Here is a 57,671-nt window from a genome sequence, read left to right as displayed (position 1 = left end):
GCCTCCGGTGGCGTCGAAGAACCCACCTACCGAAGTCAGGCCGCCATTCGATGTGTTCACCATGTACAGCCCGCCTTGGTTGTAAGTCGTGGCGAAGAGTGTGGAGTTCACCATTCCCAGGCCGGCGAGTGTCTCACCGGAGATGCCAAGCTGAGTGAACGCGCCGGTGTCGAGATTCACGGAGGAGAGTCCGCCGCCCTCGAACGTCACGTATGCGTAATTGTCTGCGCGAGCGATGGAGCAGACGCTCATGACGCACAACGCGATAATGAAGGCCAGCACCGCAATTCCGATATCCTTGCTTTTTGAGGGGGTAGTGAGCATTTTGGCCTCCTTAGAGATATATTGAAAAATATCAGGCTCCCGGAGTTTCAAACATCCTGAAGAGCAAAAGTTCTTACACCCTTATCTGGCGGCTTTCCTATCTACCGGAGGGCGTTCGAAGACAAACGATTTAGAGATCCATCCGCTTTCTGTCCCATGGTCACCCATGGTCAAACTTTTTCGGATTACATGTATGTTATACTCAGCATAACAACATGTCAAGAAAAAAAACCAGGAGAGGACAAGGAAAAACTACTGGGCGGTATCTTTATTGCGTTGGCATTCCTCGTACGGCTCTTAATTCGGAAGGTGCGAATTGTAGGTGGAGTTTATATCTGGCTTGTTCCCGAAGAGCGTTGCGCACAAATGCTACTATTTGACGACGGAATTGGAATGGTAATGTGAGGTCTGGGGTCAGGAAAAGACAGGCTATTTCTCGCCCGTCTATGCCTGATCCGTTCTTATTTTCTGAATCGTCTCCTGACCGCGGCCAGGCTTGCAAGCCCAGGGGCAAACAAGAGAAGTGGGGCGGGCACTGGGACGGCGGAGGCAGTAAGCGAACCCCCGGAGGCGATACCAACGTTACGTTCACCGCCGCCAAAGAACGCGCCATCCACGTAGAAGTCGTTAGCATGATAATCCTCGTACGCCGTAGTCCAATAGATACCGGAGGTCCAGGAAGTAGGGTCGGAAGATGAAGGGGCCGTCCAGTTATTAGGTACCCCGGTGTAGAAGGACACTCGGTCTGGATTTGTCGCTGCAACAACAGGGAATGAGACCGTGCAAAAATGGAACATATCTTCGGGATCTTGGTACGAATTCGAAGGCGTGAAATGAGTGATAGGATAGTATATGGTCACCGTATAGCCGAGGCCTGCCCCGCTCCCATCCGCTCTGTCGCTCGTCCCTTCCACGCCGCCGCCTGCGGTTATGTCCCAGTTCACCACCCTCGTCCCGCCGGTGTAGTCCATATCGAAAAAGCCCGTTATGCTTCCACCGTTGGTAAGATATGCGTTGACAAAAGTCCAGCGCACGATATTGTCGGCTCTCGCCAAAGCCGACTCTCCGAATACGACGAGAAATGAGAGGAAACATACCAGCACAAATGTCCGTCTGCTCACGGGAGAACCTCCTTTTGTTGATCGGTAACGACTGGCCGCCCGGCCGTCTTGCCGCTGAAAGTCGAGGGATTGCGTTACGTCAGAGACCCGCTGGTGTTCCGTTTGGCCCTCGCGGATCGTCTGGCTTTATCAGATTGACTGCAATGTATCATCATGCATAACAACTGTCAAGTTAATTTCCCGCAAAAGCCTTTTGCTTGTCTTTTTGTCACTAATTTGTGCTCTCCGTTTCTTTGTTTTGCGACGGCATTCTTCACATGACGGTCGGATCAGCGCGCGAGGAGCGGTACGTGGCGTTGATACCCAGCTTCTTCCTGCAAGCAGTCCGTCGTTCTTGTTAGATATAGAACACCGCTTGAAAATGCTTAAGGCTCAAATGCGTGTATGGTGTATGTTTGGAGACAGGCTTGTTCGGAAAACTCCATCTGCAACGCTTTGCCGGACTCTGCGCTGTTCCATATACGCACGCTTGCGCCCAATATCTTGGAACAAAATCACTGCCCGTATAGAGCGCCCCTGCATCGCTGGAGTGAAACTGCTTAGGGCCCAAAGGCGTGTATGTTTGTGCCTGGAGACAGGCTTGTTCGGAAAACTCCATCTGCAACGCTCTGCCGGACTCTGCGCTGCTCCATGTATGCATATACACGTCCGCGCCAGCAGAGCCCGGCATATCGTCACATCTGAAGCTTCCACTCCAAGCCTGTCTCCGTAACCAATCTGTTGGGGCAAGAAGTTGCGACTGTCAAGGCTGAAGCTATCGCTCCAAAAGAATCGAAGGGGACACCAGGCGAAATTCGGCGGCTTCAGGTATCGTTAAAAGACATCGATTCGCGACTCGGAAAACTTGAGGCGGCAATACTAAGTACACCATCGAAGGCATTGGAGATCCCGCTTTTGCAGCGAGACATCGAGAATATCAAGGTTGCTCAGCAATCCGGTGTCGCGTCGCTCAGGGACAGCGTCGACCGGGTGTACGACCTGAACAAATGGTTGCTAGGTGCAATGGCCGTAAGCATCATCTCGCTTGCTCTTGCAACTTTCTTGAAGGGAAAGAATGTTGGTCAATGATCAAGAGATTTTCGTGAAACAAACACTAACCTGGCGTGGGCTGAACACGGAAAAGACTCAAATCCTTATTCTAACGAAAGGGACATGAAAAATGGCTTCGATACTTATTTTGTCGGAAACCTTGGAGCGGGCTGGAAAAGCGATTGTTTTTCTGAATGAGATGGTGTTTGCAATTGGGGAAAAATACCTTGATCCACAACCCGAAGAATAGACGGTACCAGAGCCTCCGAGCTTCGTTGAAGTTCACGTACCTTTCTTTATTAAACATCCTTGAGCGGAATCAATGAATTCAATAGATGATCTCATTGCGTCTTTCTTTAAAGACCCCAATAAAAATCTAGGGGTTACGGGTCAATTTAGCGTCCTTTACCTTTTAAGAAGGGATATCTTAACTTGTTTTGGGATGAACCCAGATAATAATGAACCGATTGGATTTAGAGCACTTTGGCCTGGTACAATGGGTGTATTAGCTGGTATTGATTTGCTTGGCAAATTTTTTTCCGGTGAAGATTCAATTGGAAACGTGCGAAATAGATTCTGTGAATTTATAAAACAAAACTTCGATTCCGTGTCTCCACCGGACGAAAAAATAATTTATCAACTTCGAAACTCCATGCTTCACTCATTTGGCTTATATTCAAGGGGGAGGAAATGCGAATTTCGATTCTCACTGACACATGCAGGGAGGAATCCTTTGGTAACAAGGATAGGCGGGGACAATTACCATATTGATACTCTTACCCTTTATATGGATTTTGAAAAGGGCGTGCATAACTATAAAAATCACCTAATGACCCGGACCGATTTGCAGTCCAAATTCCGAAGTATGATCGATAATTATGGATTTGTACAAATGCAATAATAAGCGTTGCATAACGAGCATATCAAATGTGTCGAATTATCGCTTCCAATTGTAAATCCCGATCTTTACTCGACAACCAGATTCACCGCTTTGGTGGAAGCGACCACGATATATGCGTGTAAAAGAAGCTCAAAACAACCCTTCCTGCCTTTCGTACAATGTTCGCTCCCGCCTGAGTATGTCGCACACAAATCTCTCCGAGTGCCCAGCAACATATTCCGCCGCTCCAGTCTGTGACCAGCGATGTTCAGGCGGTTTAAGCTGATCTGTCTTTTGCCGATAAGAGTATATAAGGGAGAAGCTATGTCCACGATTTCAGTCAGCGTCCTTGTGATTCTTGCAGCCGTTCTGGTGACCATTTTTACGGGAAGAATATGTGAATACCTGCTTAAGAAAATCCGTAACCGAACAGGCAGCGCTGCAAACTGGAATTGAGAAGCTTTAGCGTCCTCATCAAACCTTCCTTGAAACCTCGTTTTTTCATTAGTCTTGAATAGTTATCCGCTTTATGCTAATTTTATGAATAATATTCAACGTTCAGCTTTCCGCCTTCAAGCGCGAAAGATGTTGGGCAATGCTGATCGTAAGGCATATTTTACTGATACATAAAGGACCGATAGAACATGGACTACAAAGACACCCTGAATCTTCCCAAGACACCCTTTCCCATGAAGGGGAATCTGCCTGTCAAAGAAAAGGAGATACTCAAGTACTGGGATGACATAAAGCTCTATGAGAAGCTCACGGAAGCAAAAAAGGCGAGCCCTACGTTCATCCTTCATGACGGACCGCCTTACGCCAACGGCAACATCCATCTCGGGACCGCGCTCAACAAAATACTGAAAGACATCATCGTTAAATCGCAATTCATGTCGGGTCGCCGCGCCGATTATGTCCCGGGTTGGGATTGTCACGGACTACCCATCGAACATCAGATCGAGAAAGAAACCAAACAGAAAAAGATCGTCTTAAGCAAAGTTGAGACCCGTCACCGCTGTCGCGAATACGCGGCGCATTACATCGACGTTCAGCGCTCGGAGTTCAAAAGACTCGGCGTGATCGGAGACTGGGGCCATCCCTATATCACGATGGACTACGACTATCAGGCCACGATCATCGGAGAGATCGAGAAGTTCTTCGAGAGAGACGAGGTATACCGGAAAAAGAAACCCGTGTACTGGTGCGTCAACTGTATGACGGCACTTGCCGAAGCCGAGATCGAGTATGATACAAAGAAATCGAACTCGATCTATGTGAAATTCCCCTACACAGGCGAAAAGAAGGGGCCGTTCACGGGCTATCCCGATAAGCCTCTGTATATGCTCATCTGGACCACGACCCCCTGGACCCTGCCGGCGAACCTTGCCATAGCGATCAATCCAGACTTTGCTTACGTCGCAATTGAGACGGACACAGAGGTCTTTATCGCCCTCAAAGACCTGGTGGAGGACATCACGAAGCGGGCCGGGATCAAGAATTACCGTGTCCTGGGGGATGTGCCCACCGATTTTCTCAGGACACTCACCTTCAGACACCCCTTTATCGACAGGCAGTCCGTTGTTGTTTACGCCGACTACGTGGCCGCTGACACGGGCACGGGCGCTGTGCATATCGCCCCGGGTCACGGAGAAGAAGACTACGAAACAGGATTGGAATACGGGCTCGACGTCTATTCTCCGGTCGACGAAAAGGGTCAGTTCATAGAGAGTGTCGAGTTTTTCAAGGGTATGAACGTCTTCGACGCCAACGTCCATGTGATCAAAAAGCTCTCCGAGCTCGGCCATTTGCTGCATACGGAAGAAATCGAACACTCCTATCCTCACTGCTGGCGCTGCAAAAAACCGGTCATTTTCAGGGCCACGGAACAATGGTTCATCTCGCTCGATGCCAAGGGATTGCGCCAGAGGGCCCTTGATGAAATCGACAGGGTCAAATGGATCCCCACATGGGGAAGAGACAGGATCTACAACATGCTGCAGGTTCGCCCGGACTGGTGCATATCGAGACAGCGCACCTGGGGCATACCGATTACGGTTTTCTACTGTGAAAAGTGCAGGGAGGTCTACTGGAGCAGGGAGTCATTTGCAAAAGTGATCGATGCGGTAAGGGAACACGGCGCAGATATCTGGTTTGAGAAAGAGGCCTCGTTCTTTGTCCCGCCGGGCGCAACATGCGGACACTGCGGCGGCGACAGGTTCGTGAAGGAGGAAGATATCCTCGACGTCTGGTTCGATTCAGGCGTGAGCTGGGCTGCGGTCTGTAAGAAAAGAGGGGAACTCAAATACCCGGCGGATCTCTATCTGGAAGGAAGCGATCAGCACCGGGGATGGTTCCACAGCTCACTTCTCACCTCCGTGGGCAACGAGGGCAAGGCGCCCTATTATGCGGTGCTCACGCATGGGTTCGTGGTTGACGGTTCCGGCAGGAAGATGTCCAAGTCGCTCGGTAACGTGATCGCCCCCGAGGAGATCATCGAGAAGCTTGGCGCCGAGATACTGCGGCTCTGGACCACCTATGAGGACTATCGTGACGACATTAAGATATCCAAAGATATCATCAATAGACTCGTCGAAACCTACAGGAGAATCAGAAACACCCTGCGTTTTCTCCATGCAAACATCAACGGCGATTTTGATCCTACGCGGGACTCGGTTTCTTTTGACAGGCTCTCGTCGCTTGATAAATGGCTCCTGTCAAGGCTTCAGAGGCTTATCGAACGGGTAACCGAAGGCTACAGGAACTATACGTTCCACCTCATCTATCACAGTATCCAGAACTTCTGTACCGTGGATTTGAGCGCCCTCTACTTGGACATCGTGAAAGACAGGATCTATGTAGAAAAGAAGGATTCCCTGAAACGAAGGGCGTCTCAGACCGTAATCCACGAGACCCTGATTACCCTTCTAAAACTCATCGCGCCCATACTATCGGCAACCGCCGAAGAGATGTGGTCGCATCTTAAGGGCCAGGTCGAAGAAGAGAGCGTGCTGCTTGCCTCGTTCCCAGCGGCAAAAAAAGAACAGATTGATGCCCGACTGGAAGAGTACTGGGATGCAATTTGGGCCATCCGGGAATTTGCCAACAAAAAGATCGAGGAACAAAGGGCGGCTAAAACCATCGGCCACTCACTCGACACGAAGATTACTATCGAAGCCCCTGAAAAAGAATACAGTCTCCTCGAACAGTTGGGAGAGGACTTAAAAGACGTCTTTATCGTATCCCAGATCGCCATTGCCAGAGGCGGTGAACTGAACGTTGTCGTGGAAAAGGCGCAGGGCGAGAAGTGTGAACGCTGCTGGCAGTACGCGACGGACGTAAGCAAGGAGGGCACGTTCCCGAACGTGTGCAGGCGATGCGCAAATACGCTCTCTTCGCTCTCGTAGCCTCAATCTTTTCCCTCGATAGACTCACCAAAGCGCTCGTCGTTAAGAACCTCGCGGTGTTCGACAGCGTGCGCGTTACATCCTTCTTGTCCATTGTCCATTCGAGAAACTTAGGAGGGGTATTTGGATTTCTCAATCAGCACCAATATGCCAAGTACATCTTTACCTTTCTCCCGCTCGCCATCGTTGCGATCATCATCTATTTCATCGTGACTTCCCCGGTTTTTGTGAGAGCGTTTTCCCTCGCGCTTATCCTCGCCGGGGCTTTAGGGAACATCTATGACAGGATTGTCTTCGGCAACGTGATCGATTTTCTCGATTTCTACTACGGGACGTACCACTGGTATGCTTTTAATGTTGCCGATGTCTCCATCTGTTGCGGCATCGGTCTATGGCTCTATGTGGAACTCTTCGGCTCAAAGCGAGAGACGGATTCTTGAACAAAGCCGCTTTTCGGCCGTGTGAGGCATAAGGTTTCACCATGACAGACGAACTCCATGAAGAAGAAAAGAAGCTGAGAAGACTCCGGTTCATCGTGGATTTTGCCCTGGATTTCATCAGGACGCAGGAACTCACCCACGATCACGCGATCGCAGTCGTCGAAGGCGTCAAAAAACAGGCGCTGAAATTATTTCCGGGAAAAGAAGAAACGTTTGATATGATCTACGCGCCGCGGTTTAAAAGGGTGCTCAACGAGAAGTTCAAACGGTCATGAATTCCCGATTAACAGGACTTGAAGCGCGTGCTCTCAGCCGTGCTCAGCTCGGGCCGGACGATCCGTTTCCGCAAAAACGGGCGTGCTTCAGGCTTCGAGGATACGTCGTCCTCTTATAATATCCGCGCCACGTCGCTGATATTGAGTTCGAGCATCTTGACGCTCGCCAATATCCTGACCAGGTTTCGTTTCACTGCCTCAATGTCTCCCCCGATCTCCATGAGCTCCTCGGCGGTTTTTTTGAGCTTCTGCACCTTATTGTCGATCTGTTTCAGATTGTATTCGTTTTTCACGCCTTGGCCTCCTTCTTCCTCAGGTCTTTGAATCGACGTGCCTTCACCTCATATCGCGGAAGGCTTCCGTACGGGTGGGTCTCGATGCGGTATCCGAGATTCGTCTTCACCCGCAACTGGTCCTTCAGACGCGCAAGGATGTCCTCCCGTTTTTTCTCGTACTTAGGCACAAGTTCTATTTCAAGGAGGATGTCGTCTATGTCGCCCCTCTTGCTCACCGTCACCTGATAGTCGTTGGCGAGTTCCGGGATACTCCTCACCACTTCTTCGATCGCCGTGGGCGCGAGCAACACCCCCTTTACCTTGGTTATGTCATCCGACCTGCCGACCACGCCGCCCTCGATTATCCTGAACGTTCGTCCGCAACTACATGCGTAATCCGCCCATTTGATCACGTCCTTGGAGTCAAAACGTATGCATGGTTTGGCTTTTCTGTCGAGCGCCGTAATCACCATCTTACCGCTTACGCCCGGTTCAGTAATGATCCGGCCCGTTTCGATATCCTCAATCTCCACGATGAAGAGCCCCTCGTTCACATGGAGGCCTTGCGGCTGATGCGCGCATTCATAGCTCCAGGCGCCGATCTCGGTGGCCCCTATGTGGTCGTACACCTTGGCCCCCCACGCTTCCTGCATGCGTTTCTTGGTCGTGGGGATACTCGCGCCCGGTTCGCCTGCGCAGGTAATCTTCTTGATAAAGAGGTCGGAGGCCGGATTGATCCCCATCTTTCTCGCTGTATCGGCCATGCCGAGCACGTACGTCGGTGTAGCCATGAAGGCATTGCACTTCAATTCTTGCATCTTAAGAATGCGCGCCTCCGTGTCGAGCACCCCGCCGGGGACCACTTCGCAGCCAACTTTTTCCAACCCATAATGGCCGGCCCAGAAGGCCACAAAGATATTGTATCCGAAGGGAAGAAATACCCTGTCCGTATCCCTGTATCCCTGCGCGTAGAGTATATATGCCCAGGATTCCGCCCACCATTCCCAATCCTGCCAGGTGTCTGCCTGGTAGACGGGGGTACCGGTGGTACCGCTTGTCTGACGGAATTCGGTGACCTCCGAGAGGGGCACGGCCAGCATATCCCCGTATGGGAACGGCTTTCTTTTCTGAACGTCTCTTAACATGCCCTTATCGGTTTTGGGAATGCGCGTGATGTCTTCATATCGCTTGATATCGCCGGGCTCCATACCGGCGCTTTTGTAAAGCTTTCGGTAAAAAGGTGAGTTGTTATAAGCCCATTCAACGATTCGTTTGAACTTTTTGAGCTGCAGCGCCTTAAGTTTTTCCTGGGGGAGTGTTTCTAAGATGGGGTTCCAGTAAGGATTCTTCTTCATGCGGAATGCCTCCTTATGATCTTTGCGCGTTCTTACCATGCCCCTTTTATCTGCCCGGTTTAAGTTCAACTATTTGAGCGTATTCATTATATGGGGCCAAGCCTACATGTCGTCTTACTAAGGTGTCCATACAGTGAAATAGATAGTCACTGAATGATATTATCACTTCCAGAGCTTTTGTCAAGAAAAAACGCACCAGGACAAACTCCTGAAATTGAGGCAGGTGGGAGAGTCGCGCGGGCTTGAAAAGAGTGGTCCGGGCTTATAAGGTAATCTCAAGAAAAGAATCGACGGACCGTTACGAGAGGACCCGTGCAATATGGATCGCTCATACTTGATCACTTGCCGAACAGTTTTTTGAGGCCTTCCCCCACGCTTTTCGCGCCAGAGCCGAGCTTTTCGGCACCTTTGGCCCCGAGCCCGAGCACTGACTCGGGTATTTCCTTGATGGACAGGCCGAGTTTTTCCGCCATGGCCAGAGATAATTTTTGGACAAAATGGTCCGCAAGATTGAACTTAGGGTTGTTGAGGTCGCCTTCCACCACGAACTCAATCGGGATTTCGTTATTACTCTTCTTGAGGAATGCAACGACGAGGGAGAGGGGCACGCCCATGAATTTGTCACTCTTCCCCGAGCCACTCGCGAAATCGAGGTCCTTTAGAACTGCGGTGCCAGGGGCGTGTATCTTTTCCGATGCAACCTTCACGTTGATGTCGAGATCGAGTAACCCTTTGGTCACATTAACCGGGCTCTGCTTCTGGTAGTATGGTTTGAAGTTCGTTATATCAAGTTTTTTCACGTCGGCCTTGAGGTCCATATCCTTGTTCTTCAATCTTATCCTGCCACTGCTTTTGATCGCACCCGTGCTCAGGTTTCCCGGCACGGCGGCGCTCAAGGAATAGGTGGAAAAGGTGTCTGCAAAAGGCATGGAGATATCTTTTATCACAAAGTCTATATTGCGCAATTTCGTAAGGACCGGCGTAACCGGCGTCTTCCTGTCAAGATAATCGACCGACCCATTCACAATCTCAACCTTCTTCACTGTAACAGGCGGCATGGGCTGTTCCGTCTTTTTTCCCTGTTCAGGCTTCTCTTTGGGCTGGACGGGTAAAACGGGACTCACAATATTGCCTTTATTGTCGATCTCCACGAACACATAGGGGTCTTTCACGGTAATATCCGAAATGATATACTGTTTTTTTAATAATCCCATAAAATCGGCGCTCACGGACAGGCTGCCGACCTTCACAACTTCTTTGCCGGCTGCGTTCTTAAGCTTGATGCCGACCGCCTCTACATGACCCCATGCGAGGTCGATCCGTTCTATGGAAAAGGTCTTCCCCAGAGTCGCCTCGAGTTCGGCTTTGACGATCTTGTTGGCGTATTTGACGAGTAACGCCAGGGAGCATCCAAGAACCACAACAACGGCGATGGCCACGATAAGAAGAATCTTGAGTTTTTTCTTTGCTGTAGTCGTCATGCTCCCTCCTCACACCGTATCGTTGTATTATAGTATAATGATGCGGCACAGGAAATAAAAGAGTCAAATCTCAAAAAGCTCGGGAGGGAGAAGCCATGTCAGTTATATTCGAATTTGCCATGTTTCCGACAGACAAAGAAGAAAGCGTAAGCCCGTATGTGGCGAGGATCCTCGAGGCTATCGACGAGCGTGGGGTGACCTACCAGCTCACCCCCATGGGGACGATTGTGGAGACAGAGACCTTCGAAGAAGCCCTCTCGATCATAGACCTGGCATACCGACAACTGGAGGGCGATTGCAGAAGAATCTATTCCACACTCAAATTCGATATCCGTAAAGGGGAAGTTGGCAGACTTAAACAGAAGGTCGATTCCGTTGAAAAGAAGGTGGGGAAGAAACTGCGCACGTAAAGAAATCACATCTGTCAACGTGGATCTCTCCCTTATGTGCTTGATACGCCCGCTGCGGCGTTTCGGTCTTTATAGGCTTGAGCAGGCTATACATGCAATCAGTGTATAATAAGAATGCCGGTGCCATTGTGAGCTACGAGCTCGGTACAGGACGAAAAGCCTGTTTGACGTGTTACTCGAGCCTCAAGCACACGGATTAAGGCCGTGGATCTGACATTCTGTGCCGGTTTATTCTTGACATTACCGCAAAAATGATCGAAACTCTCATAGAGGACATGATGAACTATTTCTCCACAAAATCATTTTTCTTTTTTAGCTTTAGGAGGGTTCACCCATGCCTCTGAGCGTCGCGCTATAGAGTCAAAGCCATGGGTGAGCCGATAAGCCCCATGGCTTTTTTATTTCTATGACAAGGCCATGGAAAATATCCATGGCCTTTTTCATTGCATGCACTCGTGAGAGATAGGAACTAGGAACCGCAACCCAAAGGGGGAAGGCGGAATAATGCATAAGGAGACGGAATAAAATGAATCTGAAAAAACATGAACCGATGAGAATAACACCCCATTTCTTTCAGCTGGGCACGCCCGATTTTCCCGCCTATTTATCCCTGGGCACGAAAGGATTGCTCATCGAAGGCGGCACCGGCGCAACATTCTCCATCATGGTTGACCAGATAAAGACCCTGGGTGTGGACCCGGAAAAGATAGAGTACATCGTGCTCACGCATACACATCCGGACCACATCGGCGCTGTGCCTCATTTTCAAATCCACTGGCCCCACATAAAACTCTTGGCGAGCGCTATAGGCGCGAAGACGCTCAAAAGGACGGAACTCTTCAGAGAGTTTCAATTGGTCGATCTCGGTATAGCGCAGCTCATGAAGGCAAAGTCCGAGATTGAATCGCTGCCCGACCCCGTTGAAGATTATGCGTTCAACGTGGACTCGATCATTAAAGAGGGGGATCGAATTGATCTGGGAGAAGGGATTTCGTGGACGGTGTTCGAGACGCCAGGCCATTCCCCCTGCCACGTCTCGTTACTCGAAGAAAAAGAAGGGATACTCGCGCTTGGCGACAGTACGGGATTTTGCGTGCCTGAAAAAGGATCAATATGGCCGAACTATTTCGATTCTCTTGAAAGATACTGCGACAGTATAAGAAAGCTTTCCACCCTTATGGCCAGAAAGGGGGCCTTGAGCCACAACGGCATGATCAACGAAGATGTGCACACCCATCTTGTAAGGGCTATGAAGGCAACCGAGCTCTACCATAATGCCATTAAGGAGAGGCTGAACAAAGGGGAACATGCCGAAGAGATCGCTATGGACGGGGCCCGGTTCGTTGATAGTCTCACAGACATCCAGCCCTTTAAGATCATGTATGATCTCTGCAAAGTCCTGATCAGGAATTCTTTGCAAAACGGGAAGCCGGACCATTTTGTCATATAGATTTGACGGGTCGCCGGAACATGATGAATGTGCGCGGAGAAGGTTGAGATGCAAGAGTTCGTGATCCGTTACGAGAGGCTACACGGATAGCACGAGGACAAGGATTTCGCCAAGAAGAGCGTTCTTTTTATTATAGAGTTTTTCGATACCCTTGGCGAGGATATAGAGCTTTTTCCACTCTTTCTTAGCCGATACGTACGGGTCTCCAAAAGACGTGATTGATACAACCTTCATCCCGTGTTCTGAGATAATCTTGTAGAGTTGCCATTGCGTGATGGGAGTGATATGGCCATCCGTCTCATAATTGTAATCATTAAACCACATGAACGACCCTTGTCGCACGAAAAGCGCCTTTGACACCGGATTATCAACATTCGGCGTTGTCATCAAGAGCCTTCCTCCCGGACTTAAAAGATTTCGACATTCCCTCAGGAAGTTCCACGGATTTTCTAAGTGTTCCACAATTTCAACTGCAACTATCCCATCGAAATGAGCGGTGAACTCCTGCGAAAAAGATCCATTCAGGTCTATCGCTTTGAAGGGGATCGTCCCGTGCCGGTCAAAACTCTCTGCCAGTATGTCTACTGCAGTGACCTGAAATCCGAGCTCGATCAGTCGTAAGCTCATGGCCCCGCTGCCTGCGCCAAGTTCAAGTATGGAATCGCCGGGTTGGAAATAGAGGAGGATTTGCTCGGTTACATGTTCGTGTAATCCGGTGAGGGCGTATATTGCGAGACCTTTGTAATGATAATCCGGATCTGTCTTGCCGTGAACGGCCCGGTATTTGTCGAGCCGTCGGGCGCTTTTGTCCACGCTATGACCTGTCCCGCCATCTTTCATTTTATCACCTCGATTCTCGTCGGGCTATGGAGCTTGTCCGATCACGAGTTTTTAGGCGCAAACAGCTATGGCTGTCTATCGTGCATATTATCGAGCTGGCGAATCCGATATTCCCCCTTTTATATGGATACAATTGAACCTCTACAGGCCATCTCAGCCTTCAAGACCCTTCCTACATTATAGCATCGCTGTGGCGCATCCGCAGCAGGTTCAATGCAGTGGAAAGAGGGGGGGCTGGCCCAAGATCCTAACGCCACCTATCCAGCCCCCGTGCGAATGAAGAATCATTTACTGATCATGTTTTTCGTTATAGATCTGTTTACTGACCTGGTTTTCCTGCTGGTTGAGGGTTCGCTGTTCCTGTTTCGTGATATGTCCTCCGTTTTGAGAGGCCATATCCCTTTCTTCCTGTCGGATCTGCCGGTCCTCTTTGTGCAACTGACCGGCTTCCTGTTTGGTCAGGGTTCCGTTCTTGACGCCCTCGTTGATCCGGCGATTCTGGTTGGAGAGCCGTTTATTGACTTCCGTTCTCCTAGGATGGTCCTTTTGCCACGTTGTCTCATCTGCGTGCACGGGAGATATCCCGGCGCCTATGATGAAGCCGCCCATTACCACAAGTCCTGCCATCTTCACAAATCCTTTCATTGATAACTCCTCCTTTTGCGCGTTTATCGGATGGCCACCTCTTCGCATCCAACCATCCCTTCATTCAGGAAGAGCAAAACGTATGCCGTGAGCCCGTGACAGGGGAAATGATAATGATTCCATGTAAGTGTAAAACAAGTGTAGACCTTTAGTAATCGACAATAATGACGAAGAAGGCGGCGAGCTCTCGACATTTTTGGTATATTGCTGGAAATGAATTGAGTTTGATTCGTCCGACCCTCGTGGCACACTGAATCATTTGCGGGTGTTCTCAGTGAATGAGCAGAACATCGCCTGCCATCGGGTGCGCCTGCAGTAAGAGCCTCTCCCTGTTCGAGCTCCGATCCGGTATGACCAAAAGACGTGCAGGTTAATGTCAAATATACGTGCTTGTCAGCGATCTACCCTTGCGCCAATCTGATTCCCATCTCAAAGGCGCGCCGGCAGTCAACAGGAAAGACTTGAGACCTGCTTCTCGCCTTTTCTTCCGGGTCCCAACGCGGCGCAAAAACCTTTGAGTAGTCTTCAAACTGATAGGTGTCGAAGGCGCACAAAGTCTCTGAAGCGCCGAAGATGCGCTTTGCCAGCATTTCATTAGCTGCAATATTCTTGTCAAAACCACGCTCTTTGGCCATCTCTTCAGTAGCGCCCAGGGTGTAAATGAAGGCTGTGCGTATGCTCCTCGTGAACAGGGACCCAGGAGGATCGGTGTAGGTTGAGTATGGAAAGAACAAGCGTTCCATACATGACCTCATTTCTCCGGTAACGGTTCCGAAATAGATCGGGGAGGCGAGCACGATTATATCCACTTCATCGACTTTCTTGAGAATAGGGGTCAGTTCGTCCTTTACCGCGCATCTCCCGTAACTTCTCCCGCCCCTGGTTTTGCAGGCGAAACAGCTTACACATCCCTTATAGTTTAGATCGTAAAGGTGAACCAACTCGGTTTCCGCACCGTGCGAAGCGGCACCCTGAAGGGTATTTTCAAGGAGCGTTGCTGTATTCCATTTTTTTCTCGGACTTCCGTTGATACCGATCGCTTTCATAACCTTTAAGCCTCCTGATCGTTGTTTTGCAGTCTGTGGTATGCGCAACGTCGAGCGCGTTCCTAATTATGGCATGAATCCGAGACTAAGACAATACGGCAGGGCAGGGGTAATCGGGTAGCTTACTATCAAAACCGACAAGAGCGTGACGAATGTCATTTACGCGCCGGTCTATTGCAGATACCATGCTTATATAGCGGTTACGGTTATCATATACTACTATTTTGAGTGGGGAAGACCATGAAAATCATCAAGGCGGTTTTGGCGGTAATGACCGGCTTTGGCCTTGTGGCATCCGGCGCATTTGCGGGCGGACAGGAATTCTCAGGTTTTCTTACAGGATATTACCAGGATCTCAAACCGGAACCGGGAGGCGGGCACAGGATGCATTGGTTGAAACCGGGGACGGTGCTTGTGAAATACGACAAAGTCATGGTGGACCCTATAGTTTTCTCGTCTACAGACCGTTCGGACTATGAGGCTATTGATCCGGAGCAGATGAATGAACTGCTGGACAACTTTCGCAAAACAATAGTGACGGCCTTGAGAGACCAGTACACGGTAGTGGCTGACCCTGGTGACGGCGTGGCCCGCATCCGCATAGCCCTCACCGGTATTGAGCCGAGTAACCCCGCGATAAGCGCCTTTACATCAATTACTCCGACGGGGTTCGTGCTAAGCCTCATTAAAAGGGGCGCCACTGGTTCCTGGGTTGGATCGGGTTCAACGAAACTCGAGGCAAAGGTTCTTGACTCTGTGACCGACGAAGTAATCCTTGCAGCGGCGGACAAGAGTACCGCCTCGTTCCGAGAAAGGTTTTCCCAGTGGGGGTCAGCCCATAACGCATTCAAATCCTGGGCGCAGTGGACGGTCAAGCTCCTGGCCGGCGTGCGAGAGACGAAGGGTCCCGTCCTGGCGTTAAGACCGTAAAGGAACTCACATCCATCGGCTATAAAGCCGAGAATAGCGGCTCTGTCACGCTTCTTCTTTTCGCCCCGGGTTTGCCCTTTCCATTTCATGGCGCAACTATACCGCCTCATAGCGGTGCTCAAGAAGAGGGTGATGTATGCTTCTACCCGCCCTGTGCTGGACAGCTTGCCTTATGCGGAGCGCACTTTTATCCGTTTCGATAGGGTAAGAAGAAGTTCGCGAATGTCTTTCTTTTTAAGGGAGTCTTCCGGCGAGGCAATGCCGCATTGGTAGGCCATTGTCCCCAGGTACCTGTTCGCCTCATCGCTGACCACGGGATCGACTCCGTAGCGGAGAAGCTGGATTTTGTTTAACAGCGCGTTCTCCTCTTTAATCTTGGCGGTTGTGAGGGTCCGTTCGATCAAAATTTCTACGTCAAACTGCACAACGCTGCGCAGCATAACGCGGTCTCCTCCGTCGTAACGCGCGAGCAGCCTGTCGAATTGTTGCAACGCCCACCCATCGATATTTCCCATATAGCCGGCAGCCATGCCGGCGATCATCATGATGAAATGTCTCTGGTCCCAATCAAGACATTGCCTGATAAGGTCTTGCACGATCTGTCTTTCTTGCTCCGTAACGACGATATTTCTCGCGAACCCGTCACGCTCATCGGAAACAATCTGAGCGAGGAGCAGAAGAAGCATAGCTCCCCCTCGAATCGTTTCTGCAGGGACTACAGCCCTTTGGGCCTGCTTTAACAGTTTCGGGAAATGGGACCGAATTCTTTCGGTCAGTTCGTCCTCTACGCTTCCCCAGAGATAGGCCTGATGCAAATAGAAGCCGATGAGTCCACTGGCCCGTGTTCCCATGACGCGGACCATCTGGTCCACATCGCCCGTCGTCTGGACCTTTAGCTGCGTGACTACGTTTCGGGACAAACCCGACAAGACCCCTTCAACGATGGAACGGCGCGCTTCAGGAGTAAAACTCGCCCAATTCAGAAGATAGCCCGTCACCGCCTCAGCCTCCAGACATTCCACGGGGTCCGAGACAATTTCATAGATTTTCACGCGGTCAAAAACGAAAATTTCATGCATCACCTTTGCTATGTAAGCGCTGACAATTTCATAACGCGCGTCGTTTTCGAGCCCCAAAGTCCAGACATAGACAAGTAGACTCTTATTTACTCTTGTCAGTACCTTCAAAAGCATTTTGTAATCGTTCCTGAACACTTTGGGCGCGTTAATGAGGTCGTATAAGAGCGTCCTGAGCAGAAGCCACTCACTCACATCTACGACACTCCTGTTGTCAAGACGACCGGTGCGCAACAGGTCCGCCAGCGCCATATGGTCGAAGCTGTCGCTCCGTAAGACCTCGATCAATTTGCCGTGACTGATATTATTCCTCATCAATGTAATGTTCAGGTTCCGGATCGTATTCGATAATTGCTCAAAATGAAGGCCAGCTTTTCCCTCGTACCGGTCGTTCAGAGTTTCCAGTCGCTCCATGAATGTCTCTTTTGAGGAATAGTTGACGAGCATGAGGAACTCATCGACATAGTTCCTGCTCTCTTCGCCGATCAGGCACTCGGACAGACTGCGGCACTCTTCTTCCGTCTTTGAATGGGGAAACCCGCAAACCTCGCGCACGCTCGGCTGCTCTCGAGGTTCGTCGAAGCTCAAGTAACGGCTCCAGGTCTTCATCAGGGCAAGATACATGCATTTTTCTCTATTGTTTCTTCCCGAGGCGATTAGTATGGAATACATGATCGCATAGCCCAAGCTCAAATAGACGGTCGGCTTCCATTCTGTCTCACCGATCAAAGGATGAATATTGATGACAATGTTTTTTCCTTCAGTCTTCACCATACCCGGTCCCAAGCGAGCCCCGAAAGTGATCTTGTATTGTTGAGTCCACAGGTAGTCCCCGTAACGGAAGGCATAGTTCTTTACAATTTTGTGAATGAAGCCGGTAAGCTCGTCGAGAAACGCACGGCTTATAGACGGGACGGAGGCTATGGCGGCAGCGTCGATCTCCAGACGGTACTCGTCGCTTACCGCAGAAATCGTGCGGAGCCAGGTTTTTATAGGGTGGATGTGATAGACATTCGGTTTATTGAAAATATCGAGTGAGGCGAGCAAAAGTTGAGGCCGGATCCTGTAATCGTCGATCACATGGTCCCATGGCTCATTCTTCCGCGTTGTTTGATGCTTGATGGCGAGAACCATATAATGAATGACTGCATCGGCAAATATTCCGAGCACCTCAGGGTGGACTATGGGGAGCGACTTGATCTGGTCAAAATAGGGGACAAGTAGATTCCAATGAACTTCAACGGTAACATCCATCCTGTTCCTGGTGATCTTTACGAGTGTTGCTGGCCGGCCCGTGATCCTGACGGTAATGGCCGAACCGGGGCACTGAGAAAGAATAGGCGCAAGAAGCGCCCATAACCGCTCACCGTCAAGCGCAGCCACCCTGTCAGCCACGGCACTCGTCTGTCTCTCGGGCGAGGGTCGTTTTGCCGGTCCTAACGCGATAAAGGCGTCCTCGTTTTTGCTCCTGGTGAACGAGAGGTCCGGCAAATCCACGCTGTCGGCCGTGGCCGGATACGCGAGGACACGGGCCTCAACCGCGGTTTGAGCAGAAGGACTTTGTTTAGTGACTGTTTTCTTCATAGGATCCCAGGAACATAAGCGACAGTCCGGAACATCGGAATAAAGAACAGGAAGTTATAAGCGGGAAGAGGGCCGAATGTCAAGTTTTAAGCACCGCCCCGTTCATACCGCAAAACGTCCGGATTTTCTCGCCTGTTGCCGCAAGCCCCTTTTTCCATTTCCTTCTTGACAGCACGCCACGGAGGGAGCATAAAATAAGTGGGCTCTGTGCACAAAGATCCACAGCGCGAATCATCCGCAGCCCGGCATGGCCCGCAAAAAATTTTCAGGCGGCAGGAGGAACCGTGAGCGAGGTTTTCAACCCTACAAAGGTAATAGCTATCGGACTCAATTATCACGACCACGCCAAAGAGCTCAACATGGATGTGCCCGATAGGCCGTTGATCTTCATGAAGCCCTCTACTGCGGTTATCGGGAGCACGGACGCCATCGTATTCCCGCCCCAGTCTATCCTGCTTCACTATGAGGGGGAGCTGGCCGTGGTTATCAAGGAAAAAGTCAGAAACGTAACCAAAGATGAGGCGCCACATGTGATAGCCGGATACACCTGCGCCAATGATGTGACCGCCCGGGACCTGCAACGGATTGATGGACAGTGGACGCGGGCCAAGTCCTTCGACACGTTCTGTCCTTTGGGTCCGCGTCTAGCTTCGGATGTGGATCCGAAGAATTTGAGCATCACGACCCGGGTGAACGGAGTGGTCAAACAACATTCGAGCACCCTAAACATGATATTTGATGTATTTGAGCTTGTCTCTTTTATCTCGGGAATCATGACGCTTATGCCCGGCGACGTAATCATTACCGGGACCCCACCCGGAGTGGGAGAGCTTCACGTCGGCGACGAGGTGGAGGTGGAAATAGAAGGCATCGGCGTTCTTAAGAACGCGGTGATCAAATAGAACCTAAGAAAAAGGAGTTGTCGTATGGAGAATATTAGCTTTGAAGAATTCATGAAGGTGGAGCTCAAAGTCGCTGAAATCAAATCATGCGAAGACATAGAGGGGGCGGACAAATTATACCGCCTCACTATCGACGCAGGGGAAGAGCGGACCATCGTGGCGGGCATTAAACAATACTATGCCAAAGAAGAGCTGACAGGTAAAAAGATCGTGATCGTTGCCAATCTGGAACCGAGGAAACTCAGGGGCATCATGTCGCACGGCATGCTGCTCGCGGCCTCCAATGAAGACAAAACCTCCGTTGTGCTGCTTACGCTCGACAAGGACATACCGAACGGTAGCAAGGTCTCCTGATGCGCCACAGTTGTGCCCATGTAGCGCCCTATAGGTGATATGAAGGAACTTCTCCTCTTTATAACCGGTGTGGCGCTCTTTCTCTTCGGCATGCTGAAGCTCGCCTTAAGCATGCAGACTGCGTTCAGTTCGCGGATCAGACAATACATCCGTTTTTCGGTAAAAAGACCCGTCTTCGGCGTTATAGTCGGTCTACTATCGACCATTACCTTTCAGAGCAGCTCAGCCACGACGCTGCTTACCATCGGGCTCGTGAGCGCCGGTCTCGTGAGTTTCTTCCATTCCCTGGGCGTTATACTCGGTGCAGACATCGGCACCACGCTTACCATACAGCTCATCGTGTGGAAGATAACGGCCATTTCCCCGGTCCTGCTCTTCGCAGGAATCATGACCTATTTCTTCGGAAAAGGCCGTGCAAAAATCATCGGCGAAGCCATGCTCTATTTCGGCATGATCTTCTACGGTCTAAGCATCATCACCGACGCCACGGCAACTCTCAAGGAGAATGAGCTTTTTGTCTCTTTTTTTCGGGAAACGAAAAACCCTTTGGTGGGATTCTTCGTCGGGCTCGTACTCGCCGCGGTGGTTCACGCTTCGGCAATCCCCATAGGCATTCTTGTAGTCTTAAGCCAGCACGGGCTCATCACCATTGAGGGTGCCCTGCCGATCCTTTTGGGTGCAAACGTGGGTACCACGGCGACAGCTCTGCTCGGCAGCATGGTAAGCAATATCAACGGCAAGAGAAGCGCCGTGGCGCATCTCATCTTCAAATGCGCGGGTGCGCTTATCTGTTTTCTCATCTTCCCCTTTTTCGTGGTGTTTCTCAAATATCTCTCCTCGAGCGCTGCCCAGCAGATCGCCCTCAGCCATTTCTTCGTCAACCTTATGATCACTGTGGTCTTTATCTTTCTTCTGCGGCCCTTCTCAAATTTCATCAAGAAGATCATGCCGGGAAAAGAGGAGACACTTGTGCGCTGGCCTGAGTTTCTTGAGCCGAAATGCCTGGCGAGCCCCGAGAAGGCCCTTGCCTGCGTGAAGAAAGAGCTGTTGAGGGAAATAGCCCTTGCGCAAAAGATGCTCCGCGAGGCATTAAGCCTTGTGCATACATACCTGGATTCAAAAAAGCAGGATATCACGTACATCGAACTCGTGGTCGATAACCTTCAAGACGAGATTACCAAGTATCTCTGGCACATCTCCTGTGGTGACATCTCGGCGGCCCTTACCAAGAAACTTTTCGCTTTCTCCTCATTCACCTCCGATATAGAGCGGGTTGGGGACCATTCCACGAATATCGCTGAGCTCGCCGAATCCAAGCACAGAAGGCATGCGTTCTTTTCAGAAGCGGGGAAGGAAGAGTTGAGAGACATCGGCGGACTGGTGCTCGAGAACCTTGCAGACGCCGCCTCGCTCATCGAAAGAAAGGACCTGACGAAGATACGGGCGGTCTTCGAACGGGAGCGTCTGGTTGACATCAAAATCAAGAATGCCATCCAGAAGCATCTCGAGAGGTTCTATGAGAAGGTGTGCCACGCGGAAGCAGGGCCCATGTTCGTTGATATACTGGTGAACCTGGAACGGATATCGGATCACTGCCGGATCATGGCGCAACTCGTGGACGGACTTGACGACGAGCCTGCATCTCCCCGGAAGTGATGGAGAGGGCGGAAGCCGGCGTCGCAACGGGGCTTGTTCTCTGTGCGGGGTGGGAAGGGGATTAACATTGTACCCCGCTCACTTTCTTGACAATATTCGTGGGAATGCATACCGGTTAAGAGAGAACGAAAATTCCGTCACGAGGAGGATCATATGGCCAAGATCGAAATTGACAGCGACCGGGTTCTCTATCCTATGCCCTGTTCGCTCGTAGGCGCCAACGTGGGTGGGAAGCCCAATTACCTTACCGTGGCCTGGTTCACTATGGTCAACCCTGAACCTGCCTATCTGGCGGCTGCCATGAACAAAGTGCACTACACAAACTCGGGCATTAAAGAGAATGGAACGTTCAGTATCAACATACCTTCATCGGCCATGGCCGAAGTGACCGATTATTGCGGACTTGTTTCCGGAAGGAAATTCGACAAAGCCGCGCGATTTAATACGTTCTACGGCAAGCTCAAAACCGCTCCCATGATCAGCGAGTGTCCCCTGAACGTCGAACTGAAATTAATCAAGACCGTGGAGCTGCCCGCTGAAGAGCTTTTCATCGGAGAGATTGAGACGGTTTACTGCGACGAGCGCTACGTTGAGGACGGTGTGCCTCAACTTAAGAAGATCATGCCCTTTGTGCTCATCATGTCTGAGAAGAAGTATGTGGGCTTAGGAGACGAGATTGGCCCTGCCTGGGGACTGGGAAAGAAACTCATGAAATGAGGAATAAGTCTTGATTTTCGTAGTTTTTTGGAAGGATTTATGCTGATTTGTCGGTTTTTTTCTAAACTATTTCGAGTAATTGCCGAATAATCTATCAAATACCTTTGAACTTGACCGAAAGCGCGCATGCGCTCATGATTCATTAAGCAAGTGGTTGAGGTGGCGGGGCTCATGATCAGGCTTTGTGAAACGAGAGACGTTTGTTAAGACATGCCTTGTTCCTATGCATTCCCGGACCTCGCCCAAAAATTAAGTAACGGCAGGATTTTGAAACGCGACGAGTGATCACATGGCCGCCCAAAGGAAGGAATGATGAATAAGGTTCTCATAGCAAGCAGAGAAGTAGAGGAGATGGCGAAGTTCAAAAAGCACCTCGAACCGGGCTTCGAGGTCTTCTCCATCGCCCTGCCGGACTATCCGGAGCAGGGCCTGAGGATGTTCGATGTTGCGCTTATCGATCATGGCTTTACGGAGAGTTCAGGGATCGATTATGTGGGCAAAGTCTCTAAAGCCGCACACATACCCGTACTCATGCTTACGCCCCCGGATGATCCAAAGTGCGCCATCGAGGCTATCCGGGCAGGCGCATTTAACTATATCGTCAAATTCGGGCACTACGAAGAAGTGCTTCCCGTAGCCATCGACGAGGCGATTTCGAGGTTCAACGAGCGACAAGAGATGAAAACAACCATCGACTCTCTCAATAAGAGGATCGCTGAACTGGAGGAGCTCCTTGGCGCAATACCGAAGAAAACCCTCGAGCATGTGCACAAATTAGCCTCCGACAACGTAAGCGGCAAGAACACAGATATTGTAAAAGAGATTGTAAGCCGTTTCAAGCAGGGAGAGATCAATCTTCCGTCGATCCCGCAGATAAACGTAAAGTTCCAGGAGCTTATTGACCGAGGGGCAGACTATCGTCAGATTTCGGAGCTCTTGAAACAGGATGTGGCTATCGCCTCCAAACTCATTATGGTATCAAACTCCCCGCTGTACAGAGGGGTAGATATCAACAGGACGCTGGAGCAGGCCATTTCCCGCCTTGGCATCGCAGTCACCCAGCAGTATGTGAACGTCATAAGCAACAGGGCCCTGTACACGGTGAGCCAGAAGAAATATGTCCCCCTCATCGAGCGGCTGTGGCAGCACTCTCTCTCATGCGCCTTCGCATGTCAGACCGTGGCCTCAAGCCTTGAAACAAAGCCTCAGTTCGACAATGACCCCTTTATCCTCGGTCTTTTGCACGATATCGGCAAGCTTATCCTGCTGCAGGTGATCGGCGAACTCGAGAACAAAGGCAAATTCGTCGCAGAAATACCTATCGGAGAGGTGCTCAAGATTACCGAGGCCTATCATGGCCAGTTCGGCTCGGCGCTCCTCAAACGCTGGAAGTTCGCATCAGGCTGCACGCAGGCGGCGCTCTACCACGACAATCTTAATGAAGCCGACCCCATTTCAAAGGAGTTGCTCGTGGTCCATTTTGCCAACCTGCTCGTGAAAAGCCTCGGTTTTGCCTTCACGAACGGGAATTCCCCGGATATTCAGAGCGCTCAATCGGCGCAATTGCTTAAGATCGAGCCGCCTGTCGCGGAAGCTGTGAAACAGGAGACTCTGCGGTATATGGACGAAGTGGGAAAGGTACTATTTTGATCTATGATCCTGATCGGGTCCATCATGAGATTATAGCATCTTATGTGTAGCGCCGGTTCGACGAACATTCCTTGAAAAATCCGAAAAACGCTGATACTATGTGAACGGTCATCCGATGACACGTATTGACGCGTGCGGGCGCGTAGCGATGTAAAGCCACAGGAGATGCGACCCATGGAAGCGAAGATTGTCTATTTCGAAGATGTGAAGGCTGAAAATACGGAGGCCGTTTTCGAACTCACACAGGAACGCTTGAACGCCGGGGGAATCAACAAGGTTGTGCTTGCTTCCACAACGGGCGCCACGGCTCTGAAGGCCATCGATTTCTTCGAAGGGAGTGGCGTCAAGCTTATCGTCGTGCCTCATCAATATGATTTCGTGCGTGAGGTAAACCCCTTTCCGCCGGACATCGTCAAGAGGGTAAAAGCGTCGGGCCACGAAGTCCATTTCGGCACCATGCTCTTCCATACCGAAGGCCTCTATGAATCGAACGCCCCGATCCTCATGGCGAACCTTCTGCGCTGTTTTTCACAGGGCACCAAGGTCTGTTTTGAGATGGTCATGATGGTGACAGACGCGGGTTATCTTACGAAAGGCGAAAAGGTGATTGCCGTTGCAGGAACAGGCCGCGGAGCCGATACGGCGCTTGTGATGCAGGCCTCGTCTTCACGGAACTTAAAGAAGCTCCGCGTCAATGAAATACTTTGCAAACCCCTCAATCCGTGGAATACTGAGGAAACTCGTGAGAAGGTATCTTACTTAAACGTAAAGAGCTAAGCGGGATTGAGCGCGGCTTAGCGTAAGACATGGACAATTGCGTGACTCACGCACCTTCTATTCTGTCCCCGTGCGCGGCGAGCCCGCGTAGATGATTTTAGCATGGCTGGTAGGCGCCGCAGGCAAGCACCTGACGCTCACGGCTTTTGTCGCAGAATACGGTTATCCCCTTGAGCCCCATGCTATGGGCTTTCATATAAATATCCAGAACCGTATCGGGGGTTGCCGCCTCGGGCAGGTTCACCGTCTTTGACACCGCATTATCCACATGGTCCTGAAAGGCCTTCTGTATCCGGAGATGATAATCGGGAGAGACTTCGTACGCTATGCGGAAGAGTCGTTTCATCTCTTCCGGATCAACCTTGTCCATGAACTCCCTATAGATCGGATCGACGATCTCTACAGTAAGCCCCCCGAAGAGGATTCTTGAGTAGCGCGTATCATAGATGGGCTCTATGCCGCCAGAGGTGCCTGCGATGATGCTCAACGTTCCTGTGGGGGCGATAGTGGTCGTCGTGGCGTTTCGCTGGGGCAGTCCCTGCTTATCCCTCAGGCTACCCTTCCAATTGGGGAATACGCCGCGTTTGCCGGCGAGTTCCTTTGAAGCCTCTTTGGATTCTCTGTCGATAAAGCTCATCACGTCCTCGCCAAAACGCACGGCCTCCGGCGAATCATACGGTATGCCGAGCCTGATCAGCATATGGGCGAAGCCCATCACGCCGAGGCCGATTTTCCGGTTGGCCCGCGTGATCTTCTCGATCTCGTAAAGAGGGTGCTTACTCACTTCAACCACGTCATCGAGGAACCTGACCGAGCGATGAGTAAGCTCTTTCAACCTGTCCCAGTCGATGCTTTGGCCTTTAACGATCTTTGCAAGGTTGATGGAACCGAGACAACAGGACTCATAGGGGAGGAGCGGTTGCTCGCCGCAGGGATTCGTGGCCTCCATCTCGCCCACCTGAGGTGTGGGGTTTGCCCGATTTATCACGTCGATAAAGATGATGCCCGGCTCTCCTGACGCCCAGGCGGATTCGGCAATGAGCTTGAGCAGTTGCCTGGCTAAGACCGTCCTCGTCTGTCTACCGGTCCTCGGATTTATGAGTCCGAACAGATCGTCCTTTTTACATGCTTCTATGAAGGCGTCGGTTACGGCGACGGAAAGATTGAAATTGGTCAATTCCTGAGGGTTTTTCTTGACGGAAATGAACTCCTCTATGTCGGGGTGGTCTACGCGTAAAATACCCATGTTCGCCCCGCGCCTTGTCCCGCCCTGCTTGATCACTTCTGTGGCCATATTGAAAACCCTGATGAAGGAGACGGGCCCGCTTGCCGCTCCCATAGTGGATGCCACGATATCGTCCTTGGGTCTTAGCTTCGAAAAAGAGAACCCCGTGCCGCCGCCTGTCTGATGTATCTTTGCCGTCTCTTTCACGGATTCGAATATGGAATCCAGGGAGTCGTGAACAGGCAGCACAAAGCACGCGGCGAGTTGTCCTAATTCCCGCCCCGCGTTCATGAGGGTAGGGGAATTGGGGAGGAATTCGAGATCATGCATCATCCGGAAAAAACCCTCGGCTACCTCCTCGCGCTCTTCTTTCGCCAAGCCCTCCTCGGCGAGCGCTACCGCGCGGGCAACCCGCTCAAACATCTCTTCCGGTGTCTCAATAGCCTTGCCGTTCTTGTCCTTGGTCAAATATCTCTTTGAAAGCACGATGCGTGCGTTCTCGTCGAGCGCCATCCTGTCTTCTTCCATATATTGATTGTAGTTTCGTCCTTAAAGCCTGTCAAGGCTTGCTGCCGTTCATGCAAAAAAGCTCAATCGAAGCCGCGCTTGCATTAATCTTGCCGCGGATATACAATATTTGTCACTGTCTATGTACAAAGAATACTTTGATCTTAAGGAAAACCCGTTTTCCATCGCGCCGGACCCGCATTATCTTTACCTGAGCGAGGGACACCGGGAGGCCCTGGCCCACCTCGTCTACGGCATAAATAGTGATGGGGGCTTCGTCCTGCTCACCGGCGAGGTGGGCACAGGCAAGACCACGGTCTGTCGCTGCCTGCTCGACCAGATGCCGGAAAACGCCGACATCGCCTTTATCCTCAATCCGAAATTGACCGTTGATGAGCTCCTCGCCAGTATCTGCGACGAGTTCGGCATCGCCTATCCTGAGGGTAACAAGAGCGTCAAAGTCTTTGTGTCGGCGATCAACGATTTCCTCTTGAGCGCCCACACGCGAGGCAGAAGGGCCATTCTTATTATCGAGGAAGCGCAGAACTTGAGCGTCGACGTGCTCGAACAGATACGCCTTCTCACCAACCTCGAGACAAACCAGCGCAAACTGCTCCAGATTATTATGCTGGGGCAGCCGGAACTGAGAGACATGCTCGAAAAGCCTGAGCTGCGGCAGCTCTCGCAGCGCATTACCGCGCGATACCACCTGGGCCCTTTGACCAGGGAAGAGGTCTCGGCGTACGTGAGCCACCGGTTGTCGATCGCCGGGTATCCTCGCGGCCAACTCTTTCCTCCACCTGTGCTTAAACGACTGATCCGCTTAAGCAAAGGCATACCACGACTCATCAATGTGATATGCGACAGGGCGTTGGTCGGGGCCTTTGTTGAGGGTAAAGAGCGGGTCGATAAGAAGACGCTTGTCAAAGCTGCCCGCGAGGTAAGGGGCAGGAATGCTCCTCGATGGTTCGCCCGGAAGGCCTATCAGGCGGCCTTTGTTGCGCTCATTGTCGTTCTCTGTCTTGCGCTCGCGGCTCTCTATTTACTTCCCGGATTCAAACTGCCGGTGACTGCTGGTGCAAGAGGCGTTGCCCAAGGAGAGACCCCCGCGATAAAGACCGACCAGGTCACGCCCGTCACGCTCAATCGGCCCCTAAGCACCACCGGATCGGCAACGAGAGATTTAGCCTACGGGGTCCTTTTCAGCAAGTGGCAGATTGCCTATGATCCGAAAGACAGGCGCGACGCCTGCGAGCAGGCGAAAAGACAGGGGCTCCAATGCCTGGAGGAGACAGGTAGCCTGATTGGGCTTAAGCAGATGAATAAGCCGGCTGTTCTGAAACTGATCGATGAAAAGGGCGAATACTACAGTGCGATGACATCGATAAAAGCGGATACGGCGATCTTTATGGTCGGTGACGAAACAAGGATAGTCGACGATAAGGAAATAGCAAAGCGCTGGTCTGGGGATTATACGCTGATCTGGCGTGCGCCGGCCGGATATACCGGGGAGTTGAAACCGAAAAGCAGGGGACCCCTCGTGTTGTGGCTTGACGAGCAGCTTTCGCGGCTTAAAGGGCAGCCGCTTAAAGCAGGACGCAAGCCCGTGTACAGCGATGAGATCACAAAAGAAGTGAAAGAGTTTCAGATTACCGCAGGACTGACGCCCGACGGGATAGCCGGAGCCAAAACGATCATCTGCCTCACGGACGCGATGGATAACGGCGGGCCTCAGCTTGAGAAGAGAAAGGGAGATCATCCGGATGTCCTACATCCTTGAGGGTCTAAAGAAGCTTGAGGAGCAACGTCAGCGGGAAGGCAAGCCGAACCTTCTTGCATTTCGCGGGCAAGCTGCGGGGGTCACTAAGAGAAGGCCTCTCTGGCTTTACCTGATTCTCGCAGCCCTCATTCTGAATGCGGTGGTTATCGTGTGGCTTACACATCCCTGGCGGCCGGCCGAACGATCCGTTGCAGTACAGCATCGGGTGGTGGGTAGTAGGCTGTCGGCCATGGACAAAGAGAGTAAACCGGCAGGTGAGAAGCAACTCCCTTTAGAACCCGTGAGACCGATCCAACCTCACGAAGCAGCTTTGCAATCCCCGGGTGTTATCGGACCTAAGGCGCACCCGGCAGCGACGCACAACGGGGATATGCCGCAGAGGCCCGTCACTCAGGCGCCTTCGTCAGAATTGGCGAGAACCCCGAGAGCTACGGCGAACTTACCGGGCGAGACTTTAAGCGGAGGAACATCAAAAGAAACGAGTCAGGGCGCGCTACCTCGCGCGACACCTGAAGCCACGGGCGCACTGCCGCCTCTCAAGATGTCTGTGCACTATTACGTGAGCGACCCCAAATCACGGTTCGTGAGGATCAATGACAGGATCATCCACGAAGGCGACGAGCTCTCTGACGGCGTGAAGATGGAAGAGATCACTGAGGAAGGGGCAGTACTCAGTTACCATGGCCGTCGTTTCCGCATGGGGATCAACGAGAACCGTTGATTGTGACCTCGCCTGACCAAATGTAGAACACCATTGAGAGAGCCTGGAGGAAGGAAGCTGGCTAAAAAGAGCGCGGGACTCCTGATCTATCGTTTCACAGATCGTGGAATCGAGGTATTTCTCGTCCATCCGGGCGGACCATTCTGGGAAAAAAAGGATGAGGGGGCATGGTCGATACCCAAGGGAGAATATGAAGCGGATGAGGACCCTTTTCAGGCGGCCAGAAGGGAGTTTAAAGAGGAGACGGGCTTTGATGCGCCCTCTGGTACGGTATACCGTCTTGAACCCGTGAGACAGCCAAGTGGAAAACTGATAAGCGCGTGGGCCGTTAAGGGAGACTTTGATGCGCTAGCGGTGGTCTCCAATTCCTTCACCATGGAATGGCCTCCAAAATCAGGCAAGGTGCATGAATTTCCTGAAGTGGACAGGGCACGGTGGTTCGATCTGGAAACGGCGAAGACAAAAATTATCAGGGGACAGCTTGGCTTTGTTATCGAGCTCGAAAACACGCTGTCATAGGCCAGATCGCCAATCCAATCTGCTATCTCCCGGCGCCAGGAGTGAGGCCATGTGAACGCGATGTATAGGAAGCTATCGTGCTGAGAAAGTTGTTTCATTTTTCCGGAATTGTGATCCCTCTTACCTACTTTCTGACAGATAAGAAGAGCGCCCTTTTCCTCGCGGCGGGTGTGCTCGTTCTCGATATCATACTTGAGACCATGAGAATTAAGGGTCACTTCAAACTTGCCTTCATCGAAAGGAACATGAAGGAATCGGAAGACAAAAGGCTCTCCGGTACCTTCTTCTATATGCTTTCGAGCCTTGCGACTATAGCATTCTTTGAAAAGACCGTGGCCCTTTCGGTCCTCTGCATCCTTTGCACGGCGGACCCTCTCTCATCGCTTGCAGGAACAAAGTTCGGCAGGGTGCGTCTTTTAGGGAAATCCCTGGAAGGGACCGTAACCTTCTTCGTTGTTTCATTTTTCATACTGCGTTTATTCGCTTTCGCGACTCCCGCTGCCCTTGCGGGCGCGACTGTCGCGTGTCTCACGGAACTGTTTTCGTCACGCATCATCGACGACAACCTTTCGATCCCGCTCGTAACCGCACTCGCCCTCACGCTTTTGACCCGTTTTTGATCTTAACGTCCTGCTATTACGCACGTGAGTGTGGCGCCGACTTAAGATGGCAGGTTTCATTTGAAACGAGCACTGTGGTCCTGCCATCCTTGTTTTTGAGAAGGGTAACAGAACCCGGGTCGAACTGCATATCCCAGAAGTGGCTGCTCGATATATTCAGCAGGTGAAGCACGGCGAGCTTTAAGATGATCCTGTGCGTTACAAGCACCACATCATCTTCTCGCTTGGAGAGCAGCACACCCAGTGTTTCGGCCAATCTCCTTCTCACAATGGAAAGGCTTTCACCCCCGGGAATCTTAAGCTTATGCGGCGTATTTCTCCATTTTTCAAAATCACCGGGATAGCGTTTTTGCACCTCATTCAGGGTGAGGCCTTCCCAGGCGCCGAAGCTCATATCGCTCAGCCCCTCGACTTTTTCAACAGGTACGCGTGCTATCTGGCTGATCTTTTTCGCGGTATGCCATGCCCGTTCAAGCGGGCTTGCGAGTATGCGGCCGATCCGTTTATCCGAAAAATAGTCGCCTGTCCTTTCGGCCTGTTCTCGTCCGAGAGCGTTAAGCGGGATGTCCTTTTTTCCCCTGAATATCTCCTGCGCTCCCTCACCTGTTTGCCCGTGCCTTACCAGGTAGATGTACATTGTGCACGCGTTCCCTGTTTCATATGAGGAGCAAAAATCGCCCGATGCTCCACGCGATACCGGTCTTGCGCCGCTATTTCTTCAAGTAATCCTTCATGATCTTCATGGAGCAGTATTCGCCGCACATGCTACATACGTCGTCACGGAGTTTTCTCTGTTTTCTGAACGCCCTGATCTTATCCGGATCGATGGCATATTTGATCTGGCCGTTCCAGTCGAGGGCCTTCCTGCAGGTCGACATGGCCCGATCGCGGGCAAATGCCTGGTCGCTGCCGCGGCCGAGATCCGCTGCGTGCGCCGCTATCTTAGTTACGATCACGCCGTCACGCACGTCCTCAAGGGTGGGAAGCCCAAGATGTTCCGACGGGGTTACGTAGCAGAGAAAATCCGCCCCGTAGTATGCGGCAAGCGCTCCCCCGATGGCTGAAGTGATGTGATCGTAACCAGGAGCTATGTCCGTAACGATGGGCCCCAGCACGTAAAAGGGAGCTTCATTGCAAAGCTTCTTCTCAAGCACGATATTAGTTTCGATCTGGTTTATAGGCACATGACCAGGCCCTTCAATCATAACCTGAACGCCATTTTCTATCGCGTAAGCGCACAGTTCGCCAAGGATGATAAGCTCCTCGATCTGCCCCCGGTCTGTGGCGTCGGCTATGGACCCCGGGCGTAAACCGTCACCCAGGCTCAACGTCATATCATACTTCTTTGCAATCGCGACAAGCCTCGAAAAGTCTTCATAAAGGGGGTTCTCTCTGTTGTTGACGATCATCCATTCCGCGAGAAACGCTCCTCCCCGGCTTACGATATCGGTGACTCTTCCCTGCTTTTTAAGCGTTTCGACGGATTTTCGTGTGACACCGCAGTGGACCGTAATAAAGTCAACGCCATCAACGCCATGCTTCTCAATGACGTCGAATATGTCGTCGGGAGCCATCTTGGTTATTGTCCTTTTCTTCTTTACCGTTTCAACGGCGGCCTGATATATGGGAACCGTGCCGATGGGAATTCCGGCTTCACCTATGATGATCTTTCGTATCTCGTCGAGGTTGCCGCCCGTGGATAGATCCATGACGGCGTCAGCGCCGGCATCGCGCGCCATCTTCAATTTCTTGAGCTCATTTTTCACATCGATTCGCTCCGGCGATGTTCCGATATTTGCGTTGACCTTAACGCTTAGACCCTTGCCTACGCCCTTGGGGATGAAGGATTTGTGGAGGCTATTTGCAAGGATCACCGCTTTGCCGGATGCCACGTGCTGGCGTAGTACCTCCGCTTCGATTCCTTCGTCTTTGGCGACGCGCTTAAGGGTCTTAGTGATCATATCGGCGCGCGCAGCCGACAGTTGGTTCTTTATGTTCTTTTTCATGTTTAACCCTCCGGCCCTATGGCTCATTGCTGGATATCAGCGATCATCTTTTCAAGCAAAAATTGATTTGATCCATATGGCCTTACGTCCCGCTTTTTGAGGAAGGGCCTGGGCAAGAATTCCTTCCCGCCGCGGCCCTTCCAGTTTCCATTCATTGTCGACGAAGCGCCGGTGGGTGGCGCATCGCTATCACTTAAGCGTCCACGGGTTTCGATATTCTCTTCAGAATAATAGAGCCGATGCCTGAAAGGATAGAGGCCACCCCGATAACTGAACATGCTACTTCCCAGCCGATTTGGAAACCATGAGATTTGGCATAAGCCAAACCGAGCGCAGTGATGAAGGTCGGTCCTATGAGACCGCCGACCCCTTTTGCCGTATACATAACGCCGTAGTTTGTGGACAAATACTTCTCGCCGTAACGGTCGGCCGTAAGGGGTGGAAAGAAAGCGAACATCGGACCCGTGCAGAAAAATGCCGCAGTTACCACGATCATGAAGCCGTACGGATTGTGTGAACAAAAAGGCAAAAGGATGTAGAGGATTCCGCACAGCACAAAGTCGATAAACATCGCGTTCTCCCTGCCGGTCTTATCCGATATTATGCCCCAGACGATCCTCCCGAGTCCGTTTGCGGCAGTGAATGCCGTGAACGTGATGATGAAAATATTCGAGGGGACCTTGTAGTCGTTCGCCATGAGCTTTATGTTGGGGCTCAAGAACATATAACCGATCGCCATGAGTACAAACGAGATATAGATCAGATAGAACTGGCCGGTCATGAACATTTGCCCGGGGCTGCAACTCTTGGCCTGGGTTGCCTTGGGAGTGCCTGGATCAGCCGCCTTTGCTTGAGAGGGGACCTCGGGAAATTTGAGGACTTGCGCTACGGCGAGCAACACCACCGCAAACCCGATGCCGGTATAGAGGAAAGCTGTCTTGTAGCCGTACCTCGCCACGAGGATAGTAATAAGCCATCCGAAAAGGGCAGCGCCGGAGCCGAAACCGCAGGCCATGATACCGGAAGCTGACCCCCTCTTTTTAGGAAACCATTTCAAGGATGCCGCGATGCCGCCCGTGTACACAAAGCTTGCCCCGATACCTGAAAACCCGTAAAAGATACAGATGGGCAGTACTTTGTCCTGGGCGCCGATGCCCCCCCAGCCCACCGCCACCAGTACGGCGGCGACCGAGAAGAATATTCTTGTGCCGAATTTGTCTATCAGGTAGCCACTCAGAGGCCCCGCAAAGGTCATGCACGCGACAAATGTAGCAAAGGCCGTTTGAATGCCCACCTTGGAAAATGTTGGATTAGATTTGAGAATGTCAGGAACAAAAAGACCCCACGCATACTGAAGACTCGATATCATTACCATACCCACAACCCCGGCTATGAGCATTACCCAGGCGTTGTTCATGAAACCCGTTTTCACAGCGTCCCCTTTTTCCATTTTCTTCCTCCGTGATCTTTAGTGTAAGCTTTTCACATTCGATTCCCTTTTCCTGTAAGAGCTGTTGCGATACCCCAGCACATCACGGGTTGGGGTATCGCAACCGAACATTCCCACCAAGCTGTCGCGGCGCCAATTAGGCCGTCTGCTTAGGTGTGGGAATGGGAGCTTCCACGGCGACCGCCTTGATCCTCTGTATCTTCTCGTCCACAAAGGCCTGCATCCTCGCTATATGTTCCGGCTTGAGGTGCGTGAAACGGCCCTGGTATTTCATGTACTCGCCAACGGGTTTGTAGGCCTTCGGGATATGGGAATATTTGTATGTCCCGTTCTCCCATTCGTAGAGCGTCCACATGCCTGTCTGAACGGCGAGCCGCCCCATCTCGAGAGTCAGCTTCTCGTCGAACCTCCACCCTTTGGGGCATGGCGCGAGCATATGGAGAAAGGTCGGCCCGTCAACGTTTAGCGCCTTACGCACTTTGTTCATGAGGTCAAGGGGATAAGAGACGCAGGTGGTGGCAACGTATTTCACGAGCGGGTGTCCTCCGATCACGAGTTGGGGCGGGTCCTTGGGGAAGAGCGTCTTGCCCTCAGGAATCTCCTTGCCAGGCGGGGTAAAGGTAGTATTTGCGCCATACGGTGTGGTAGGTGAGGTCTGAATACCGGTATTGGCATAGGACTCGTTGTCGTAGCAGATAAAGAGCACGTCATGACCGCGATACATCAAAGCGGACATTGCCTGGAGTCCGATGTCGACCGAACCGCCGTCACCCGCCATGACAATCACATTGGGAAACGGACCATCATACTTCTTTTTGCGGGCCAGCGTCTTGAAGGCTGCCTCGATGCCTGACGCGACGGCGCCGCCGTTCGTGATCTGTGAGTGGATCCACGATACCGCATAAGGCGTGCAAAGATAGCTGGAGTTGGCCACGTACATGCAGCCCGTGGGCCCGATGAAGATTGTGTGCTGGCCGGCTGCTTTTGCCACGAGACGATAATTGAGGGCCGGTCCGCATCCGGCGCACGTCCTGTGCCCCGGCACATACATCTCTTCCCTGGGCGCGCCTCGCAGAGATTTAATCGGTTCTAAGATCTGTTTTTTATAATCAAAGGCTTGCATAATTTGACACCTCCCTGTGGATCATATTTTTATGCTTCTTCTTCAAATCCGACCCAGTACACTTTCTGGCGGGTTTTCTTTTCCTGAACCATCTGTTTCAATATCTTCGCCATATAGTAAAAGTCTTCCAGGAGGATGACATCGCCGCCGAGACCCGCCATGAAAGAAGTGATGAACGGTCTCTTATCGAGCTCGTACAGTGATGCGCTCACCTCGTGGATCAAGTTTCCGCCTCTGGTGGCGCCGCCGTAGGAGGTGCTCGTTTCTACTGTGGCAACTGCTTTGGTATTGGCAAGCGCCTGCATAATCTGGTCAGTCGGCCAGGGTCTGATCCACCGGGGTCTTACCATGCCGGCCTTCAATCCCTGATCTCTCAAATGGCGGATGGCCGATTTACACGTATTAGCGTGGGCGCCCTGGATGAAGAAGGCCACTTCCGCGTCGTCCATCATGTACTTCTCAAGCCATGGGTCCAGGTTGCGCTTGAATATCTTGTTGTAATCGGCCACGGCCTCTTCGATCACCTTTGGAACGTCCAGAAAAGTCACGGCCCGCTGAGCATCCATAGGCGCTCCCTGGTCCGGCCTGATCTGCGGTCCATGAGAAACGGGACAGGTAGGGCTTAAGGGGTGCGGAGCTTTGAAGGGTGGCAAAAACTCTCTTACCTGTGATAATTCAGGCAGTATGACCTTATCTGGAATATGGGATAGGAAATATCCATCCTGACATACAAACTGCGGCAGCATAACACGGGGATCTTCCCCGACTCTGAAATTGATCAGGGTATTGTCGAACACCTCCTGGGGTGTAGCGGCCCATCCCATGAGCCAGCCCTGATCCCTCGCTGACATTGCATCAGTATGTTCAGAGCCGAAGTCACCCGGCGGGTCGAGGGTCCTGTCAGCGATGGCCATCTGCAGGGGATAACGACCGCCGGCCACCGGACTATATACCTCAAAGGCATAGGTGACGCCAACACCAGAACTGCCTGTGTAGGCACGAGCTCCGGCAGCGGAGGCTCCGAGAGCTATAGAAACCTGGGCGTGCTCGCCTTCACCGTGTATGAACTCACAATCGAGTTCACCGTTGGCGATTATCTTGGCAAGTTCCATCATGATGGCCGTATAGGGACGAATAGGGAATGAAGCGGTAACCTCTATTTCTGCAAATTTTGCTCCCTGGGCAGCTGCAGCGCAGCCGCTAAGCATCTTTTCTTGAGCCATAATATTTCCTCCTTCCTAAAAGGGTTTTTCCAGGCGCACAACCCCGTCCGGAAAATCGAGTTCGGGGGCTGCGGACAGCGCATCTGACGGACACTCATTGATACAGATCTGGCAGCCTTTGCAGAACTTCCAGTTCCATTCCATATGATCTTCTTTTTCATTAAAAGACCAGCAGGAGTCCGGGCATGCAGCGTAACAGGTAAAACAGCGGGTACATTTTTCATGGTCGATAATCGGGCGGACAATCCTCCAGTTAGATGTGATGAAAAGCTCCTGTTGCTGTACCGGAGCCGGAGTGATTGCCCCGAAAGGGACTTCTCTATCCTTAGGGATTTTTATAGCCATAGTGCTCTCCTTTTTAATGATGTGTTAACGTCGAACCCCATGTTTTTCAGGTCCCCCATGAGTACTCGGCACGTTGTTTACGAAACTTCTCGAACTTTACCTCGCTGAAGCCGCGCTCCATGGCCGCCACATCGCTTACAACTTTGGCAAGGTTCTCTTTCTTCGCCATACCCGTCACTTTGGCCATTGCCCCGAGGATCGGCGCCGCGATGCCGGCCCCTATGCCGGAAGCATCGACGCCGCCTTCCGATCCGGAAAAATCGACGGTCCGTATGCCTGAGATGCCGTCTGCATCAACGGTAGCAACGGCCCCCAAAATATCGGCGTTAGGGATGAACTGGAGCATGTAATTAATGGGACGATTTGTGTTGATGATGAGCAATCCCCCCTCGGGCATGCCCTTGAGAATATTGATTCCTTTGACGATCGTCGGTTCGGCGATGACTACCACATCAGGATGGGCATTGGTATAGAGGTATTTCATCTCTATCTCCTCATCACTGATTCTCACATACTTCCTGGTGGTTACCAGCACGCGATCAGGCAGGTCTTCGTAATTGTCAAAAGCCTGGACGAATTTTCCTTCCATCTTCGCTGCCTGGCCAAAGGCGTTGGCGATATCGCGCGCTTCTTTGTCCATCACCACCCCTCGTGTCCAAACGGTTATTTCAGTTACTTTAGCCATAAACCTCTACCTCCTTCGATTAAGGTTTGATCAGCCTTTGGTTGATCCCAAATAAACCGGAACATTAACGCGCTCGAATCTGCGAGGCAGATTCAACGCGTATCAGACTTCCGTCTCACCTCCTTCTCTCTGCTTGAATACGGCATCCTCCACCTCCTCCAAATGACGTCGCATGGCCTGTTTCGCGGCTGTCCCATTGCGGGTTTTGATGGCCGCAAGGATAGCTCTGTGCCCGGCGAGCGATTTTCGTTTCCTCTCTTCGCTCTGAAGGTATTCCTCACGGGTCCTGCGAAGAATCCTTACCAGGGCCATGAGCAGGCGTTCCAGGACCTTGTTTTTAGACATTTGGGCCAGGGCATAATGAAAGTTGGAATCCGTCTTCACGGGGTTCTTCCCCCCTTCGAGGCTTTTGTCCTGCTTGTTTACGATATCCTCCAGATCGCGGATCGCCTTTTGCGTGGAATGTTCCGCAGCAAGTTTGGCGATTTCCGGTTCAAGAATTTTGCGTAACGTGAAGATATCGATGATGTCATCTTTTTCGTGGAAGATGGATTGAGCCAGGGGCTTAACGATGGCCTCTTCGCTCGTGGCCATGACGTAAGTGCCGTCACCCTGGCGTCTCTCTACGAGGTCCTGGGTCTCCAGTGAGAGGATTGCTTCGCGCACCGTGGAGCGGGATACCTTGAAGGTCTCCGAAAGCTCCTTTTCGTTGGGAAGCTGGTCGCCATGCTTGAGCCTTCCCTTTTCGATGAGCGTCCTGATCTGGGTCACGATGTCCTCGTAGGCCCGTTTCTTCCTCACTTCTTTGAGCATGGGTGATGTCCCTCCTTAACGTTGTGCGTCTTCTGTGGCTTGCTTGAAATGCCGGGCGCTGATGACAAAGTCCGCCGGTGATCCCGCCTTTAGTTGAATAGATTCGCTGATTGCCATCATGGCGGCGGCACGGCAGATGGAGGCGATCTGGGAGCCTGCCATGTTTGTAGTGAGGCCGGAGAGCTCCTCCAGGTTGACATCACTATCAAGCGGTCTCCCCCTCAGATGGACTTTCAGTATCTCGAGCCGGTCGTCTTTATCCGGCATGGGGAACCTGAGAATGTAATCGAGCCTGCCCGCGCCCAAGATCCCGGGATCAAGGATATCCTCCCGGTTCGTGGCGCAAAGAACGATGACCTGGGAGAGGTCGCTTAAGTTGTCGAGTTCATTTAAGAACTGTGTGACCATGCGTTCGGCCACGGCACCGCCTTCGCTTACGGTGCTTCGCGTTGTGCCGAGTGTATCTATCTCATCAAAGAAGAGGATGCACGGTGCAGACTGTTTTGCTTTTCTGAATATCTGATGGAGCGCCTTTTCCGATTCGCCGAGCCACTTGGAGAAAAGGATGGGCACACTGATCGAGATGAAATTGAGTCCTGTCTCACCCGCCAGGGCTTTTGCCATCAATGTCTTGCCCGTGCCCGAGGGTCCGCTAAAAAGCACTCCTTTGGGCGGGAGCACCTTGCCCGCCGCGAATAGTTCCGGATATTTTGTAGGCCAGTCAACGATAGCGACGAGAGAGCGCTTGATTGCGCTAAGGCCTCCCACGTGGTCCCATTTTACGGTGGACCTCTCCGTGGAGAATTCTCTCGTTGCCGTTGGTTCCACCTCTCTCAGGCCTGTAAGAAAGTCTTCCATGGTAATATGGAGCGGTTCGTTGCTCGTAAGCATTGCGTCGATATGGTTCTCGCCTTCAAGGGAGAGGTATCTTCTGAGTGCTACCATGCCGGCTTCCTTACACAGGGCCTCCAGGTCGGCCCCCACAAATGCGTGGGTGATGCCGGCGAGACGATCAAGGTCCACATCCGTGTCGAGAGGCATGCGACGACTGTGAATATTAAGGATCGCTTTTCTTCCCTCCACGTTCGGTACGGGAATGACGATTTCGCGGTCAAAGCGGCCCGGTCTGCGCAGCGCCGGATCGATGACCTCCGGAATATTCGTGGCGCCGATGACGATCACGTGTCCGCGTGAGACCATGCCGTCCATGAGGGCAAGGAGCTGAGCTACCACCCTTTTTTCCACGTCTCCCAACACCTCAGCGCGTTTGGGTGCGATGCCGTCGATCTCGTCGATGAAGATGATGCTCGGCGCCTTGAGGCTCGCCTCTTCGAATATCTCTCTCAGTTTTGCTTCGCTTTCCCCGTAGAATTTTCGGATGATTTCAGGCCCATTGACCTTGATGAAATGGAGCTTTGTTTCACTCGCAATGGCGCGGGCAATAAGGGTCTTTCCCGTGCCCGGAGGTCCGTAGAGAAGTACCCCCTTCGGCGCCTCTATGCCGAGCTTCTCAAAGGCCTCAGCGTAGCGGAGTGGAAGCTCTACCATCTCCCTCACAAGCTTAAGCTCATTTTCGAGGCCGCCTATGTCTTCATAGGAGATGCGTGAGGGCCCTTCCAGCACAAAGTCGGGCTTCTTCAAGACAAATTTGGTTTTCTGATTGATGATAACCCCACCGGTCGGAGCGGTCGCCTCTACCAAGAAGAATCGCTCTTTGCCAGCGAGGAATGGAATGTTGATCTTATCGCCCATGATGACGGCCAGGCCCTGCAACACATGCGCGAAGTGCTCGAGGTCCCTCTCTTCCGGTAGTGTACTGGTAAAATCGAGAGTGGTGATGACCACGGTGACGGCTGTCTTTCGGGAAAGCTTTTTTACCTTTACGGTTCCTCCCATAGCGGTCTTTGCGTTGTCCCGGGTGATGCCGTCAATCTGAATCATTTTTTTTGCTTGCGAATCGGGGAGGGTACCGGTGATTCTGGCCACGGTGCTCTTGTCTCCGCTAATCTCTATAACATCGCCGAGCACGCCATTTATGGCCTTGATGTCTTCCGGATTGAGCCGGGCGAGACCCTTTCCGACATCATCGGCAAAGGCCTCGGTGACCTTGAGATTTACCACTGTGTCCATTAAAATCCTTAAATGCCGGAGACTTAGAGTGGTCTAAACATCAGATGATATTATAAACAGATGATCTCCAGCCAGTCAAGCACATTCTTCAAATCACCTGTGAACGGGCCCTCTCCCCCTACCCCTGGGTCCTATGATTCTGCTGCATGTCTTACGTTCATTGTCTCCTCGATCGCGAGACCGGTATAGGACGCCTCTTCATTACGGGTGCGTATTCGGGGCCATCAAATATGAGTCAACGATCTCTGCATCACCACCCTTTGGGTAACAGTTCTTATAAGGCAATTCGCAAACGCGAAAATCCTTTTTCTTTCCTCCAAACTGCTTTATAATTAACTAAATGCGACATGATCCGGCGAGCAATTTGAAGTAATGGCTAGGGATTGAATAACACGTGGCGCTCCATGGGGGCAGGCCAATGAATCGGACTGATAATTTAGAAGGCCGAATAAAGGCGCTTGAGACGTACGATCAAAGCGCAACGAGGGGAAATCTCTATGAAAAAGAATAAAGAACCCGACAAAAAAGAACCCGACAAAAAAGAACCCAACAAAGACGAAAGCCAGACAGCCTCGAGTTCGCAGGCAGTTAATGTCGGTGAAGGTATGTCCGAAGGTGAAGGGGTCGTGGGGAAGTTCCCCATCGTGGGCATAGGCGCCTCAGCCGGCGGCCTCTCCGCCTTCGAGGCCTTCTTCTCCGGTATGTCCGCCGACGTCGAACCTGGCATTGCTTTCGTGCTCGTGCAGCATTTGGCCCCGGACCACAAGAGCATCCTTACCGAACTTGTGAGGCGGTATACGCGCATGAAGGTCGTGGAGGTCACGGATGGGATGGAGGTCGAGCCGAACTGCACCTATATCATCCCCCCGGGCAGAGATATGGCCTTCATAGGCGGAGCCCTCCAGCTGTTTGAGCCCTCAGCCCCCCGTGGCCAGCGGCTTCCCATCGACTTTTTCTTCCGCTCTCTTGCCCAGGACCTGCATGAGCGGGCCATCGGCATCGTCCTCTCAGGGACAGGCAGCGACGGCACGTTAGGTGTGCGCGCCATCAAGGGCGAGGGAGGCATGGTCATGGCCCAGGATCCCGCCAGCACGGAATATGACGGCATGCCGCGCAGCGCCATTGCCACGGGACTTGTGGACTATGAGCTCGCGCCCTCAGAGATGCCCTCCCAGCTCATCGCATACGTGACCCACGCCTTCGGCAAACCTCCTGTGGTGGCTGGCGCCCGCGAGGCGCGGACCGAAGGCTCGCTCAAGAAGATCTTTGTGCTGGTGCGTTCCCAGACGGGCCACGATTTCTCGCAGTATAAGCCGAGCACCATCAGCCGGCGCATCGAACGGCGCATGGCCGTGCACCAGATCGACAGCTTAGATGGGTACGTGGGTTTCTTGCAGCGCACACCGGCGGAGGTGGATGCCCTGTTCCGCGATCTGCTCATCGGTGTCACCAGTTTCTTCCGCGATCCCGAGGCCTTCCGCGCCCTGGAGGAGAGGGTGATCCCGAAAATCTTCGCAGGCAGACCACAAGACTCCACAATCCGCGTATGGTCGCCCGGATGCGCGACAGGTGAGGAGGCCTACTCCCTCGCAATTTTGCTCGCCGAGCAGCAGGAGGCCATCAAAAGGAGCTTCAAGGTGCAGGTCTTTGCGACCGACATCGACAGTGCCGCCCTTACCCAGGCCCGCTCCGGCGTCTACCCGGCGAGCGTGGCTTCCGACATCACGCCCGAGCGGCTCGCCCGTTTCTTCTCGATAGAGCCAGACGGCGCCGCTTACCGGGTTCATAAAGCCATACGGGACATGCTCGTCTTCTCCGAGCAGGATCTGATCAAAGATCCGCCCTTCTCCAAGCTCGACCTGATCAGTTGCCGTAACCTGCTCATTTACATGGATACGGAGCTCCAGAGGAAAATAGTCCCGCTCTTCCATTACGCCTTAAGCCCGGGAGGCTTCCTCTTCCTCGGAACCTCAGAAACCGTCTCCGAATTTACCGACCTCTTCGCTACCCTCGATCGCAAACTCAAGCTCTACCAGCGCAAAGAGGACTTACGCGGGGTCCAGCGTCAAGCGCTCAACCGGTTTCTCACCAATATGGGGGTGGATGCGGCGGCCCAGGCCGCGAGGGGCAGACCGGTCGCGATAACTAAGATGCCGCTTAAAGAACTCACCGAGCAGGCCTTACTCCACGAAACCGTCCCCGCGGCCGCCCTTGTCGGCACCCATGGGGACATCTACTTTCTGCACGGCCGCACCGGACAGTACCTGGAACCGGCCCCCGGGGACGCGCCGGTGACCAATATCCTGAAAATGGCCCGGGAGGGATTGAAGCGCGATCTGACGACGGCGCTCCACAAGGCCGTAACCGAGCGACAAACCATCCGTGTCCCGAACCTCACGGTCAGGACGAACGGCGATTCTGTTACGCTCAATCTCACGGTCAGGCCCCTCCAGACCGGTCTCATCGACGGTATTGACACACCGCTCTTCCTCGTGATCTTCGAACATGCCCAGCCTCCCGAGCATCACGAGTCCACGGCCTCCGCCCCTCCCCACGGGGAAGCCATAGACATGGATGCCCGTGTGCAGGTGCTTCAGGACGAATTGAGGGCCAAGGAAGAGCACCTCCAGACCACGACCGAGGAGCTGGAGACGGCCAACGAAGAGCTCAAGTCCTCGAACGAAGAGATGCAATCCGTAAACGAAGAGCTCCAATCCACGAACGAGGAGCTCGAGACCTCCAAAGAGGAGCTCCAGTCGGTGAACGAGGAGCTGGCGACCGTCAACACCGAGCTGCAGGCCAAAGTGAGCGACCTCACCCGTGCGAACAACGACATGAATAACCTGCTCGCCGGCACCGGCATTGCCACGGTCTTCGTGGACCACGCGCTCAGGATTCTGCGTTTTACCCCCCAGGCCACCCCCGCATCATCAACCTGATCCCGAGCGATGTCGGCAGGCCCGTGAGCCATCTCGTCTCCAATCTCATCGGATATGACCGTCTGGCGGATGACACCCGGGAAGTCCTCGATACCTTGATCGCGAAAGACGTGGAGGTTCAGACCAAAAGCGGGTTCTGGTATGCCATGCGCCTCATGCCTTACCGGACGCTCGACAACGTGATCGAGGGGGCGGTTCTTACCTTTGTCGATATCGACGCACTCAAAAGAACCCAGGAAGCGCTTGAGGAGAACGAAGCCCTCTACCGGGCCCTCGTCACGGCGAGCGCTGATGTGGTCTATCGCATGAACCCGGACTGGAGCGAGATGCGTGAACTCCACGGGCGCGATTTCATTCCCGATACAGACTCTCCAAGCCGTGCCTGGCTTAAGCGATACATCCTTGCCGAGGATCAGCCGAAGGTGCTCGCGGCGATCAACGAGGCGATCAAAACGAAAAGTACCTTCCGGCTGGAGCATCGCGTAATCCGCGTAGACGCGAGCCCTGGTTGGACATCCTCCCGCGCCGTGCCCCTGCTTGATGCGGACGGAGCCATTGTGCAATGGGTGGGTACCGCAACCGACATCTCCGAGCACAAGACGGCCGAGGAGGAACTCGCCCAGGATCTCAAGGCCATGGAGCTCCAGAGCGAGATAGGGTCGGCCTTCGTCCGACGGGAGGGCCCTGAGATCCTTTTGCAAAAGATCGTGGATGCGGCAGTCGCCGCTGCTCACGCGGACATGGGGACTATCCAGCTTGTCGATAGTGCATCCGGTACGCTTCAGATCAAGGCGCACCATGGCTTCGAAAAGCGGTGGATCGATTACTGGCAGAATGTCGGTAAGGGTAAAGGTGTCTGCGGGACCGCCATGGAGAAGGGGGAGCGGGTCGTGGTGGAAGACGTGGTGACCAGCCCCATCTTCGAAGATCCGGAGGCACAGAAGATCATGCGTGAGGCAGGGGTTAAGGCCGTGATCTCAACTCCGCTCACCGGATCGGACGGCCGTGCGATCGGGATGTTCTCCGTCCACTACATTCTCCCCCACAAGCCCAAAGAGCGGGAACTCAATCGCCTGGACGTGATCGGGCGACTCGCCGTGGATGTGATCGAACGCATAAGGGCCGACGGGTATCTTGGCAGGGGTAAATCCAGGGCCTAAATTTGGGTGAGAATGCGCACCAAAAATGCAATGACGCAAGGGCCTTACGGTGAGGAGGGACCATGACGGAAGAGCGTGATCCGTCTAACGGCGAAAAGTCCCCGCCCCCCTCGGAGACCCCTTGTAACCTCACACGTCTGAGAAACGTGGCCGAGCCAAAAGCCAAACAGGTAGAGCTCTACGAGATTGAGACCCTGCCTCCCGAAGAGGTCCGCCGGATCCTCCATGAGCTTCGGGTGCATCAAGTCGAACTCACCATGCAGAATGAGGAGCTTCAGAAGACCCAGGAGCGGCTTGAAGCATCGAGGGCCAGATACGTCGAACTCTATGACCTGGCACCCATGGGTTATTGCACCATCTCTCATGAGGGGCTCATCCTCGAGGCGAACCTGACGCTTACCCGCCTTCTCGGGAGAGGGAGAAAAGAGCTTATCAACAAGATGTTCTCCCGGTTCATCGTGAAGCAGGATCAGGACTACTACTACCGTAAACTGCTCTACGAATCCGGATCGCCCCAGGCATGGGAATTAAGAATGCAAAGAAACGGCGGCGATCCCATCTGGGTCCGCCTCGAAGGAACATGCTCGAGAGACGAGAAAAACAGCCTGACCTGCCGTGTGGCGGTAAGCGATGTGACCGCCAGAAAAAAAGTGGAGGAGGAACTTACGCGGTACCGGGCGAACCTGGAAGAACTCGTAAAAGAGCGAACCGCGGAACTCGAGTCCGCGAACTCCCGACTTGCCTCCGAAATCCGGGTGAGAGAAGCGATTGAAGAAGACCTCCGCAAGTCCAGAGACGAACTCGAACTACGCGTGAAAGAGCGCACCAGCGAGTTGCGGAGCACCACCAATTCGCTCGAGACGGAAGTCCAGGAGCGTAAGCGCCTCGAGACAGAGCTCCGTCAGGCCCAGAAGATGGAAGCGCTGGGAACGCTCACGGGCGGCATCGCCCATGACTTCAACAACATTTTGGCCGGAATTATCGGATTCACTGAGATGACGCTCGATGATCTTTCTTCCGACAGTCCCGCACGTCGCTATCTGGAGCTCGTGCTCAAGGGTAGCTTCAGGGGACGCGACCTCATCAAACAACTGCTCTCATTCAGCCGCAAAGACGCATACGAAATAACCGCTCTAAGGCTCACGCCCATTATCGAGGAGACGGTAAAGCTCCTTAGGGCCTCGATCCCCGCGACGATCTCGATCAAGCTCAAGATCGCCACAACGTCAGACAATATCCTCGCCAATGCCACGGGGATCCAGCAGATTATCATGAACCTGGCCACCAATGCGGCTCACGCCATGAAGACAGACGGGGGTACCCTCTCCATAGCCTTATCCGATGCCCGGCCTGTGCGCGGCCTCGACTTAAAGGCCGGCAACTACCTTGAACTTTCGGTAAGGGACACGGGAGTGGGCATGGAGCAGGCCGTGTTAGAGCGGATATTCGAACCCTTCTTCACGACCAAGGAGGTAGGCCAGGGCACGGGCATGGGGCTTGCCGTGGTTTACGGGATCGTAAAAAGCCTGCAAGGGTATATCTCAGTAGAAAGCACGCCCGGAAAAGGCACCGCCTTCCACATTCTTCTCCCCAGGGCGAATACAGAAGAATCCTATGAACCAGTGGCTTCAGGGGCAGTGCCCACGGGTCACGAAACTGTCCTCTTCGTGGACGACGAAGAGATGCTCGCAGAATTGGGCAAGGAGATGTTAGAGAAGCTCGGGTATACCGTCACAGCTTTCACGAACAGTGCGGATGCCCTGAAGCTCGTCCTTGAGGACCCTTCCAAATTTGACCTTGTGATCACAGATCTGAGCATGCCCGGGCTCGCTGGATTGCACCTCGCCAAAGAGCTTCTCGCCGCGCGCCCTGGCCTGCCCATCATCCTCTGCACCGGACACGCCGACGACATCGACTCTGAATCAGCGAAACGCGCCGGGATCAGAGAGTTTCTCATGAAACCACTGGCAAAACGGGAACTCGCCGAGGCAGTAAGACGGACACTTGACCACAAACCTTAAGCCCAATTGTATTTGACCGCATAGCCGCCACGTTTCCCCCAATCTCAAACGTGATACCTTCAAAGGCGGATTTCACCGGCCTGACGTGACGAGCCGTAACAATTAGCTTGACTGTTTTCCCCCATTATGAAAAAGTAGACAGGAGGGGCGTTTATGATAACGAGGGCCATAGCTTTCTTCAGAACCGGCATATGGGAGATGTCGCTCAAGGACCGCCCGGCGGTCACCATGTACGCCATCCGCTGTGTCCGGGTCGTCATGCTTGCCATCCGTACCTACATGAAGCATGACTGTTCGAGGATAGCCACGGTACTCACCTATTATTCGCTGCTCAACGTGGTGCCGCTGGTTGCAGTCGTCTTTGCCATGGCCAAGGGTTTTGGCTTAAAAAAGGTTGTAGTCAAACAGATCGCTGACATGGCCGACAAGGCACACTGGCAGGCGAACGTCACGGACCAGATCATCGGCTTTGCCGATTCGGTGCTCAATCAGGCCAAAGGCGGCATCATCGCCGGGGTCGGGGTGGTATTGCTCCTGTGGACCGTAATTTCCATCCTTGGAAAGATAGAGGACTCGTTCAATACTATCTGGGAGGTAAAAAGGCCGCGGACCCTTGTGAGGAAGTTTACCGACTATCTCGCAATCATGATCCTTGCCCCCGTGCTTCTTGCCATCTCGAGCAGCGTTACCATAGCAGCGACCGGCCAGATAAAGGTTATCGTGCAGAGCATCAGCCTCTTAGGGATGTTCAGCTCGTTCATATTCCTCCTGTTGAAGCTACTTCCCTACTTCACCATCTGGTTTTTGCTTACTGCCCTGTACCTGATTATGCCGAATGAGAGGATCCCCGTGCGCTCAGGCATCCTGGGTGCTGTTGTCGCAGGCACCCTTTTTCAGATTGTCCAATGGGTCTACATCAAGTTTCAAATAGGGGTGGCGAGCCAGGGCGCTATCTACGGCAGTTTCGCTGCTCTGCCGCTCTTTCTCGGCTGGCTGCAGACAAGCTGGATGATCATGCTTTTCGGGGCCGAGATCGCAAGCGCCGGTGAAAACGAAGAGACGTTCGGTTTTCACCCCGACTATTCCCGGTTAAGCGACGCGCAAAAGAAGATTCTCCTGCTCCGAATCTTCCACCTCATCGTCAAGAGGTTTGCAGCGGGAGAGAAGCCCGCTACGGCGCGGGAAATCGCCCACAACCTCGAAATCCCGTTTTCCTTTGTGAGGGAGATGCTTGCCGATCTTGCTTTAATCGGCCTTGTGGCCGAGATAGCTAAGGGGGTGAGAAAGGACGCTTCGTTCCAGCCCGCCTTGAGCATTGAAGACATCACTATCAAAAAGGTGCTCGACGCCTACGAGAACAGGTGGGGCAATACGCTCCCCGAGGCGCGCTCCGATGAATCGAAAAAGATTTCACTCTCCATGCAGATGATCTCCGAAGCCATGGCGGCCTCATCGGCGAACGTGAAGCTAAAGGACATATGACGATTGCCGCCTTGGCGCCTGAGATTTGCGGGGCGTCTACCCATCAGCCGGCGGAGCACGATTCTCAACAAGCAGGTCGGGGATAGATAACGACGATTCCGGGCGTCAAGCGTATGAGATGCGCTTTAACTCACCTATGGTCTGGTATATAATAAGGCGTCTTCAGGAGAAGTTTGGATTGACGCGACGGTAACGACGGCACCATAGAGAGGCTTACATGCGAAAGAACAGAATGGAAGTTCCAGTAGTCGGCTTAATAGAGGGGATAAGATCAGAGACCGAAGACCTGCTCGTGGTCGAAGAGCCCATGGAGATATTCTTAAACGGGAGCCCCTACTATCTTACCATGCGCATGCCCGGCGAGGAGATGCCCCTCGCTTTGGGTTACTGTTTTACCGAGGGTACTATAGACTCAATCGACGATGTGGCGCTCGTAAACTACTGCCAGGAGGAGAAGGGCAATCGCGTGGAGATTACACTTGATGAGGCGAGAATGGCCACCCGGGGCCCCACCATAAAACAGAAGCGTCTAACCACTTATTCGAGCTGCGGCATATGCGGCAAAGACATGATAGAGGATATCCACGTGGCGCTGAAAAAGCGTGAAAAGACCGTGACGATCGATACCGACAGTATGGAACTGCTTCGAAAAACTGTCGAAGATCATCAGGAAGTCTCTCGCTTGACGGGCGCCACACATGCCGCGGCGCTCTTCAACCGGCATTTGAAACTTCTCTCGTTTTCCGAAGACGTGGGAAGACATAACGCGCTCGACAAGGCCATAGGCAATCTCGTATTCGTGAAAAAGGTGCAAGAGGCCGCCATTGTCTTTCTCACTTCAAGGTTAAGTTATGAAATGGTCCAGAAGGCTGCCCGCCTTGGGGCCGAGATCTTGATAGGCATGTCGTCGGCCACATTGCTCGCGGCAGAGCTCGCCCAATCCATAGATTTGACGCTCGTCAAGTTCTCAGGGAGGGGGCGTTTTAAGATCTATAGCGCCCCCGATCGCATTATCATGTAACGACACTCGCAGCGCGCAGGAATAGCCTCGTTTTGAGCTACGCCCCTGTCGTTTTCATCTTGTTCTGGGTTTTCTCGCAGGAAAGACGGAAATCTCCGGTCTGTCTTGGAAGAGCTTCGAAACCCCTGTTAGTATCTGCGCGGGCCCCTTCCCCGGGGTTTGTCCTTCTGCGGACGGGCCTCATCGACCTTCAAGGTACGTCCCATGAACTGGGCGCCGTCCAGCTCCTTTTTCGCCTTTTCGGCATCTGCTTGCGTGGCCATTTCAATAAACCCGAAGCCCTTGCCTTCGATGATCCTGATGTCCCCGACCTGACCGACACCTGAGAATAGCTCTTTTAACTGCTCGCTCGTTACAGAATAGCTTAAATTCCCGACATACAGTTTGCTGCCTTCCATGCTTGCCTCCGTGCGGCTTTCATTAATGGTTTATGCTTCTTGTGGGGATAGAAGAAGATGCATGCGCTTAGGACCTATCCCATTCGAAACACACTATAGTGCGGAAGAGAAAAGAACCCGGAAAGAATAAAATCCCTATACCCCGCTATAGTGGGGAACCGATCCATATACCTATAATAATTCAATTCCATGGGATTGACAAGGGGAACATAGCGTTTGCCCGCTTTAATCGAAAAAAAAGCTGGATAGAGCCTACTTCTCGTCAAGAACATTGCGTATCTCGGTAAGCAGGGTGTCGACCTCCACGGGTTTATATAAGAGACGGATGTCTTTCTCTGATATACCCTTTTTTTCAATAAAATCAGAGGCATAGCCGCTCATAAACATGACTTTCAGGTTACCGTCCCTGTTTCTGATTTCTTCGTAGGCATCCATGCCGTTCTTTTTCGGCATGATAATGTCGAGGATGAGTAAGTCGATCCTCTCCTCATGCTCTATGAACCGTTCTACCACTTCCTCGCCGTCTGCGGCCTCGATTACCTTATATCCGTAGCTTTCCAGGATCTCTCTGATAAACTTCCTGATATCCTCTTCGTCCTCCCCTATGAGGATGGTTTCGCTACCTCCCACCACATGAATGGCCCTGGCAGGCTTGACCTCCTCGAGATCGGAGAAAACGATGGGAAGATAGATTCTGAAGGTTGAGCCCTGATTGAGCGCGCTTTGCACGTTGATGTAACCGTTCTGTTGCTTCACAATGCCGTAAACCGTGGCCAGTCCCAGCCCCGTGCCTTTTCCCACGTCTTTTGTGGTAAAGAACGGCTCGAAAATCCTCTCTATGGTCCTTTCATCCATCCCCATGCCAGTATCTTCGAACGAGATAAGGGCGTACAGGCCCTTCCTACCGAATGCGTGAGCCTGTATGAATGCATCGTCCATGTCCATGATGTCCGTGGAAACGGTGAGTCTTCCCCCTTTGGGCATGGCATCGCGGGCATTCGTGGCCAGGTTCATGAAAATCTGGATGATTTGATTGCTGTCGGCCATGACAATCAAACCGTCGCCGTGTAATTTCACCACAAAGTCGATGTCCTCACCGATCAATTTTGATAGGAGCTTTTCCACGCTCACGATGGTTTCGTTGAGGTCCGTGGGTTTGGGATCCACGGCCTCTTTCCTGCTGAAGGCAAGCAGGCTTTTGGTAAGGTTTGCCGCCCGCTCCGCCGATGTTAGGATGTTGTCGATATATTTTCTGAGAGATTCCTCTTTTCCGAGCCGCATCTTCAAAAGGTTCGCATAGCCCATGATCGCGGTGAGGATGTTATTGAAATCGTGCGCCACTCCTCCCGCGAGCTGGCCGACCGCCTCCATCTTCTGCGCCTGGAGGAACTGTTGCTCAAGTTTCTTGCTTTCCGTAATATCCGTAAAGATGTTGAGGACCCCCGTTGCCTCCTCCCATTCAATCTTTACAGAATTATTGAGAATCCATTTTGCCTCACCCTTACTGTTAACGATCCTGAAAGGGTATTGAAGCACCACATCTTCCCTGTTCAGCGTGTTCTGGTAGAAGTCAAGGACCATATTCTGGTCTTCGGCATGAACGATATCGGTGAGCAGCCTGGCTTTCAGCTCTTCCTCGGAAGAGTCTAAGATGTTAAGTGCCCTTTGATTAATAAAGACGATCTTTTCGCGGATGACCACCATGACGCCTTCAGAGGCATTTTCCACAAGCAGGCGGTAACGCTCCTCACTTTTTCTTAACTCCGCGGTTCGAATCTTTACCTGTCTTCTCAGCGACCACGTCCACCCGAGGATAGCGAGCAGAAGGATGCCGATGACAGAGAGGCTGAAGAGAAGAAACTTCGCTTTCGCCTCCCAGAGCATTCTATTGTCATAGACTGCGCTGCGAACTACGCTTTTTGCGCCTTCGTAGGACCCGTTGGAAAGGCCCCGTTCTTGATTAGAGAGAGTCAATGCGCTTGCATGCTTGCCGGCCATAGTGGCTAAGATCGCGTACATTGCAAGCAAGAGGATGAAAAGAAATATCGTTCGAACAGGGGAAGAGCGAAATATTGTAGGAGACCGTGGTTGCATTATCGGTTTTTTGTTTTCAAGTCTCAGTATTCGGATGGCCCTGATTTTCCTTACCGTAACTCGTGAGCACGTCCGACGCCTGCTGCCCGCCACTAAACTTATACCATCTGGAAATGGCCTTGACAACTGAAAAAAGAGCACCCGGCAAGAAATCGAGTGAAGGGGCTACGCTCGTTTCTCACCGTGATAACGACGGGTCGGGTCCGGTTTTAGAGAATCATGGGTGAGACACGAGGGCGGGCTCACCTACGTGAGCTCTATATAGCCCTGTTCCGCCTGGGATTTCACGCAGAGCTCGAGATATCTTTTGACGGTCCTTCTGGGCCCGTATGCCCCCGAGTGACCGTCACAGAGGATGTCGGCATCAAGGGCCTCAAGTTTCCGGACAGAGCGCAGCCAGCTTACGGGGTCACAGTCGAACTCTTTGAGGAGGGCCGCACCGATATCCTGGGCGAAAAGAATTCTCTTGCGGTCGATGTCAGCGTACAGGGAGATTGAACCCGGCGTGTGGCCCGGGGTCAAAAGCCAGGCGAGCCTATTTAAACCGAAAATAAGAAACCCCTCATCTCCCTTGAGTTTCGTGTCCACGTGAAGGGGCTTAAAATCGATGTTGAAACAGAAGGCAGCGGTGAGCCGTTGGTCCGCTTGTTCGGCGATTACGGCATCCAATTCGTGCATGATAAGTCGCGACCCGAGATGAGATTTGAACAGATGCGCGCCGCCCATGTGGTCCACGTGACAGTGCGTAAGAACGATGTTCTTGATAAGCGCCGGATCAAACCCTAACCGTTCTATATTTTTCAAGATCTTCTCGAAGGCGAACCCCGAGCCGCAGTCGATGAGCACGGGCTCGCCGAGATCGATAAGATAAACAGCGCTGTCGCGTGGATCGGTCATATCGGGACCGGCCACACGGTAAACTCTCTCATGAATACGCTCCTGCCGCATCAATATAATATGCCATAATTTGGGCCCGATAGTATCCGATAAAGCGGTCGATGCACGAGGAATATGTATCTCTTCTCGTTTTCACGCTAATTGTGCTATGATAAGTATCATGCTCAACAAGAAACAATACGAAGATTCCTCACGATTCGATGCCCGCGTCTATCTCAACGCGAAGTTCAAGACGAACCCGCACTCCTGGTCCAGATGGATATTCGATCAGTTGCCGCAAAGACAAGGCATGAAGATCCTCGAACTCGGCTGCGGAACCGGTCTTGTCTGGCTCGCAAACAGGGACAGGATTCCTGCAAGCTGGGACATTTCGCTTTCCGACTATTCCGAAGGCATGCTTGAAAAGACACAACACAATTTATCGAGGCTCACCCGCAATTTCTCCTATCATGTGGTCCACGCGGAACATATCGGTTTTGAAGATGATCGCTTTGATGTGGTCATGGCCAATCTGATGCTCTACCATGTGGAAAACAGAGCCAGGGCTCTGTTGGAAATCAGGCGGATAATGAAGAAGGACGGCCTCTTCGCGACGACAACATACGGCGATGACAACATGCTTGAACTCAATGTCATCTTTCATCGGTTTCTCGAGGGTATGGGCAAATCGCCGGTAAGAAGAAAGAACCCTTTTTCGCTTGAAAATGGACGTGAGCAGCTAAGTCACGTATTCGGCAATATTGAGCTCAGAAGATATGAGAACGCCCTGGAGGTCAATGAGATCGATCCGATCGTCAATTATTTTCTGTCTCTCAATGATATGTTCGACGATACGGTCATGCTCGGGGAAAATGATGCAGAGGCCTTCAGGGAATATTTGAAGAAGATATTCAACGAGCGAAAAAGTATTCGTGTAACCAAAGACACCGGTATGTTTCTCTGCACCCCCTGACGTAAATCAGGTCCCTCTCTTTGATCGTGCGAGACTGCGCAGGACCCCTTTCCCTCACGCGTAAGGTTTCTCTCGGCCGGCCGTAAGACTTCGAAAAATCCCTGATGGATAATTTCTTAAGGCACAACCGTGAGCAGGCCTTCCATTCCTCTATCCCGATGGCTCTTGAACAGGGGGAACTTTTTGTCGCAGTAGAAGATGTAATCACCCGTCTGAGTGGGAGTGAAGGTGATTGTAGCCGGTTCCGTACTCAATTCCTGAGAGATGTCTATGCCCGCTTCAGGGGCTTTGAGAATAATGTCATGAGGAGTGACCCCCGGTTCCTTCTTTATCGTCATTTCCACGGGCACGTTCGCCTTCACGGTGATCCGGCTCGGGTCGAAGAAATAATTGCCGGCCGTGATCTGAACGCGTTGCACTCCGTCCGGATCAACTACCGCAACGAACTGTTTTCCCTGGCCCCACACTGATACGACGAGAAAAACCGTTACAATACAGGTGAGGACGAATGCCCTTTGTATGCCCATATGGCCCCCTTAGGTCGAAAGCGGCGACTCATATGATTTCTAATGCTTAAGATAGAGCGTGTCAAGATGGACATTTTGTGTGCTCCGCAGGGACTTTACTCTGGTTACCGACTGCTGACACACAGAAAAGACTATGGTAGAATGGCACATGCGCATGAAAAGAGCTTGTGGGGAGTGCACGTGATCGGTCAGTGCCTGCGATTGAATCGGGGCTATGCAGTCTGTTGTCTCGTCCTCTGCCTTTTGGTCTCAGGCGCGGTATGCCTCACGGAGCGCTGCCGCGCTCAGGGAGATAGCGACGTGACGGTGATTTTCTCAAACGGCAAAGGACGCGAGTTGTGCCGGTTCAGAGCGGAGCTCGCCATGACGGACGAAGAGCAGATGCGCGGACTCATGTTCCGCAAGAACTTATCACCTGATTCGGGTATGCTCTTCGTGTACAGGGATGACGACACGCGTTTCTTCTGGATGAAAAACACCTATATCCCCCTGGATATGGTCTTTGTGGGTAGTGACAGGCACGTCAAGCATGTGCACTACAGTGCTAAGCCCCTTGATGAGACGCCCATAAGCTCCGAGATTCCCGTCCAGTACGTGTTCGAGATCAAAGCGGGCAGGGCAAGAACATGTAACATCCGGACAGACTCCGTGATAGAGATCGAGCGGAGCCCGCGCTAAGCCATATCCCCTTCATGACCCGTCGGCCTGCAAGGTTTTCCACAAAACCTGTGTAAAACCTGTTGAAAAATTGTAGAAAGCGCACTGTAAGTCTTTAAAGATTCTAATTTTTTCGCAATTTAGGTCTTTGCCCGGTGTTTCGAAACAGGCTGAATTTATTGAAGTATTTCCTTAGCTTTCTTCTTTTATGCACGTTTTCTATAACCGAAATCGATCCGGAAACTGCCAATCTTTTTATAAGGTTCCCCACGGCGCGATTTGGCCGGCGACTGCGCCCGCCTGTTTCAAGGTTCTTTAGCGTATGGACAAAAAGATTGTAATCCGCACCCATCTGGTTCAAATGGATGCCGAGTACCGGCTGTTTCAAGATTACCCCTGGAAAATCGAATATGTCTGGTCCTACATTTCATTTGACCGTGAGGTCAATTAGTGATACCTTTTTCTCAAGAAAAACCAACAAACGAGCAGGCTCACGCTCTATCGATGAGCTGCAAATCGATTGTACAAAGGGGACTTACCGTGGACATTGAAGTGAAGAAAATAAAAAAGAGCAAGATAGACAAGATCAACTTTGATAAGCTCGAATTCGGTGTGGATTTCTCCGATCATATGTTTACCGTGCATTATGCCGGGGGCGCATGGGGTACACCTGCGATTATGCCCTACGGCGAGATCAAGGTAGAGCCGAGCCTGTGTTCGCTTCATTATGGACAGGTGGTCTTTGAAGGCCTCAAAGCCTTCAGGACGGTGAACGGTAAGATTAACTTGTTTCGTCCCGACAAATATCACGAGCGTTTCAACAGGTCCAATAAGCGTCTCTGCATACCTTTTATCCCGTATGAGCTCTTCATTGACGGCATCCGGGAACTCGTGCGCCTGGATCAGGCCTGGATACCCGACAAAAAAGGCTGCTCCCTCTACATACGCCCCTTTGTCTTCGCATCGGATAACTTTCTCGGCGTCAGGGTGTCCTATACCTATAACTTCATGATCATTACCTCGCCCGTGGGCGCGTACTACAAAGAAGGCATCAATCCGGTCAAGCTCATTACATCGGGCGGATACGTCCGCGCAGTCAAGGGCGGGTTAGGAGATGTGAAAACGCCTGCCAATTACGCGGCGTCTCTTCTGCCAGGTGAAGAGGCGAAGAAAAAGGGCTTTACACAGGTGCTCTGGCTTGACGCCGCAGAGAACAGATATATCGAGGAAGTGGGCACCATGAATATTATGTTCGTCATCGACGGCAAACTTATTACGCCCCCACTTGAAGGCTCGATTCTGCCGGGCGTGACCCGCGATTCGGTGATTTCTCTTGCAAACCACTGGGGCGTGACGGTCGAAGAAAGACAGATCGCCATCGACGAGGTTTTTGCCGCAGCCAAAAATAACACCTTAGAGGAAGTCTTTGGAACCGGCACTGCAGCCGTTATTTCTCCAGTGGGATGGATCCACCATAAAGGCGAAATGATTACCATACACAGCGGTGAAATCGGTCCTTTGTCGCAGAAACTCTACGACGAGATTACCGGCATGCAGTACGGCGAAAAGCCGGATCTCTTCGGGTGGTGTCTTACCGTCTGAACCGCGCGATATGTCGGCCGATCCTTTCCGGTTAAGAGGCAACATTCCGGTCGGAGATATCCATGATTGAAATCTGGATACTCTGCGGATTTGCATTCACCGCCGGTTTCATCGATTCGGTGGCCGGAGGAGGGGGGCTCATACAACTCCCGGCGCTCCTCGTCTTTATGCCCCAGCTATCCGTGGCCACGCTTCTCGGCACCAATAAATTTGCTTCTATCGCCGGTACCTCCGTGGCGTCTGCTCAGTACGCGCGCCACATCGAAATCCAATGGAAAGCCACCCTTCCTGCCACGTGCGCGGCACTCGTTTTTTCGTTCGTGGGGGCGAGAGCGGCAAGCATCATCGATCCTAAGGTCATGCGGCCACTCGTCCTCTTCATGCTCGTGGCAATCGCATTCTACACCTTCATACAGAAGGATTTCGGTAACCTGCACGCCCCGAGACTGAACGCGGCAAGGCAGTACGCCGTGAGCATCTGTATGGGTGTGGTGATCGGTTTTTATGACGGATTTTTCGGACCAGGCACGGGCAGTTTTCTCATCTTCATCTTCATCGGGGTCTTCGGGTTTAACTTTCTTGCCGCCTCAGCCTCTTCCAAGATCATCAATTTTGCCACAAATTTGTCAGCCGTGCTCTACTTCGGATTTACCAATCACATATTTTACAAAGCAGCCGTTTTCATGGCGCTTTGCAATATGCTCGGTTCTTTAGCGGGGACGAGACTCGCCATTCTCAAAGGCAACCGGTTTGTGAGAGTCTTCTTTCTGGTCATGGTTACGGCTTTGATTATCAAGGTCGGATATGATGTGTTTCACTGATAGGGTATCTCACTCGCATAGACTATTATGCGGACTTTTCAAAGAATGAAGAGTGCGGGTTCGGTATTGTCGTCAGAGCCGGACTTATGGTCTCAAGTGTGTCACTGCGACGCATCCCTGTGCTCGCACATATACTGGAGCAGGATGTCGTCTGTAAGTTTGAGCCGACGAGCGAGCTCACGTGCGATATTCATCATGAGAAGAACGAAGAGCTCCACGTCATCGTGTCTCAACTTAAGGAGAGACTGCCTTGAGAGAGCCATTACCTCGCTTTCTTCGAGGGCTACGGCAGTGGACGTGTGCCTTTGCATGGCCATCAGAGAGGCTACGCCGAAGCAGGCACCGGCCGTTAAGATAGTCTTTTCAAGATTGACCTCTCCCTGACCGATCAAAAGACCGATCTTCCCGTTTCTCACGATGTAGATGTATGATGGCTCGTCCCCTTTTTGAAAGACATACTCTCCTTTTTTGAACACGCCTGTCTCAAGCCTTTTGAAGATCTTGTCGCGTTGCTCTTCGGAGACACCGCCCCATATCGCGATTTCCGATAGAATCGGCAGAACGGATTGAATGTCTTCCAGTGGTCTGAACTTGTTCATGGAGGACTATGGTTTGTCAGGTCTGTGGAGGACATATGTTACGTGTACTTTTTCCTGAGCTCGGAGAGTTTCACGAAGTGTTTGCGTTCCTCATCGATAATCTTGTCCACAGCATTATGGTATTTCTGAGCGATAAATCGCTTAGCCTCTTGATAGTAAAGGATTGAATCGGCTTCCCGCTTGAGGGCAAACGTAATGGCCGATAAAGTATCTTTCCCCGTGGAAATCGCCTCGCCTTTCACTTTATCCGTAAAGATCACTTTACCGTCAATGTAGTCGTTGAGGTAGGAAACGTACTCACCGTCATATGTTTCTGCCGGTGGCAGCGTCTCTATCCCGGAGAGCATCTGCTGGAATACGGCTTTGTGCGTGACCTCCTGGCCTGCAAGGAAGAGAAAGAGCTCACGCACATCTTTATCCTTCACGGTTTCAGCTACCTTGCGATACAGGGTTTCCCCGTCCTCCTCCACTCTTATGGCAAATTGAATGATGTCATCGGCGTTGAAAATCTTCATGTGGCTCTCCTTGGACTCAAGTTTCTTATTCGGAAATGCAATTCTTGCCGCTACTCTTCGCCCGATACATTGCTCTATCGGCTGCCTGAACGAGCGTCTCGGGTGTCTGGCCGGCCTTCATCGCCGCTATCCCCATGGAAAGCGACGGGTGAAAGACATCCTGATTGCCGCAGGGAATAGGAAGCGCCTCATCGAGCGCCTGTTTAAGCCTCTCTGCG

General features: G+C 52.3%; 54 protein-coding genes (1 of these 54 running past the window's edge). 28 read left to right on the top strand and 26 right to left on the bottom strand.

The window, feature by feature from the left end:
* Both VMT62_02930 and VMT62_02925 read right to left on the bottom strand, forming a co-directional pair.
* On the bottom strand, positions 1–375 hold the 5' portion of the coding sequence (locus VMT62_02930; protein HVN95359.1) for a hypothetical protein. 483 nt of this gene lie to the left of the window's left edge; only the first 375 of its 858 coding nucleotides appear in the window; its start codon is at positions 373–375; the stop codon falls past the left edge of the window.
* 410 nt (positions 376–785) lie between these two features.
* Positions 786–1,445, bottom strand: coding sequence for a hypothetical protein (locus VMT62_02925; GenBank protein HVN95358.1), 660 nt, complete (start codon positions 1,443–1,445; stop codon positions 786–788).
* A 720-nt stretch (positions 1,446–2,165) separates the two neighbouring features.
* Between VMT62_02925 and VMT62_02920 the strand changes: the two genes are divergently transcribed.
* The 6 genes from VMT62_02920 to VMT62_02895 all read left to right on the top strand — a co-directional run bounded on the left by VMT62_02920 (position 2,166) and on the right by VMT62_02895 (position 7,473).
* On the top strand, positions 2,166–2,513 hold the full coding sequence (locus VMT62_02920; protein HVN95357.1) for a hypothetical protein: 348 nt from the start codon (positions 2,166–2,168) through the stop codon (positions 2,511–2,513).
* A 283-nt stretch (positions 2,514–2,796) separates the two neighbouring features.
* On the top strand, positions 2,797–3,375 hold the full coding sequence (locus tag VMT62_02915) for a hypothetical protein (GenBank protein HVN95356.1): 579 nt from the start codon (positions 2,797–2,799) through the stop codon (positions 3,373–3,375).
* Positions 3,376–3,678: 303 nt separating this feature from the next.
* Positions 3,679–3,810, top strand: a complete 132-nt coding sequence (locus VMT62_02910; GenBank protein ID HVN95355.1) for a hypothetical protein — start codon at positions 3,679–3,681, stop codon at positions 3,808–3,810.
* 188 nt (positions 3,811–3,998) lie between these two features.
* A complete protein-coding gene (gene ileS / locus VMT62_02905; GenBank protein HVN95354.1) occupies positions 3,999–6,758 on the top strand; it encodes an isoleucine--tRNA ligase in 2,760 nt (919 codons plus the stop codon).
* The gene (lspA, locus tag VMT62_02900; protein HVN95353.1) at positions 6,728–7,198 is read left to right on the top strand and encodes a signal peptidase II; all 471 of its coding nucleotides are present in this window, start codon (positions 6,728–6,730) and stop codon (positions 7,196–7,198) included. The genes ileS and lspA overlap by 31 nt, the downstream gene beginning before the upstream one ends.
* Positions 7,199–7,239: 41 nt before the next feature.
* Positions 7,240–7,473 (top strand): hypothetical protein, encoded by a 234-nt coding sequence (locus tag VMT62_02895; GenBank protein HVN95352.1) that lies wholly within the window; start codon positions 7,240–7,242, stop codon positions 7,471–7,473.
* A gap of 113 nt (positions 7,474–7,586) precedes the next feature.
* On the opposite strand, the gene VMT62_02890 is transcribed toward VMT62_02895, so the two are convergent.
* The 3 genes from VMT62_02890 to VMT62_02880 form a co-directional block, all read right to left on the bottom strand.
* Entirely contained in the window at positions 7,587–7,766 is a 180-nt protein-coding gene (locus VMT62_02890) for a hypothetical protein (GenBank protein ID HVN95351.1), read from the bottom strand.
* Positions 7,763–9,103, bottom strand: coding sequence for a hypothetical protein (locus VMT62_02885; protein ID HVN95350.1), 1,341 nt, complete (start codon positions 9,101–9,103; stop codon positions 7,763–7,765). Before VMT62_02885 ends, VMT62_02890 begins: the two co-directional genes overlap by 4 nt.
* A gap of 338 nt (positions 9,104–9,441) precedes the next feature.
* Complete coding sequence (locus VMT62_02880; GenBank protein HVN95349.1) at positions 9,442–10,584, bottom strand: DUF748 domain-containing protein; 1,143 nt, start codon at positions 10,582–10,584, stop codon at positions 9,442–9,444.
* Positions 10,585–10,679: 95 nt separating this feature from the next.
* Between VMT62_02880 and VMT62_02875 the strand changes: the two genes are divergently transcribed.
* Both VMT62_02875 and VMT62_02870 read left to right on the top strand, forming a co-directional pair.
* Complete coding sequence (locus VMT62_02875; protein HVN95348.1) at positions 10,680–10,994, top strand: MTH1187 family thiamine-binding protein; 315 nt, start codon at positions 10,680–10,682, stop codon at positions 10,992–10,994.
* A gap of 526 nt (positions 10,995–11,520) precedes the next feature.
* Entirely contained in the window at positions 11,521–12,444 is a 924-nt protein-coding gene (locus VMT62_02870) for an MBL fold metallo-hydrolase (GenBank protein HVN95347.1), read from the top strand.
* A gap of 78 nt (positions 12,445–12,522) precedes the next feature.
* Here VMT62_02870 and VMT62_02865 read toward each other — a convergent pair whose 3' ends face one another.
* From VMT62_02865 to VMT62_02855, 3 genes are all read right to left on the bottom strand, one after another.
* Positions 12,523–13,284, bottom strand: coding sequence for a methyltransferase domain-containing protein (locus VMT62_02865; GenBank protein ID HVN95346.1), 762 nt, complete (start codon positions 13,282–13,284; stop codon positions 12,523–12,525).
* Between the two features lie 288 nt (positions 13,285–13,572).
* Positions 13,573–13,929, bottom strand: coding sequence for a hypothetical protein (locus tag VMT62_02860; protein HVN95345.1), 357 nt, complete (start codon positions 13,927–13,929; stop codon positions 13,573–13,575).
* 401 nt (positions 13,930–14,330) lie between these two features.
* The gene (locus VMT62_02855; protein ID HVN95344.1) at positions 14,331–14,975 is read right to left on the bottom strand and encodes a flavodoxin family protein; all 645 of its coding nucleotides are present in this window, start codon (positions 14,973–14,975) and stop codon (positions 14,331–14,333) included.
* Positions 14,976–15,215: 240 nt separating this feature from the next.
* Here VMT62_02855 and VMT62_02850 point away from each other — a divergent pair, with 240 nt between their 5' ends.
* The gene (locus VMT62_02850; protein HVN95343.1) at positions 15,216–15,905 is read left to right on the top strand and encodes a DUF3313 domain-containing protein; all 690 of its coding nucleotides are present in this window, start codon (positions 15,216–15,218) and stop codon (positions 15,903–15,905) included.
* A gap of 170 nt (positions 15,906–16,075) precedes the next feature.
* Here VMT62_02850 and VMT62_02845 read toward each other — a convergent pair whose 3' ends face one another.
* Entirely contained in the window at positions 16,076–18,565 is a 2,490-nt protein-coding gene (locus tag VMT62_02845) for a hypothetical protein (protein ID HVN95342.1), read from the bottom strand.
* Between the two features lie 284 nt (positions 18,566–18,849).
* On the opposite strand from VMT62_02845, the gene VMT62_02840 reads away from it, so the two are divergent.
* From VMT62_02840 to VMT62_02815, 6 genes are all read left to right on the top strand, one after another.
* Positions 18,850–19,467 (top strand): fumarylacetoacetate hydrolase family protein, encoded by a 618-nt coding sequence (locus VMT62_02840; protein HVN95341.1) that lies wholly within the window; start codon positions 18,850–18,852, stop codon positions 19,465–19,467.
* A gap of 24 nt (positions 19,468–19,491) precedes the next feature.
* Positions 19,492–19,821, top strand: a complete 330-nt coding sequence (gene metG, locus VMT62_02835) for a methionine--tRNA ligase subunit beta (GenBank protein ID HVN95340.1) — start codon at positions 19,492–19,494, stop codon at positions 19,819–19,821.
* A 39-nt stretch (positions 19,822–19,860) separates the two neighbouring features.
* Positions 19,861–21,477 carry a Na/Pi cotransporter family protein gene (locus tag VMT62_02830; GenBank protein HVN95339.1) on the top strand — a complete coding sequence of 539 codons (1,617 nt, stop codon included), beginning with the start codon at positions 19,861–19,863 and terminating at the stop codon, positions 21,475–21,477.
* 153 nt (positions 21,478–21,630) lie between these two features.
* Positions 21,631–22,194 (top strand): flavin reductase family protein, encoded by a 564-nt coding sequence (locus VMT62_02825; protein ID HVN95338.1) that lies wholly within the window; start codon positions 21,631–21,633, stop codon positions 22,192–22,194.
* Between the two features lie 309 nt (positions 22,195–22,503).
* Positions 22,504–23,844 carry an HDOD domain-containing protein gene (locus VMT62_02820; protein HVN95337.1) on the top strand — a complete coding sequence of 447 codons (1,341 nt, stop codon included), beginning with the start codon at positions 22,504–22,506 and terminating at the stop codon, positions 23,842–23,844.
* A 174-nt stretch (positions 23,845–24,018) separates the two neighbouring features.
* A complete protein-coding gene (locus VMT62_02815) occupies positions 24,019–24,621 on the top strand; it encodes a pyruvate kinase alpha/beta domain-containing protein (protein ID HVN95336.1) in 603 nt (200 codons plus the stop codon).
* Positions 24,622–24,718: 97 nt separating this feature from the next.
* Here the strand turns inward: VMT62_02815 and VMT62_02810 are convergent, their stop codons facing one another.
* Positions 24,719–26,374: an adenosylcobalamin-dependent ribonucleoside-diphosphate reductase gene (locus tag VMT62_02810; GenBank protein ID HVN95335.1), complete on the bottom strand. Its 1,656-nt coding sequence runs from the start codon at positions 26,372–26,374 to the stop codon at positions 24,719–24,721.
* Between the two features lie 109 nt (positions 26,375–26,483).
* On the opposite strand from VMT62_02810, the gene VMT62_02805 reads away from it, so the two are divergent.
* The 4 genes from VMT62_02805 to VMT62_02790 all read left to right on the top strand — a co-directional run bounded on the left by VMT62_02805 (position 26,484) and on the right by VMT62_02790 (position 29,993).
* Positions 26,484–28,133: an AAA family ATPase gene (locus VMT62_02805; protein ID HVN95334.1), complete on the top strand. Its 1,650-nt coding sequence runs from the start codon at positions 26,484–26,486 to the stop codon at positions 28,131–28,133.
* Positions 28,117–28,854, top strand: coding sequence for a general secretion pathway protein GspB (locus VMT62_02800; GenBank protein HVN95333.1), 738 nt, complete (start codon positions 28,117–28,119; stop codon positions 28,852–28,854). The genes VMT62_02805 and VMT62_02800 overlap by 17 nt, the downstream gene beginning before the upstream one ends.
* A 33-nt stretch (positions 28,855–28,887) precedes the next feature.
* Positions 28,888–29,373: an NUDIX domain-containing protein gene (locus VMT62_02795; protein HVN95332.1), complete on the top strand. Its 486-nt coding sequence runs from the start codon at positions 28,888–28,890 to the stop codon at positions 29,371–29,373.
* Positions 29,374–29,450: 77 nt separating this feature from the next.
* A complete protein-coding gene (locus VMT62_02790) occupies positions 29,451–29,993 on the top strand; it encodes a hypothetical protein (GenBank protein HVN95331.1) in 543 nt (180 codons plus the stop codon).
* A gap of 16 nt (positions 29,994–30,009) precedes the next feature.
* Here VMT62_02790 and VMT62_02785 read toward each other — a convergent pair whose 3' ends face one another.
* The 9 genes from VMT62_02785 to VMT62_02745 all read right to left on the bottom strand — a co-directional run bounded on the left by VMT62_02785 (position 30,010) and on the right by VMT62_02745 (position 39,768).
* Positions 30,010–30,630: a histidine phosphatase family protein gene (locus VMT62_02785; protein ID HVN95330.1), complete on the bottom strand. Its 621-nt coding sequence runs from the start codon at positions 30,628–30,630 to the stop codon at positions 30,010–30,012.
* 73 nt (positions 30,631–30,703) lie between these two features.
* A complete protein-coding gene (gene thiC / locus VMT62_02780) occupies positions 30,704–31,999 on the bottom strand; it encodes a phosphomethylpyrimidine synthase ThiC (protein ID HVN95329.1) in 1,296 nt (431 codons plus the stop codon).
* Between the two features lie 193 nt (positions 32,000–32,192).
* Positions 32,193–33,449: an OFA family MFS transporter gene (locus tag VMT62_02775; protein HVN95328.1), complete on the bottom strand. Its 1,257-nt coding sequence runs from the start codon at positions 33,447–33,449 to the stop codon at positions 32,193–32,195.
* A 136-nt stretch (positions 33,450–33,585) separates the two neighbouring features.
* Positions 33,586–34,572, bottom strand: a complete 987-nt coding sequence (locus tag VMT62_02770; GenBank protein ID HVN95327.1) for a thiamine pyrophosphate-dependent enzyme — start codon at positions 34,570–34,572, stop codon at positions 33,586–33,588.
* Between the two features lie 29 nt (positions 34,573–34,601).
* Positions 34,602–35,795 carry a transketolase C-terminal domain-containing protein gene (locus VMT62_02765; protein ID HVN95326.1) on the bottom strand — a complete coding sequence of 398 codons (1,194 nt, stop codon included), beginning with the start codon at positions 35,793–35,795 and terminating at the stop codon, positions 34,602–34,604.
* A gap of 15 nt (positions 35,796–35,810) precedes the next feature.
* Positions 35,811–36,140, bottom strand: a complete 330-nt coding sequence (locus tag VMT62_02760) for a 4Fe-4S binding protein (protein ID HVN95325.1) — start codon at positions 36,138–36,140, stop codon at positions 35,811–35,813.
* A 46-nt stretch (positions 36,141–36,186) separates the two neighbouring features.
* Positions 36,187–36,825, bottom strand: coding sequence for a 2-oxoacid:acceptor oxidoreductase family protein (locus VMT62_02755; protein ID HVN95324.1), 639 nt, complete (start codon positions 36,823–36,825; stop codon positions 36,187–36,189).
* A 102-nt stretch (positions 36,826–36,927) separates the two neighbouring features.
* The gene (locus tag VMT62_02750; protein ID HVN95323.1) at positions 36,928–37,638 is read right to left on the bottom strand and encodes a FadR/GntR family transcriptional regulator; all 711 of its coding nucleotides are present in this window, start codon (positions 37,636–37,638) and stop codon (positions 36,928–36,930) included.
* Between the two features lie 15 nt (positions 37,639–37,653).
* Positions 37,654–39,768, bottom strand: a complete 2,115-nt coding sequence (locus VMT62_02745; protein HVN95322.1) for an AAA family ATPase — start codon at positions 39,766–39,768, stop codon at positions 37,654–37,656.
* A 497-nt stretch (positions 39,769–40,265) separates the two neighbouring features.
* On the opposite strand from VMT62_02745, the gene VMT62_02740 reads away from it, so the two are divergent.
* The 5 genes from VMT62_02740 (at position 40,266) to fdhD (ending at position 48,391) form a co-directional block, all read left to right on the top strand.
* Positions 40,266–42,707 carry a chemotaxis protein CheB gene (locus VMT62_02740; GenBank protein ID HVN95321.1) on the top strand — a complete coding sequence of 814 codons (2,442 nt, stop codon included), beginning with the start codon at positions 40,266–40,268 and terminating at the stop codon, positions 42,705–42,707.
* A gap of 23 nt (positions 42,708–42,730) precedes the next feature.
* Entirely contained in the window at positions 42,731–43,867 is a 1,137-nt protein-coding gene (locus VMT62_02735; protein HVN95320.1) for a GAF domain-containing protein, read from the top strand.
* Positions 43,868–43,929: 62 nt separating this feature from the next.
* Positions 43,930–45,888: a response regulator gene (locus tag VMT62_02730; GenBank protein ID HVN95319.1), complete on the top strand. Its 1,959-nt coding sequence runs from the start codon at positions 43,930–43,932 to the stop codon at positions 45,886–45,888.
* A 153-nt stretch (positions 45,889–46,041) separates the two neighbouring features.
* Positions 46,042–47,370 (top strand): YhjD/YihY/BrkB family envelope integrity protein, encoded by a 1,329-nt coding sequence (locus VMT62_02725; protein HVN95318.1) that lies wholly within the window; start codon positions 46,042–46,044, stop codon positions 47,368–47,370.
* A 217-nt stretch (positions 47,371–47,587) separates the two neighbouring features.
* The gene (gene fdhD, locus VMT62_02720) at positions 47,588–48,391 is read left to right on the top strand and encodes a formate dehydrogenase accessory sulfurtransferase FdhD (protein HVN95317.1); all 804 of its coding nucleotides are present in this window, start codon (positions 47,588–47,590) and stop codon (positions 48,389–48,391) included.
* A 128-nt stretch (positions 48,392–48,519) separates the two neighbouring features.
* Here fdhD and VMT62_02715 read toward each other — a convergent pair whose 3' ends face one another.
* The 3 genes from VMT62_02715 to VMT62_02705 form a co-directional block, all read right to left on the bottom strand.
* Positions 48,520–48,789, bottom strand: coding sequence for a hypothetical protein (locus tag VMT62_02715; protein ID HVN95316.1), 270 nt, complete (start codon positions 48,787–48,789; stop codon positions 48,520–48,522).
* 252 nt (positions 48,790–49,041) lie between these two features.
* A complete protein-coding gene (locus tag VMT62_02710) occupies positions 49,042–50,787 on the bottom strand; it encodes a response regulator (protein HVN95315.1) in 1,746 nt (581 codons plus the stop codon).
* Between the two features lie 342 nt (positions 50,788–51,129).
* Positions 51,130–51,795, bottom strand: a complete 666-nt coding sequence (locus VMT62_02705) for an MBL fold metallo-hydrolase (GenBank protein HVN95314.1) — start codon at positions 51,793–51,795, stop codon at positions 51,130–51,132.
* 145 nt (positions 51,796–51,940) lie between these two features.
* On the opposite strand from VMT62_02705, the gene VMT62_02700 reads away from it, so the two are divergent.
* Entirely contained in the window at positions 51,941–52,732 is a 792-nt protein-coding gene (locus VMT62_02700) for a class I SAM-dependent methyltransferase (GenBank protein HVN95313.1), read from the top strand.
* A gap of 116 nt (positions 52,733–52,848) precedes the next feature.
* Here VMT62_02700 and VMT62_02695 read toward each other — a convergent pair whose 3' ends face one another.
* Complete coding sequence (locus VMT62_02695) at positions 52,849–53,259, bottom strand: cupredoxin domain-containing protein (protein HVN95312.1); 411 nt, start codon at positions 53,257–53,259, stop codon at positions 52,849–52,851.
* 141 nt (positions 53,260–53,400) lie between these two features.
* Between VMT62_02695 and VMT62_02690 the strand changes: the two genes are divergently transcribed.
* The 3 genes from VMT62_02690 to VMT62_02680 all read left to right on the top strand — a co-directional run bounded on the left by VMT62_02690 (position 53,401) and on the right by VMT62_02680 (position 56,339).
* On the top strand, positions 53,401–53,937 hold the full coding sequence (locus tag VMT62_02690) for a DUF192 domain-containing protein (protein HVN95311.1): 537 nt from the start codon (positions 53,401–53,403) through the stop codon (positions 53,935–53,937).
* A gap of 519 nt (positions 53,938–54,456) precedes the next feature.
* Positions 54,457–55,518 (top strand): branched-chain amino acid aminotransferase, encoded by a 1,062-nt coding sequence (locus tag VMT62_02685; protein HVN95310.1) that lies wholly within the window; start codon positions 54,457–54,459, stop codon positions 55,516–55,518.
* A 62-nt stretch (positions 55,519–55,580) separates the two neighbouring features.
* Positions 55,581–56,339 carry a TSUP family transporter gene (locus VMT62_02680; GenBank protein ID HVN95309.1) on the top strand — a complete coding sequence of 253 codons (759 nt, stop codon included), beginning with the start codon at positions 55,581–55,583 and terminating at the stop codon, positions 56,337–56,339.
* A 101-nt stretch (positions 56,340–56,440) separates the two neighbouring features.
* Here VMT62_02680 and VMT62_02675 read toward each other — a convergent pair whose 3' ends face one another.
* The 3 genes from VMT62_02675 to VMT62_02665 all read right to left on the bottom strand — a co-directional run.
* On the bottom strand, positions 56,441–56,938 hold the full coding sequence (locus VMT62_02675; GenBank protein HVN95308.1) for a cyclic nucleotide-binding domain-containing protein: 498 nt from the start codon (positions 56,936–56,938) through the stop codon (positions 56,441–56,443).
* Positions 56,939–56,976: 38 nt separating this feature from the next.
* A complete protein-coding gene (locus VMT62_02670; GenBank protein HVN95307.1) occupies positions 56,977–57,453 on the bottom strand; it encodes a ferritin family protein in 477 nt (158 codons plus the stop codon).
* A gap of 25 nt (positions 57,454–57,478) precedes the next feature.
* Positions 57,479–57,671 (bottom strand): diguanylate cyclase (locus tag VMT62_02665; protein HVN95306.1); only part of this gene is annotated, 193 nt, incomplete at its 5' end.

The organism is Syntrophorhabdaceae bacterium, assembly GCA_035541755.1.
GTDB lineage: Bacteria > Desulfobacterota > Syntrophorhabdia > Syntrophorhabdales > Syntrophorhabdaceae > PNOF01.
The sequence above is the reverse complement of the archived record's forward strand: the minus strand, read 5'-3'. Positions and strand labels throughout refer to the sequence as shown.

Bases quoted from the DNA above. Each gene is read 5' to 3' on its own strand.
- VMT62_02915 (HVN95356.1), top strand. From the start codon at position 2,797: ATGAATTCAATAGATGATCTCATTGCGTCTTTCTTTAAAGACCCCAAT.
- VMT62_02910 (HVN95355.1), top strand. From the start codon at position 3,679: ATGTCCACGATTTCAGTCAGCGTCCTTGTGATTCTTGCAGCCGTTCTG.
- ileS (HVN95354.1), top strand. From the start codon at position 3,999: ATGGACTACAAAGACACCCTGAATCTTCCCAAGACACCCTTTCCCATG.
- lspA (HVN95353.1), top strand. From the start codon at position 6,728: ATGCGCAAATACGCTCTCTTCGCTCTCGTAGCCTCAATCTTTTCCCTC.
- VMT62_02895 (HVN95352.1), top strand. From the start codon at position 7,240: ATGACAGACGAACTCCATGAAGAAGAAAAGAAGCTGAGAAGACTCCGG.
- VMT62_02885 (HVN95350.1), bottom strand. From the start codon at position 9,103: ATGAAGAAGAATCCTTACTGGAACCCCATCTTAGAAACACTCCCCCAG.
- VMT62_02880 (HVN95349.1), bottom strand. From the start codon at position 10,584: ATGACGACTACAGCAAAGAAAAAACTCAAGATTCTTCTTATCGTGGCC.
- VMT62_02875 (HVN95348.1), top strand. From the start codon at position 10,680: ATGTCAGTTATATTCGAATTTGCCATGTTTCCGACAGACAAAGAAGAA.
- VMT62_02870 (HVN95347.1), top strand. From the start codon at position 11,521: ATGAATCTGAAAAAACATGAACCGATGAGAATAACACCCCATTTCTTT.
- VMT62_02865 (HVN95346.1), bottom strand. From the start codon at position 13,284: ATGAAAGATGGCGGGACAGGTCATAGCGTGGACAAAAGCGCCCGACGG.
- VMT62_02860 (HVN95345.1), bottom strand. From the start codon at position 13,929: ATGAAAGGATTTGTGAAGATGGCAGGACTTGTGGTAATGGGCGGCTTC.
- VMT62_02855 (HVN95344.1), bottom strand. From the start codon at position 14,975: ATGAAAGCGATCGGTATCAACGGAAGTCCGAGAAAAAAATGGAATACA.
- VMT62_02850 (HVN95343.1), top strand. From the start codon at position 15,216: ATGAAAATCATCAAGGCGGTTTTGGCGGTAATGACCGGCTTTGGCCTT.
- VMT62_02845 (HVN95342.1), bottom strand. From the start codon at position 18,565: ATGAAGAAAACAGTCACTAAACAAAGTCCTTCTGCTCAAACCGCGGTT.
- metG (HVN95340.1), top strand. From the start codon at position 19,492: ATGGAGAATATTAGCTTTGAAGAATTCATGAAGGTGGAGCTCAAAGTC.
- VMT62_02830 (HVN95339.1), top strand. From the start codon at position 19,861: ATGAAGGAACTTCTCCTCTTTATAACCGGTGTGGCGCTCTTTCTCTTC.
- VMT62_02825 (HVN95338.1), top strand. From the start codon at position 21,631: ATGGCCAAGATCGAAATTGACAGCGACCGGGTTCTCTATCCTATGCCC.
- VMT62_02820 (HVN95337.1), top strand. From the start codon at position 22,504: ATGATGAATAAGGTTCTCATAGCAAGCAGAGAAGTAGAGGAGATGGCG.
- VMT62_02815 (HVN95336.1), top strand. From the start codon at position 24,019: ATGGAAGCGAAGATTGTCTATTTCGAAGATGTGAAGGCTGAAAATACG.
- VMT62_02810 (HVN95335.1), bottom strand. From the start codon at position 26,374: ATGGAAGAAGACAGGATGGCGCTCGACGAGAACGCACGCATCGTGCTT.
- VMT62_02800 (HVN95333.1), top strand. From the start codon at position 28,117: ATGTCCTACATCCTTGAGGGTCTAAAGAAGCTTGAGGAGCAACGTCAG.
- VMT62_02785 (HVN95330.1), bottom strand. From the start codon at position 30,630: ATGTACATCTACCTGGTAAGGCACGGGCAAACAGGTGAGGGAGCGCAG.
- thiC (HVN95329.1), bottom strand. From the start codon at position 31,999: ATGAAAAAGAACATAAAGAACCAACTGTCGGCTGCGCGCGCCGATATG.
- VMT62_02775 (HVN95328.1), bottom strand. From the start codon at position 33,449: ATGGAAAAAGGGGACGCTGTGAAAACGGGTTTCATGAACAACGCCTGG.
- VMT62_02770 (HVN95327.1), bottom strand. From the start codon at position 34,572: ATGCAAGCCTTTGATTATAAAAAACAGATCTTAGAACCGATTAAATCT.
- VMT62_02765 (HVN95326.1), bottom strand. From the start codon at position 35,795: ATGGCTCAAGAAAAGATGCTTAGCGGCTGCGCTGCAGCTGCCCAGGGA.
- VMT62_02760 (HVN95325.1), bottom strand. From the start codon at position 36,140: ATGGCTATAAAAATCCCTAAGGATAGAGAAGTCCCTTTCGGGGCAATC.
- VMT62_02755 (HVN95324.1), bottom strand. From the start codon at position 36,825: ATGGCTAAAGTAACTGAAATAACCGTTTGGACACGAGGGGTGGTGATG.
- VMT62_02750 (HVN95323.1), bottom strand. From the start codon at position 37,638: ATGCTCAAAGAAGTGAGGAAGAAACGGGCCTACGAGGACATCGTGACC.
- VMT62_02745 (HVN95322.1), bottom strand. From the start codon at position 39,768: ATGGACACAGTGGTAAATCTCAAGGTCACCGAGGCCTTTGCCGATGAT.
- VMT62_02740 (HVN95321.1), top strand. From the start codon at position 40,266: ATGAAAAAGAATAAAGAACCCGACAAAAAAGAACCCGACAAAAAAGAA.
- VMT62_02730 (HVN95319.1), top strand. From the start codon at position 43,930: ATGACGGAAGAGCGTGATCCGTCTAACGGCGAAAAGTCCCCGCCCCCC.
- VMT62_02725 (HVN95318.1), top strand. From the start codon at position 46,042: ATGATAACGAGGGCCATAGCTTTCTTCAGAACCGGCATATGGGAGATG.
- fdhD (HVN95317.1), top strand. From the start codon at position 47,588: ATGCGAAAGAACAGAATGGAAGTTCCAGTAGTCGGCTTAATAGAGGGG.
- VMT62_02715 (HVN95316.1), bottom strand. From the start codon at position 48,789: ATGGAAGGCAGCAAACTGTATGTCGGGAATTTAAGCTATTCTGTAACG.
- VMT62_02710 (HVN95315.1), bottom strand. From the start codon at position 50,787: ATGGCCGGCAAGCATGCAAGCGCATTGACTCTCTCTAATCAAGAACGG.
- VMT62_02700 (HVN95313.1), top strand. From the start codon at position 51,941: ATGCTCAACAAGAAACAATACGAAGATTCCTCACGATTCGATGCCCGC.
- VMT62_02695 (HVN95312.1), bottom strand. From the start codon at position 53,259: ATGGGCATACAAAGGGCATTCGTCCTCACCTGTATTGTAACGGTTTTT.
- VMT62_02690 (HVN95311.1), top strand. From the start codon at position 53,401: ATGGCACATGCGCATGAAAAGAGCTTGTGGGGAGTGCACGTGATCGGT.
- VMT62_02680 (HVN95309.1), top strand. From the start codon at position 55,581: ATGATTGAAATCTGGATACTCTGCGGATTTGCATTCACCGCCGGTTTC.
- VMT62_02675 (HVN95308.1), bottom strand. From the start codon at position 56,938: ATGAACAAGTTCAGACCACTGGAAGACATTCAATCCGTTCTGCCGATT.
- VMT62_02670 (HVN95307.1), bottom strand. From the start codon at position 57,453: ATGAAGATTTTCAACGCCGATGACATCATTCAATTTGCCATAAGAGTG.